The sequence below is a fragment of the Patescibacteria group bacterium genome (genome assembly GCA_041665585.1).
Classification (GTDB): Bacteria; Patescibacteriota; Gracilibacteria; order JAHISY01; family JAHISY01; genus JAHISY01.
Window position 1 is genome coordinate 56156 of sequence record JBAYIN010000001.1, and the last position, 56742, is coordinate 112897.

Annotated in this window: 59 protein-coding genes and 1 tRNA gene (1 of these 60 running past the window's edge); 31 read left to right on the forward strand and 29 right to left on the reverse strand. The window is 49.7% G+C overall.

Going from position 1 to position 56742, the window contains the following annotated elements:
* Both WCV72_00325 and WCV72_00330 read right to left on the reverse strand, forming a co-directional pair.
* Positions 1-260 carry the start of a YebC/PmpR family DNA-binding transcriptional regulator gene (locus tag WCV72_00325; GenBank protein MFA6457819.1) on the reverse strand. The gene continues 475 nt to the left of window position 1, outside the view, so the window shows 260 of its 735 coding nt (coding positions 1-260); the start codon lies at positions 258-260; the stop codon falls past the left edge of the window.
* A 33-nt stretch (positions 261-293) separates the two neighbouring features.
* Positions 294-881, reverse strand: a complete 588-nt coding sequence (locus WCV72_00330; GenBank protein ID MFA6457820.1) for a nitroreductase family protein — start codon at positions 879-881, stop codon at positions 294-296.
* Positions 882-896: 15 nt separating this feature from the next.
* Here WCV72_00330 and WCV72_00335 point away from each other — a divergent pair, with 15 nt between their 5' ends.
* From WCV72_00335 to WCV72_00350, 4 genes are read left to right on the forward strand one after another with little or no spacing between them, the layout of a single operon-like run.
* On the forward strand, positions 897-1802 hold the full coding sequence (locus tag WCV72_00335) for a DMT family transporter (GenBank protein ID MFA6457821.1): 906 nt from the start codon (positions 897-899) through the stop codon (positions 1800-1802).
* A gap of 59 nt (positions 1803-1861) precedes the next feature.
* Positions 1862-2467 carry a dCTP deaminase gene (gene dcd, locus WCV72_00340; GenBank protein MFA6457822.1) on the forward strand — a complete coding sequence of 202 codons (606 nt, stop codon included), beginning with the start codon at positions 1862-1864 and terminating at the stop codon, positions 2465-2467.
* Positions 2464-2799 carry a hypothetical protein gene (locus WCV72_00345; GenBank protein MFA6457823.1) on the forward strand — a complete coding sequence of 112 codons (336 nt, stop codon included), beginning with the start codon at positions 2464-2466 and terminating at the stop codon, positions 2797-2799. The genes dcd and WCV72_00345 overlap by 4 nt, the downstream gene beginning before the upstream one ends.
* Complete coding sequence (locus WCV72_00350; protein MFA6457824.1) at positions 2796-3386, forward strand: 5-formyltetrahydrofolate cyclo-ligase; 591 nt, start codon at positions 2796-2798, stop codon at positions 3384-3386. The genes WCV72_00345 and WCV72_00350 overlap by 4 nt, the downstream gene beginning before the upstream one ends.
* A 19-nt stretch (positions 3387-3405) precedes the next feature.
* On the opposite strand, the gene WCV72_00355 is transcribed toward WCV72_00350, so the two are convergent.
* The gene (locus WCV72_00355; GenBank protein ID MFA6457825.1) at positions 3406-4845 is read right to left on the reverse strand and encodes a hypothetical protein; all 1440 of its coding nucleotides are present in this window, start codon (positions 4843-4845) and stop codon (positions 3406-3408) included.
* A gap of 78 nt (positions 4846-4923) precedes the next feature.
* Between WCV72_00355 and tyrS the strand changes: the two genes are divergently transcribed.
* Together tyrS and WCV72_00365 are read left to right on the forward strand one after the other, a co-directional pair.
* The gene (gene tyrS, locus WCV72_00360) at positions 4924-6282 is read left to right on the forward strand and encodes a tyrosine--tRNA ligase (protein MFA6457826.1); all 1359 of its coding nucleotides are present in this window, start codon (positions 4924-4926) and stop codon (positions 6280-6282) included.
* Between the two features lie 6 nt (positions 6283-6288).
* Entirely contained in the window at positions 6289-7059 is a 771-nt protein-coding gene (locus tag WCV72_00365; GenBank protein MFA6457827.1) for a prepilin peptidase, read from the forward strand.
* Between the two features lie 162 nt (positions 7060-7221).
* On the opposite strand, the gene WCV72_00370 is transcribed toward WCV72_00365, so the two are convergent.
* The 9 genes from WCV72_00370 to nadA all read right to left on the reverse strand — a co-directional run bounded on the left by WCV72_00370 (position 7222) and on the right by nadA (position 15141).
* Positions 7222-7470: a hypothetical protein gene (locus WCV72_00370; GenBank protein MFA6457828.1), complete on the reverse strand. Its 249-nt coding sequence runs from the start codon at positions 7468-7470 to the stop codon at positions 7222-7224.
* Positions 7467-8759: a trigger factor gene (tig, locus tag WCV72_00375; protein ID MFA6457829.1), complete on the reverse strand. Its 1293-nt coding sequence runs from the start codon at positions 8757-8759 to the stop codon at positions 7467-7469. The genes WCV72_00370 and tig overlap by 4 nt, the downstream gene beginning before the upstream one ends.
* A 45-nt stretch (positions 8760-8804) precedes the next feature.
* Positions 8805-9929 (reverse strand): hypothetical protein, encoded by a 1125-nt coding sequence (locus WCV72_00380; protein MFA6457830.1) that lies wholly within the window; start codon positions 9927-9929, stop codon positions 8805-8807.
* A 76-nt stretch (positions 9930-10005) separates the two neighbouring features.
* On the reverse strand, positions 10006-11427 hold the full coding sequence (gene atpD, locus WCV72_00385) for a F0F1 ATP synthase subunit beta (GenBank protein ID MFA6457831.1): 1422 nt from the start codon (positions 11425-11427) through the stop codon (positions 10006-10008).
* A gap of 130 nt (positions 11428-11557) precedes the next feature.
* A complete protein-coding gene (locus tag WCV72_00390) occupies positions 11558-12478 on the reverse strand; it encodes a 5'-3' exonuclease H3TH domain-containing protein (GenBank protein MFA6457832.1) in 921 nt (306 codons plus the stop codon).
* Between the two features lie 21 nt (positions 12479-12499).
* On the reverse strand, positions 12500-12979 hold the full coding sequence (locus WCV72_00395; protein ID MFA6457833.1) for a hypothetical protein: 480 nt from the start codon (positions 12977-12979) through the stop codon (positions 12500-12502).
* Positions 12980-13015: 36 nt separating this feature from the next.
* Positions 13016-13450 carry a KH domain-containing protein gene (locus tag WCV72_00400; GenBank protein ID MFA6457834.1) on the reverse strand — a complete coding sequence of 145 codons (435 nt, stop codon included), beginning with the start codon at positions 13448-13450 and terminating at the stop codon, positions 13016-13018.
* A 17-nt stretch (positions 13451-13467) separates the two neighbouring features.
* Positions 13468-13833, reverse strand: coding sequence for a 30S ribosomal protein S16 (rpsP, locus tag WCV72_00405; GenBank protein ID MFA6457835.1), 366 nt, complete (start codon positions 13831-13833; stop codon positions 13468-13470).
* A gap of 399 nt (positions 13834-14232) precedes the next feature.
* Complete coding sequence (nadA, locus tag WCV72_00410) at positions 14233-15141, reverse strand: quinolinate synthase NadA (protein MFA6457836.1); 909 nt, start codon at positions 15139-15141, stop codon at positions 14233-14235.
* 64 nt (positions 15142-15205) lie between these two features.
* Between nadA and WCV72_00415 the strand changes: the two genes are divergently transcribed.
* From WCV72_00415 to WCV72_00445, 7 genes are all read left to right on the forward strand, one after another.
* Complete coding sequence (locus WCV72_00415; GenBank protein MFA6457837.1) at positions 15206-16342, forward strand: hypothetical protein; 1137 nt, start codon at positions 15206-15208, stop codon at positions 16340-16342.
* 17 nt (positions 16343-16359) lie between these two features.
* A complete protein-coding gene (gene rpmF / locus WCV72_00420) occupies positions 16360-16602 on the forward strand; it encodes a 50S ribosomal protein L32 (GenBank protein ID MFA6457838.1) in 243 nt (80 codons plus the stop codon).
* Positions 16603-16608: 6 nt separating this feature from the next.
* Positions 16609-17037: a transcription antitermination factor NusB gene (gene nusB, locus WCV72_00425; GenBank protein MFA6457839.1), complete on the forward strand. Its 429-nt coding sequence runs from the start codon at positions 16609-16611 to the stop codon at positions 17035-17037.
* Between the two features lie 166 nt (positions 17038-17203).
* The gene (gene rnc / locus WCV72_00430; protein MFA6457840.1) at positions 17204-17878 is read left to right on the forward strand and encodes a ribonuclease III; all 675 of its coding nucleotides are present in this window, start codon (positions 17204-17206) and stop codon (positions 17876-17878) included.
* A gap of 56 nt (positions 17879-17934) precedes the next feature.
* The gene (locus WCV72_00435) at positions 17935-18411 is read left to right on the forward strand and encodes a regulatory protein RecX (protein MFA6457841.1); all 477 of its coding nucleotides are present in this window, start codon (positions 17935-17937) and stop codon (positions 18409-18411) included.
* A gap of 42 nt (positions 18412-18453) precedes the next feature.
* Positions 18454-18939, forward strand: a complete 486-nt coding sequence (locus WCV72_00440; protein MFA6457842.1) for a hypothetical protein — start codon at positions 18454-18456, stop codon at positions 18937-18939.
* Positions 18940-19062: 123 nt separating this feature from the next.
* Positions 19063-19947, forward strand: a complete 885-nt coding sequence (locus WCV72_00445; protein ID MFA6457843.1) for a metallophosphoesterase — start codon at positions 19063-19065, stop codon at positions 19945-19947.
* Between the two features lie 59 nt (positions 19948-20006).
* Here WCV72_00445 and WCV72_00450 read toward each other — a convergent pair whose 3' ends face one another.
* The 3 genes from WCV72_00450 to dnaJ all read right to left on the reverse strand — a co-directional run bounded on the left by WCV72_00450 (position 20007) and on the right by dnaJ (position 23604).
* The gene (locus WCV72_00450; protein MFA6457844.1) at positions 20007-20408 is read right to left on the reverse strand and encodes a hypothetical protein; all 402 of its coding nucleotides are present in this window, start codon (positions 20406-20408) and stop codon (positions 20007-20009) included.
* Positions 20409-20466: 58 nt separating this feature from the next.
* Positions 20467-22353 carry an RNase J family beta-CASP ribonuclease gene (locus WCV72_00455; protein ID MFA6457845.1) on the reverse strand — a complete coding sequence of 629 codons (1887 nt, stop codon included), beginning with the start codon at positions 22351-22353 and terminating at the stop codon, positions 20467-20469.
* Between the two features lie 132 nt (positions 22354-22485).
* Positions 22486-23604 (reverse strand): molecular chaperone DnaJ, encoded by a 1119-nt coding sequence (gene dnaJ / locus WCV72_00460; GenBank protein ID MFA6457846.1) that lies wholly within the window; start codon positions 23602-23604, stop codon positions 22486-22488.
* 274 nt (positions 23605-23878) lie between these two features.
* Here dnaJ and carA point away from each other — a divergent pair, with 274 nt between their 5' ends.
* The 7 genes from carA (at position 23879) to WCV72_00495 (ending at position 31582) form a co-directional block, all read left to right on the forward strand.
* Positions 23879-24949: a glutamine-hydrolyzing carbamoyl-phosphate synthase small subunit gene (carA, locus tag WCV72_00465; GenBank protein MFA6457847.1), complete on the forward strand. Its 1071-nt coding sequence runs from the start codon at positions 23879-23881 to the stop codon at positions 24947-24949.
* A gap of 9 nt (positions 24950-24958) precedes the next feature.
* Complete coding sequence (cysK, locus tag WCV72_00470; protein MFA6457848.1) at positions 24959-25834, forward strand: cysteine synthase A; 876 nt, start codon at positions 24959-24961, stop codon at positions 25832-25834.
* A gap of 3 nt (positions 25835-25837) precedes the next feature.
* On the forward strand, positions 25838-26293 hold the full coding sequence (locus WCV72_00475) for a hypothetical protein (GenBank protein ID MFA6457849.1): 456 nt from the start codon (positions 25838-25840) through the stop codon (positions 26291-26293).
* A gap of 12 nt (positions 26294-26305) precedes the next feature.
* Complete coding sequence (gene trpB / locus WCV72_00480) at positions 26306-27529, forward strand: tryptophan synthase subunit beta (protein ID MFA6457850.1); 1224 nt, start codon at positions 26306-26308, stop codon at positions 27527-27529.
* A 1-nt stretch (position 27530) separates the two neighbouring features.
* Positions 27531-28925, forward strand: a complete 1395-nt coding sequence (locus WCV72_00485) for a phosphomannomutase/phosphoglucomutase (GenBank protein ID MFA6457851.1) — start codon at positions 27531-27533, stop codon at positions 28923-28925.
* 86 nt (positions 28926-29011) lie between these two features.
* Positions 29012-30724 (forward strand): peptidoglycan-binding protein, encoded by a 1713-nt coding sequence (locus WCV72_00490; protein MFA6457852.1) that lies wholly within the window; start codon positions 29012-29014, stop codon positions 30722-30724.
* Positions 30725-30829: 105 nt separating this feature from the next.
* Positions 30830-31582 (forward strand): 2-phospho-L-lactate transferase CofD family protein, encoded by a 753-nt coding sequence (locus tag WCV72_00495; protein ID MFA6457853.1) that lies wholly within the window; start codon positions 30830-30832, stop codon positions 31580-31582.
* A gap of 184 nt (positions 31583-31766) precedes the next feature.
* On the opposite strand, the gene WCV72_00500 is transcribed toward WCV72_00495, so the two are convergent.
* Entirely contained in the window at positions 31767-32180 is a 414-nt protein-coding gene (locus tag WCV72_00500) for a membrane lipoprotein lipid attachment site-containing protein (protein ID MFA6457854.1), read from the reverse strand.
* A gap of 169 nt (positions 32181-32349) precedes the next feature.
* Here WCV72_00500 and ruvC point away from each other — a divergent pair, with 169 nt between their 5' ends.
* Positions 32350-32808 (forward strand): crossover junction endodeoxyribonuclease RuvC, encoded by a 459-nt coding sequence (gene ruvC / locus WCV72_00505; GenBank protein MFA6457855.1) that lies wholly within the window; start codon positions 32350-32352, stop codon positions 32806-32808.
* Positions 32809-32939: 131 nt separating this feature from the next.
* Here the strand turns inward: ruvC and greA are convergent, their stop codons facing one another.
* From greA to WCV72_00530, 5 genes are read right to left on the reverse strand one after another with little or no spacing between them, the layout of a single operon-like run.
* Positions 32940-33548: a transcription elongation factor GreA gene (greA, locus tag WCV72_00510; GenBank protein ID MFA6457856.1), complete on the reverse strand. Its 609-nt coding sequence runs from the start codon at positions 33546-33548 to the stop codon at positions 32940-32942.
* Positions 33549-33575: 27 nt separating this feature from the next.
* Positions 33576-34505 carry a thiamine pyrophosphate-dependent enzyme gene (locus WCV72_00515; protein MFA6457857.1) on the reverse strand — a complete coding sequence of 310 codons (930 nt, stop codon included), beginning with the start codon at positions 34503-34505 and terminating at the stop codon, positions 33576-33578.
* Positions 34502-34834: a hypothetical protein gene (locus WCV72_00520; GenBank protein ID MFA6457858.1), complete on the reverse strand. Its 333-nt coding sequence runs from the start codon at positions 34832-34834 to the stop codon at positions 34502-34504. The genes WCV72_00515 and WCV72_00520 overlap by 4 nt, the downstream gene beginning before the upstream one ends.
* Entirely contained in the window at positions 34831-35976 is a 1146-nt protein-coding gene (locus WCV72_00525) for a transketolase C-terminal domain-containing protein (GenBank protein MFA6457859.1), read from the reverse strand. Before WCV72_00525 ends, WCV72_00520 begins: the two co-directional genes overlap by 4 nt.
* Positions 35976-36878, reverse strand: coding sequence for a 2-oxoacid:acceptor oxidoreductase family protein (locus tag WCV72_00530; protein ID MFA6457860.1), 903 nt, complete (start codon positions 36876-36878; stop codon positions 35976-35978). Before WCV72_00530 ends, WCV72_00525 begins: the two co-directional genes overlap by 1 nt.
* 101 nt (positions 36879-36979) lie before the next feature.
* Between WCV72_00530 and WCV72_00535 the strand changes: the two genes are divergently transcribed.
* Both WCV72_00535 and WCV72_00540 read left to right on the forward strand, forming a co-directional pair.
* The gene (locus tag WCV72_00535; protein ID MFA6457861.1) at positions 36980-39394 is read left to right on the forward strand and encodes a DUF87 domain-containing protein; all 2415 of its coding nucleotides are present in this window, start codon (positions 36980-36982) and stop codon (positions 39392-39394) included.
* Between the two features lie 6 nt (positions 39395-39400).
* On the forward strand, positions 39401-39535 hold the full coding sequence (locus tag WCV72_00540) for a hypothetical protein (GenBank protein MFA6457862.1): 135 nt from the start codon (positions 39401-39403) through the stop codon (positions 39533-39535).
* Between the two features lie 152 nt (positions 39536-39687).
* Here WCV72_00540 and mraY read toward each other — a convergent pair whose 3' ends face one another.
* The 3 genes from mraY to WCV72_00555 all read right to left on the reverse strand — a co-directional run bounded on the left by mraY (position 39688) and on the right by WCV72_00555 (position 42440).
* Positions 39688-40776 (reverse strand): phospho-N-acetylmuramoyl-pentapeptide-transferase, encoded by a 1089-nt coding sequence (gene mraY / locus WCV72_00545; protein ID MFA6457863.1) that lies wholly within the window; start codon positions 40774-40776, stop codon positions 39688-39690.
* Between the two features lie 10 nt (positions 40777-40786).
* Entirely contained in the window at positions 40787-41626 is an 840-nt protein-coding gene (locus WCV72_00550) for a D-alanyl-D-alanine carboxypeptidase family protein (GenBank protein ID MFA6457864.1), read from the reverse strand.
* Positions 41627-41738: 112 nt separating this feature from the next.
* On the reverse strand, positions 41739-42440 hold the full coding sequence (locus WCV72_00555; GenBank protein ID MFA6457865.1) for a pseudouridine synthase: 702 nt from the start codon (positions 42438-42440) through the stop codon (positions 41739-41741).
* Positions 42441-42478: 38 nt separating this feature from the next.
* Here WCV72_00555 and dnaX point away from each other — a divergent pair, with 38 nt between their 5' ends.
* From dnaX to WCV72_00570, 3 genes are all read left to right on the forward strand, one after another.
* Complete coding sequence (gene dnaX, locus WCV72_00560) at positions 42479-43984, forward strand: DNA polymerase III subunit gamma/tau (protein ID MFA6457866.1); 1506 nt, start codon at positions 42479-42481, stop codon at positions 43982-43984.
* 39 nt (positions 43985-44023) lie between these two features.
* A complete protein-coding gene (locus WCV72_00565) occupies positions 44024-45274 on the forward strand; it encodes a S41 family peptidase (GenBank protein MFA6457867.1) in 1251 nt (416 codons plus the stop codon).
* A gap of 85 nt (positions 45275-45359) precedes the next feature.
* Positions 45360-45444, forward strand: a tRNA-Leu gene (locus WCV72_00570).
* A gap of 60 nt (positions 45445-45504) precedes the next feature.
* Here the strand turns inward: WCV72_00570 and WCV72_00575 are convergent.
* Positions 45505-45759, reverse strand: coding sequence for a hypothetical protein (locus tag WCV72_00575; protein ID MFA6457868.1), 255 nt, complete (start codon positions 45757-45759; stop codon positions 45505-45507).
* 97 nt (positions 45760-45856) lie between these two features.
* The gene (locus tag WCV72_00580; GenBank protein ID MFA6457869.1) at positions 45857-47179 is read right to left on the reverse strand and encodes an O-antigen ligase family protein; all 1323 of its coding nucleotides are present in this window, start codon (positions 47177-47179) and stop codon (positions 45857-45859) included.
* Between the two features lie 58 nt (positions 47180-47237).
* On the opposite strand from WCV72_00580, the gene WCV72_00585 reads away from it, so the two are divergent.
* The 3 genes from WCV72_00585 to WCV72_00595 all read left to right on the forward strand — a co-directional run bounded on the left by WCV72_00585 (position 47238) and on the right by WCV72_00595 (position 50969).
* Entirely contained in the window at positions 47238-48596 is a 1359-nt protein-coding gene (locus WCV72_00585) for an aspartate kinase (GenBank protein ID MFA6457870.1), read from the forward strand.
* Positions 48589-49815 carry a chromate efflux transporter gene (gene chrA, locus WCV72_00590; GenBank protein MFA6457871.1) on the forward strand — a complete coding sequence of 409 codons (1227 nt, stop codon included), beginning with the start codon at positions 48589-48591 and terminating at the stop codon, positions 49813-49815. Before WCV72_00585 ends, chrA begins: the two co-directional genes overlap by 8 nt.
* A gap of 155 nt (positions 49816-49970) precedes the next feature.
* A complete protein-coding gene (locus tag WCV72_00595; protein ID MFA6457872.1) occupies positions 49971-50969 on the forward strand; it encodes an aspartate-semialdehyde dehydrogenase in 999 nt (332 codons plus the stop codon).
* Here WCV72_00595 and WCV72_00600 read toward each other — a convergent pair.
* Positions 50935-53976 (reverse strand): hypothetical protein, encoded by a 3042-nt coding sequence (locus tag WCV72_00600; GenBank protein ID MFA6457873.1) that lies wholly within the window; start codon positions 53974-53976, stop codon positions 50935-50937. The genes WCV72_00595 and WCV72_00600 overlap by 35 nt on opposite strands.
* A gap of 1 nt (position 53977) precedes the next feature.
* Entirely contained in the window at positions 53978-54208 is a 231-nt protein-coding gene (locus tag WCV72_00605; protein ID MFA6457874.1) for a hypothetical protein, read from the reverse strand.
* A 99-nt stretch (positions 54209-54307) separates the two neighbouring features.
* On the opposite strand from WCV72_00605, the gene WCV72_00610 reads away from it, so the two are divergent.
* Positions 54308-54514, forward strand: coding sequence for a hypothetical protein (locus WCV72_00610; GenBank protein ID MFA6457875.1), 207 nt, complete (start codon positions 54308-54310; stop codon positions 54512-54514).
* Between the two features lie 185 nt (positions 54515-54699).
* Positions 54700-55149: a hypothetical protein gene (locus WCV72_00615; GenBank protein ID MFA6457876.1), complete on the forward strand. Its 450-nt coding sequence runs from the start codon at positions 54700-54702 to the stop codon at positions 55147-55149.
* Here the strand turns inward: WCV72_00615 and WCV72_00620 are convergent, their stop codons facing one another.
* Positions 55150-56355 (reverse strand): AI-2E family transporter, encoded by a 1206-nt coding sequence (locus WCV72_00620; GenBank protein ID MFA6457877.1) that lies wholly within the window; start codon positions 56353-56355, stop codon positions 55150-55152.
* Positions 56356-56742 lie beyond the last annotated feature (387 nt).

A 56742-nucleotide genomic window follows, 5' to 3' on the forward strand; every position in this document is an offset into this window, starting at 1 on the left:
TAAACTTTTTCTTCAATCTTCTGACCTTCGAGCGCACCGATGCCTTTCTTGATGGCGCGTTCGATATTTTCTTTCGGAAAATTATCCGCCTTCGCGCCCTCGATTGCGCCTGCGAGTGTCGCATTCATCGTCGGGTCGCCGCCGCCTTCGCGCGCCGCGAGCTCAATATTTTTCGCGTGACGCGTGAAGATCTGTCCGCGTTTCGCGTCGGCTACGCCTTTGGCGCGTTTGATCGTGCTCCATTTGGAATGTCCAGACATGGGAGTTAAGGATTAAGGATTAAGGAATAAGAATTAAGAATTGGGAAAATAGAAGTCGTCGAATTTTCTCACAAAATCAGTTTCCGTCGAGCCGTCATTTACTGGATCGGAAAAACCGCAAGCGAAAATTAATTCCGCCGTATAACCCTGCGGCAAATTTAATTCCGCCGTTGCGAGCTGTCGGTCGAAGCCGCCGATCAGGCAGCCCGCCGCGCCGCTCGCTTCGAGAGTCGCCGCGAAAAATCCGGCAGTGAGATAAGTTTGTTGTCGCGCCCATTCTTCGCGCTTGTCGACTATTCGTGTGATTGTCGCGTTGACGCGCGCATCATCAATTCCCGAATCAAATCGTGCTGCCAAAAATTTGCGCGCGTTCATTTCTCCTGCCTCGGGGCTGACGGCGAAAAGAAAAAGGTGCGGGGCAGTGGCGACTGCGGGTTGTGATTTGATCCAGTCAGCATTTCGCCGGCTTGAAATATCGAGCAAAATTGTCGGTCGTGAATTTAAGCTCGTCGGTGCGCGGTAGGCGACTTTAATCGCATTCTCCAAAATCGCAGCTGGAATTTTCTCTGGCAAGAAGTTCTTGACTGTTCGTCGCCGCAAAAGATTTTCGATTTCAAACATTCTAAAATTGGGAAGATGAGTTCATTCTACAAAATTTCGCGAGAGCGGTCTGGAGAGATTTTTATTCTTACCGAATCGATTTTGTGGGCAGCTTTTCCAATCGTTTCGTTCGCGACTTATCAATTTATTTCTCCAATTTTTGCTGCGGCTTGGAGCACTTTCTTCGCGACTGTCTTTTTCGGCGCTTTAGTTCTATTTCAAAAAAAATGGAAAGAGTTGAAAAATCGAGCGATTTGGAATCCGATTTTGTGGGCGACTTTTTTGATTGCAGTCGTTTATTACGCACTCTTTTTTTCTGGTCTCAAAAAAACTTCGGTTGGCAACGCTGCGATTATTATGCAAATGGAGGTTTGGTTTTCATTCGTATTTTTCGGTCTCATTTTACGAAAAGAAAAATATTCACGCGCAGCGTTTCTCGGCGCGGCGGTGATGTTCGTCGGAATTTTTTTAGTCTTGTTCCGCGGAAGTTTCGAGCTTAATCGCGGTGACTTTTTGATTTTATTGGCCGCCGCAGTCCCGCCTGCGGGAAATCATTTTCAACAAATCGCCCGCAAAAAAGTTTCCGCGGCGACACTTCTCTTTATTCGAAGTTTGCTCGCGACGCCGTTTTTATTTTTGCTCGCTCGATTTTTTGAATCCGCCGCGTCTCAAAATTTCACTGCGGCTTTGCCGTTTTTACTGCTCAACGGACTTTTGCTTTTCGGCTTTTCCAAAATTTTATTCATCGAAGGAATCCATCGTATTTCCGTCGCGAAAGCAGTTTCGTTAAATACGATTGTCCCGATTTTTACGCTTTTTTATACGCTCGTTTTTTTCCACGAAGTTCCGACAGTTTGGCAGCTCGTCGGTTTGCCGTTCGTCGTCGTTGGCGCGATTCTGATTACGCGCAATAATTTTCTCCAGACGCCCCTGATTGATTAATTTTCCGCTAAAATCAATCTCACCCAAATCTAAAATCGGCAATCTAAAATTTTAATTTCATGATTCTCTCTGACCATGACATCCGCGATGCGATCAATTCCGGTCGCATCAAAATCGAGTCGCCCGACCAGAAGCACCTCGAAAACATCGGACCGAGCTCGCTCGACTTGCGCTGCGGTTATCATTTCAAAGTTTACGAACACACGAAATTTCCGTTGCTTGATCCAGCGAATCCGGCGACTTTCGAAAATTGTTCGCGCATGCTCGAGATCAAAAATCCGAACGAGGCTTTCATCATTCAGCCGGGTGATTTCGCGCTCGGTGTCACGCTCGAAAAAGTCGCGTTGCCGGATGACCTCGTCGCGCGCGTCGAGGGTCGTTCGAGTCTCGGTCGGCTCGGCATCATCGTGCATTCGACCGCCGGCTTCGTCGATCCGGGATTCGCGGGCACGATTACTTTGGAAATCACGAATATCAATCGCATGCCCGTCGCGCTCTATCCGGGGATGCGCGTTTGTCAGCTTGCTTTCGAGACGCTGACTTCGCCCGCGGAGGTGGATTATTCCAAGAAGGCGACGCAAAAATATCAGAACCAAGTTTTTCCGGAGGAGTCGCGCATTTGCCGCGATCCGGAAATGATTGCCATTCAAAAAACTCGCGCATGAAAAAATTTTGTGCCACGCTTTTCACGCTGATTTTGCTCGCGGGTTGCGCTGCTGCGGAAGTTACGATTTCCAAAACAGACTACGAGCAAGCACTCGGCAAAGCTGTCTGCGAAGTTGTCACAGAATTGAACGCGCGCGGTGAACTCGCAGACAAGGCGGCACTCGAGCGCGATTTCGATCCGCTGCTGCAGCAGGCGGTTGCGCAGCTCGGCTACTCGGCGGACGATTGGCTCGCGGCGAAAGCGCAATATTTCCCCGATGAAGCCGAGCACACGAAGTTGGTGGAAATGCATTTCACTTGGTGTCTCGTCGGTGATTCGATTCCCGAATGATTTCAGCAGAAAAAGCCCGACTCCGCGTCGCGCTGCTCGCGCAGTTGCAAAATTTCACTGACCCAGAGCGAGCGCGGCAGAATCAAATTCTGGCGCGGAAATTTCTCACGCTGCCTGAATTCGCCAGCGCAAAAACCATCGCCTTTTTCGCGAGCGAACCTTTCGAAGTCGCGACGGATTTTTTAATTGCGCGAAGTTTGGAAATGCAAAAACGAGTTGGGCTGCCGCGTGTGAAAAAAAAATCCCCCCCAGCCCCCCTTTCACAAAGTGGGGAGAATAATTTGGTTTTTCACCAAGTTCAAAATCTGCACGAATTGGAAGTCGGTTGTTTCGGGATTAATTGCCCTATGATTTCCGCGCCCAAAATTCCGCTCAGCGAAATTGATCTGCTCGTCGTGCCGGCGCTCGCCTTCGACCGTGCAGGTAATCGCCTCGGTCGTGGCGGCGGATTCTTCGACCGCGTGCTCGCAAAATTTACTGGCGTGTCAGTTGGTCTGGCTTTCGATTTCCAAATGCTCGAGAAAATTCCGACTGAGGATTTTGATCAGAAAGTTACAAAGATTTTGGTGGGGAAATCCTATTTCTAATTAATCGCGGAGTTCGTAATTAAAGATCGGTGACTTTTCCGTATCGTCCGCTTTGAGCAGCTTTATTAATCGCGTCTGCAATCGCGGATGGCTCTACTTTAAAATCTTTAGGTATCCCAGGAAGACCCATATTGTCGTTGCTGTAATCGTGTTTTCCGACCCCAGGCATGTTTGGGTCGGCGGTCTTCATTTCGTCTGAAGATGTTGTTTTTTCCTGCTCCTTGATTTTAGGTTCACCCACAATCATATCTATGTAGCTCGCTACAAGAGTAGGTATTGTCCTTTCAGCTTTGGCTAATTCTTGTGGGTTCACATAAGAATCCAATGTTTCTGTTGCAGAGCCATCGTTTGTGTTTTCTGCAACTTCTAGTGTAGATAAGACTCCAGAAAGAATGGCGTCTCTTTGTCCAACATCAAACCTACCACCACGAGTAAGTTCGTTGGCGACTATGGCATTAGCTACACGACCAGCCACATCATTGGCAATTTTTTCATTTTTGTCTCCCCAATTAAAACCACGAATAAAGTCAATTTTTTCTAAACGAGTCTGCATCTCTTCCTGATAGCTTCTGATTCTTGAGTTGATTTGATTAGAATTTTCACGCGTTATGTTTGCGGAATTGAGTCGCTCTTCCAGTTTCTTAAGCAAATCAGGTTCTAATATACGATCGTTGCCACCAAGCTGTTCGCCAAACTCACTATGGAAAATGTCCGAAATCGCGTCTGTTATTTCTTCGGGAGATCTATTAAACCTATTTCCATAAGCTTTAATTTTGTCCTTGGAGATATAGCTTTTTATGTCCAAGCCTTTTTCTTGAATAAGTTTTGCTTCTGATAATCGAGCAGCTCTGTTCTCTGTCGTCTCTTTTAACAAATAATCCACATCACCTTTGCGCACTTCCCATTCTTGTTTATTTGTACTGTTGAGGGAATTCATAGAGTTATCGAGATCATCCAGGTCTTCTTCACTGAGAGGCTTTTCTCCAAGCGCGATGAGCTTCTTGGAAATTTCATTCTGGGTTTCCACCGTGATGCCATACTTAGTAGCCTCTTTGACTTCGTCAATCTTATTTGATATTTCTGACAAAGAAGCTTCATCTTCAGGGTTTGTCGCTGAACGAATTTCTCTTCCTTGCAATAATTCATTTGCTATTCTGCCCGCAGCTTTTTGAGCTTTATCTTTGATATAGTCGCGAATCAATTCGCGAAATTTTGGGATTTGCCACGCGTCATCTAAAGAGTTGAATCCGTTTTCCTTGTTCCAATAAACCTCATATGCCGCTTCTTCAATTTGTTGATCGGCAGCTTTTTGGATTTCGGGGAAATCTTTTCGAATTGCATCAGCTTTATCTTTGTCTGCATATTTCCAAGAGACTTGCTCTTGTCGCGGCATGGGTGGTTGTTTCTCAGGCATTTTTGTTTTGGTTAACTTATTAATTGATTGTTTATATTCTAGCATAAAACATATTTTTAAGCAAGCTCATCTAAATTAAGATTTTAAAATCGCCGATTTCCTCATTTTGCTAAAATCCCAGAAATGAATTTGAAAAAAATCTTAGCGCGCGGGGTGGTCGAGCTGATTGGCGAAAGCGATTTGCAGAAAAAGCTGACCGCCGACCCGACTAAAGTCGTGATCAAGTACGGCGTCGATCCGACACGACCGGACATTCACCTCGGACATGCGGTCTGTCTGCGCAAGCTGCGCGAATTCCAAGATCTCGGTTGTCGCGTCGTTTTCTTGATTGGGGATTTCACCGCGCGCATCGGCGATCCGACGGGCAAATCCAAAATTCGCCCGGAGCTCGACCAGGCGGAAGTCGAAGCAAATGTAAAAACTTACCTCGAGCAGGCGGGCAAGATTCTCAAGACGACGCCGGAAAATTTTTCCTGGATTCGCAATTCCGATTGGTTCGTCTCGATGCACGATGTCCGTGCCCCGGACGGGATGAAGCTCACGATTGAAGCAAACGGCGAGAAATTCGAAACGCCGCCGCTGCCGGGTAATCATTTCCTCGCGCGGGCGAATGCCTGGGTCGCGAGCCGCATGCAAAAAGGCAGCATCCGGCATTATTCTTTCATCAATGTGCTCGCCGTGCTGCGCAAAATTACGCATGCGCGTTTGATCGAGCGCGACATGTTTCAGGATAGGATTAAAAAAAGCGAACCAATTTTCATGCACGAGATGCTTTATCCCGTGATTCAGGGAATTGATTCGAATGTGATCGCGGATATTTTCGGCAGCTGTGATCTGGAGGTTGGCGGCACGGATCAGCACTTCAACATGCTGATGGGGCGCGAAGTGATGGAGATGAATTCCAAAAAACCGCAGGCTGTTTTGACCTTGCCGATTCTCGTGGGCACGGACGGCAAAGAAAAAATGTCGAAGAGTCTCGATAATTTCATCGGCATCGCCGAATCGCCGACCGAAATTTTTGGCAAGACGATGCGTATCGCCGACGAGCTGATTCCGCGCTGGGTGGAGCTCTGTACGGACTTGGACGAAAAAGATTTTGCGCAGCGCCTCAAGAAAGAAAATCCGCGCGATCTCAAGATTGAGCTGGCGCAGGAGCTCGTCAAAATTTATCACGGGGAAGCGGCTGCCACTAAAGCCGTCGAAGAATTCGCCCGACTTTTTTCCGCTGATTCCAAAAGTGGTCGCCCGGATGAGATTTCCGAAATCGCCATCGAAGAAGGCAGCTGGGGGATCGTCGAACTGCTCAATTCTGCCAAACTGGTCGCGTCCAAAAGTGAGGCGCGGCGCTTGATCGAGGCAGGCGGTGTGCGCATGAACGATCAAAAAGTTGAGAAAATTGACGCGACTTTCGAAGTCGGCAAGTCCGAATTGATTCTGCAAATAGGCAAACGGCGTTGGGCGAAAATCGTGAGTGGTTCGTAAATTCCCATGGAAATTTTTTTGCTTGTCGTGATTGGCGCGCTCGGTCTGGCGGTCGGCAGCTTCATCAATGCCGCGGTTTACCGTTTGCACGCCGGTAAATTTAAAAGTCTTCTGACAGGACGCAGTTTTTGTCCGAAGTGCAAAAAAAAATTGGCAGCGCGCGATCTCATTCCGCTCGTGAGTTTCCTCTGGCTCAAGGGAAAGTGCCGTTTCTGCCACAAAAAAATCGCCGTCCACTATTTCATTATCGAGCTCACGACGGCCGTGGCTTTCCTGCTCGTTGCGCTTTTCGGCGCAAGCGGGCTGGAGCCGCTTCTGTGGAATTTATTTTTCGTTTCCACTCTCATTTTCATCGCGAGCTTCGACGCGCAATTCGGCGAAATCCCGGATGAGGTGGCACTGCCGGCTATCGTTTTTGCGCTCGTCGGTAGCTTCCTCGCTTTCACACTTGCACCACTCACGGCACTCATCGGCGCGCTCGTCGGTGGTGGATTTTTCACCGCGCTCGTTTTGATTTCCGATGGCAAATGGATGGGCGGCGGCGACATTCGCGTCGGTCTTTTGCTCGGTGCGCTCACAGGCTGGCGCGGTTTCATCGTCGCGCTTTTCGTCGCGTCATTCCTCGGCTCAGTCGTCGGTATCATCCAGATTCTCCGCAAAAAGAAAAAGCTGCAATCAGCTTTGCCTTTCGCGCCATTTCTCGCGGTCGGGGGGATTGTCGCGCTTTTGTTTTCCCAACAAATCTGCGCCTGGTATCTCGGATATCTACTGCCGTAAAAATCAGCTCCGATTCAGAAACTATTTTTAGGATTTAGGATTTTCCTTCCAAGAAACCAAAAAACCAATGACTTAATGACTTAAAGGCTCAACAACCCTCTGAACCAAATGACCAATGACCTTCTGCGCTTCATGTTCCAAGCTCCAAGCTACGGGTAAAAATTAAAACTGGCTGTTCAGATCCTCGTGCATTTCCTCCGTTTTCTTATCGATGGCGGATTTAATTGCGAGTGTGTACAGTGCTCCGGCAGCGACGCTCATTCCAGAAATCAAAATTATCGGTACGGCGAGGACGACATTGTCGAAGCTGAAAAATAGCGCGAAAGCCGCACTGTTGTTGATGTTTTGAAAAACAATAATTAGCAGTAAAACCGTGATGATAAGTGCGCCGACGAGATAGCTGGTTTTCATTTTTTAAGAGTTTTAATAAGTTCTGCGAGGAGCTTAATAATTTTTAATTGATGTTGCAACCGCAGCCGATGTGACGAACCGCTCGCGAAAGACTCGCGTACAGATTTTTTCTGCGATTCTGGATAGCGCTCGGCTTCGTGCTCGATGGCGTCGTCGACCTCTTTTTCCGTGACTACGGGTTTCTCCGTCTCGACGAGCTTGTCGAGAATCAGTCTGACTTTCACGCGTTTTTCACCCTCGACGCGCATCTCTTTTTGCAGCGCCTCCTCGGTTTTTTTCGTTCCTTCCAGATATTTGTCCCACTCCATGCCGCCGCTTGCGAGTCGGCCTTTCAAATCTTTCAGCATCCAGTCAACCTCTTCGTCAGTCAAACTTTCGGGCACTTCAATCGTCGCGATTTTCAAAAGTTCGTCGACCAAATCCGCCTCCAATTTTTGCTGCGCCGCGGCTTCTTTGCGTGACTGCAAATGTTCGGCGATGTCCGTTTCGACTTCTTGCCAAGAATTTTTTCTGCCGCCACTTACCTTTTTCGCGAACTCAGCGTCGAGTTGCGGCGGGACGAGCTCCTCGATTTTGTGCAATTTCAGCTTGAATTTCACAGCTTGACCGGCGAGGTGTTTCGTGTGGTAGGTCGCCGGAAATTTCACAGTGTGCTCTTTTTCTTCCGCGATTTGCATGCCTTCGACGCCTTCCTCAAATCCCGGAATGAAATTGCCTTCACCCAAAACGAGCGGGTGATTCTTCGACTGGGTGCCGTCGAGCGGGACGCCGTCCGGCGTCATGCCCGCGAAGTCGATCTCGACGCGATCACCTTTTTGCGCTGCGCGGTCCGTGATTGGTTTCGCCTCGGCATGGCCTTTCAAAATATCTTTCACGACGGCTTCGATTTCTTTCGGCTCGACTTTGAGATCCTCTTTCGTGAGTTTAATTTTCTGCCAATCGCCGAGCTGCACTTCCGGCAAGACGGCGACTTTCGCGACGAACTTCAGCGGCTCGGTCGAGATGATCTCGACTTTCGGATAGCTCACGACCTGCAATTTTTCACTCGTCACGGCTTCCGAGTAGGCGAGCTTAATCGCGAGGTCGTGCGCCTCGAGCGTGACATTATTTTCGCCGACGCGTTCAAGCACTTTTTCCGCAGGCGCACTGCCAGGACGAAAGCCGTCGATTTTCACTTCTTGCTGAAAACGCTTAATCGCCTCCGCGCGTGCTTTCGCAAGAATCTCAGGGGCGACCTCGATCGTGATTTCGATCTCGGACTTGGGGAGTTTTTTGACGGAAATTGGCATCACAAAAAAATTAAAACGCAGGCGAGATTCTACAGTAAAAGACGATTAATTTCTCACAAAAATTTTTCTCCGAAAAAGCCAGCCCGAAAATCCGAGTGCGACAAAAATCGCGACGGCGAGAGTCTCGGCCGGACCTTGCTCTGAAAGTTTCTGCGGCTGCGCGCTCGCGTGTGCCAGATTCACATTCGTGACAGCGGCGGCGGAATAAATTGCTGCGGTCTCATTGCTGCCGGCACTTTCCGAGCCGTCGGCAAAAACCGCGCTCACCATGAAGTAATAAGTCGTCTCGCTGGCGAAACTCGAATTCAGCACGGCGAATAAATTTTGCGCTGCGACTCGATGCAGATACTTGCCGCTCGTCGTGCCGTAATAGATATTGAAGTGATCGACCGTGCCGCCTAGTGGTGCTTCCCAGTCGAGCTCGATGCCGCCCGAAGTCATGGTCGCAGCTAGATTGCGTGGCGGTTCGCCCGCGAAAACAGGCGCGGTGACTTCTGGCTCAGAAGCATCCGGTTCAGGGGGTGCTGGGTCATTTGGTTCAAGGGGTCCTTGGTCATTGGTCAGTAGGTCATTCATTCCTGGCGTTTCCATGGTCAAGCTAGTGTTGGTGTCAGCGTAAGTGTTAAGCGTATCCGCGATTGGATTGGCGGTGGCTGGAGTTTCAGCAGTCGGAGCGGCTGGTTCTGCCGTTTCCGCGGTCGGCGCTGGGGCGAGCGCGCTCAAGCTCGTCAATTCAAAATCAAGCGTGCTCGTGAGCACTTGGTTCGGTGTCGTGATTTTAATTTTATAATTTCCGAGTTCTGTGAGCTCGGGTGCATGCGTGAAGACAGTCAGTGTGCCGTCGGCGGCTTGATCAATAGTTTCGATTTCCGCCGGAGTTTCACCGAAAAAAATGCCACCCGTGTCGCGCGTCAGATTGTTCAAGTTTTTGACAACGACGATCACGATTTCACCGACTGCGCCTGAGGCGGGTGCGATGATGGTAATCTCAGGATCTGTAGTCTCCGCCACAGGGGATTCTGTGGTCTGGACGGCGACGATGTCAGCCGTCAAATTATCGGCAGGAGTCGATTGATGATTGAACACGAAAAAGCTTGCAAAAATTCCGACGGCGATGAGACCGCCGAACAGGGATTTCGCGCGTGATGGTTTGGGTTTTTGGTTTTGCAAATCCCCTCATTCTACCAAAAAGACCTCGAAAAAGCAACCGTTATTTCCTTAAAACAAGGCTTTTACTCACGAACAATTACTTATTCTTGGCGTGTTTCTCGCGGGCGGCTTCGATCGTCCCGACCATGTAGAAGTCGGACTCAGACAAATCGTCGTGCTTGCCTTCGAGAATTTCCTGGAAACCCTGAATCGTGTCTTCGAGCTTCACATATTGACCTGGGTTGCCAGTGAAAACTTCCGCGACATGGAAAGGCTGCGACAAAAAGCGCTGTAATTTGCGGGCGCGGGTGACGGTCATTTTGTCTTCCTCGGAGAGCTCGTCAATTCCCAAGATTGCGATGATGTCCTGCAAATCTTTGTAGCGTTGCAAAACTTTCTGCACGCCGCGCGCCGTGTCGTAGTGTTTCTGGCCGACGACATTCGCGTCGAGCTGGCGGGAAGTCGAATCGAGCGGATCGACCGCCGGATAAATGCCTTGCTCAGTCAGGGCGCGATTCAAAACCACCGTCGCGTCAAGATGGGCGAAAGTATTCGCCGGAGCGGGATCGGTGAGATCGTCCGCTGGGACATAAACCGCTTGAATCGAAGTAATCGAACCGTCTTTGGTCGAGGTGATGCGTTCTTGGAGCTCGCCCATTTCGCCCGCGAGAGTCGGCTGATAACCGACCGCGGACGGCATGCGTCCGAGTAGCGCGGAGACTTCGGAGCCGGCTTGGGAGAAGCGGAAAATATTATCAATGAACAGCAAAACATCGCGGTGCTCGACATCACGGAAATATTCCGCGACCGTGAGTCCGGTCAAGCCGACACGCAGACGCGCTCCGGGCGGCTCATTCATTTGTCCGAAAATCAAAGCTGTCTTGTCGATGACGCCCGACTCTTGCATCTCGCGATAAAGATCGTTGCCCTCACGGGTGCGTTCGCCGACACCGCAGAAAACGGAATAACCACCGTGGTTTTTCGCGACATTATGAATTAATTCCTGAATCAAGACGGTCTTGCCGACACCGGCTCCGCCGAAGAGTCCGACTTTGCCACCTTTCGCGAAAGGTGCGAGTAGGTCGACGACCTTGATGCCAGTTTCAAAAACTTCGACTTTCGTAGTTTGTTCTGTGAATTCCGGTGCGCTGCGGTGAATCGGCCAGCGTTCCTTCGCGCCGATTTTGCCCGCACCATCGACTGGGTTGCCCTGGACATCCAAGATTCTTCCCAAAACTTTTTCGCCGACTGGCACGGTGATTTGTTCGCCGGTGGCGCGCGCCTGCTCGCCGCGTTTCAAACCGTCCGTGAGATCGAGCGCGACCGTGCGGACGACGCCGTCGCCGAGGTGCTTGTACACTTCGAGTCCGAGCTCATCATTTTCGCGCTCGATGACGATGCGTTCGAAAATTTCCGGGAGGCTGTCGCGATCGAAAGCGATGTCGACGACTGGTCCGATGACCTGGCGCACGATGCCGATGCGGTTTTTGGCTTTCGTTTTCGTAGCTTCGGGAGTCATAAAATTACGAGTTATTAATTTTTTAGTCCGCGAAATTTTAGCGGTGTGGGGGCGGCGAGTAAAGCGCCCCGAAACAAAATTTAGTTCGGCGGCGAGGGCTGATTCTGCCAGAATTTTGTCTTTTCGCCAACTAAAAAAGTCGTGGTTGCTCGACCGGCTTCGCGACTTCGATTCGCGGTGGCGGGAAAAGCTTCAAAAATCTTTTTTCCAATGAATGAAATTCCAGCTCGTCAAAAAGTTCGAGCACAGTCGTTCGGTCAAAATCGCTGAGGCAACATTTCGCCAAATCGAAATCAATCTGCGCGTCGCGGCGGATGGTCGCCATCCTTTTCGAGTGAAAGGCATTGTCGCGGTCGCGCTCTAATTTCTCCCGGGCAGTTGGTTTAATCTTTTCCAGATTCGCAAAAATGTTTTCCAGCGTGCCAAATTCTTGAATCAAATCAGTCGCTCCTTTCGGTCCGATGCCAGTGACACCTTTCAGATTGTCCGAGGCATCGCCCGCGAGTCCTTTGAAGTCCGGGATCAATTTCGGTTCGAAACCGTATTTGGCGAAAACTTTCTCGGGCGTGAATCTTTCGGCTTGGCGATAACCACCCGCGAGATCGTGGACGGAAGTTTTCGCATCGACGAGCTGGAGCAGGTCGCGGTCGCCCGAGACGACGATGGTGTGAAAATCTTTTTCAGCTTCCATTTTTTCGCAAATCCCGCCCAGGATGTCGTCCGCCTCGAAGCCACTCTCCGAAAAAATCGGAATCGAAAAGGCGCGCACGATTTCATACACGCGGCGAATTTGGGCAATCAATTCCGGCGCGGTTTTCGCACGCGTGGCTTTGTAATTCGCGTCGGCGTGATGGCGGAAGGTTTTGCCTTTGCGGTCGAAGGCGACGGCGAGACAGTCCGGTTTTTCGAGTTCGACGACATTCAGCAAAATCGAAGTGAAACCAAAAACCGCATTCGTCGGTTCACCGCTCCTCGTCGAAAACTTCTCCGGGATAGCATGAAAAGCCCGGTGAATAATCGCGTGACCGTCGAGAAGGACGAGTTTTTTCACGACCGCGATTTTACACGGAAACTACCTGATGAGTTCGCCAATCGGTACTTCGGGATTCTGAGTGCTCGGCGTGGTTGTCATGGTAGTCGTCGTGGTGGTTTGAGTCGAGTTCGTGGTCGTCGTGCCTGTCGGCGCTTCAGCCTGGAATTGTGCGAACAGAACATTGATTTTATTGGAGAGTGTCGCGAAATCGAAGAAATTGAAATTCACGCCGAAGAGTCGTCCGAGCATCGGGACGAAGACGAGCGAAAGCAGGGCGATGATGAGTCCGATGATGGCGTAGCGGATGGTGTGAATTGCTCCTTTCACCTTGCTCTCGTCACCGCCGGAGAGGATGAATGAGAAGCCGCCGAAGAAAATGAAAACGATGGAGAGCGCACCGGCACCGAGAATGGCGAGTGCCGCGAAAAGATAAATTATGTCAAAAAGGTTGAGCTGGGTGAGGTCAGTGTAGTCCAGTCTGCCATTAGCAGCTAAAGCAGTCGGAATTAAATCGAGCATTCCAAGTGGGTTAAATCTTCTTAGATTCTACGCGTTTCAGATGATATCTTCAAAGGCGCCGGCGGCATCGTGACCCTCTTGTGCAGAGTTGTCTTTCTCAGGTTCGACCGCTTCGATTTTCGGACGGGCGACTGGTCTGCGTACGGCTTGCGGTCTTTCGGTGCGCGGTCGTTCTGTGTATTCGGTGCGGCGTTCGGTGCCGTCCGGTTCGAGAATTTTGAGATTCACGCGCTCGTCGAATTTCGAGCCGACGAGGCGGAGCAGGGTGCGCAGCGCTTTCGCCGTGCGACCTTCTTTGCCGACGATTTTGCTCATGTCGGCTTCATTCACGCGCAATTTCAAAAGTACGCCGAGGTCATCGACGCTGCGCTCGGCAATCACATCATCAGGAAAAGCGACAATCGCACGCACCATCATTTCCAGAAAATCTTTGTCGGCGCCCATCGTCGGATCCAGCTTCTGATCACTCATTTTTGGAAAAGATTAAATTATGCTTTTGGTGCGTCCTCAGCCTTTGGTGCCGCAGGAGCGGCGGCGGGCTTGGCTTCTTCCTTCGGAGCTTTCTTCGATTTTTGCTTGGTGTATTTCAGGACAAATTTTGTCACGAGTTCTTTTTTGAATCCATTTTTCAGCAAAAGGCGTGCGACTGTGTCGCTCGGTGTCGCGCCATTTTTCAAGAAAGTTTCAATCTTCGCAGCGTCGAAAACCAGCTTGTTTTCAGCATTCTCCGGATTGTAATGACCGACGAGCGCGATCACTTTGCCAGACTTCGGCGAGCTGGTTTTTTCTTGCACGATGAGCCGAAATTTCTGTAAGTTTTCGTGACCGATTCGGGAAAGGCGAATAACGAGCATTCAAAAAAATTAAGCCGGTGGATTTTAAAGAAAGTTTTTTATTTGGTCAAATCAAAACCTTGGAACATGGAGCACGCAGCATGGAACATGGAGGGTTGTTGAGTCATTAAGTCATTGGTCATTGGTTCGGAGGGTCATTGGTCTTTAAGTCGTTGAGTCTTTGAGTCATTGGTTCGGAGGGTCATTGGTCAGTTGGTTAACGGCTAAATCCCTCCCCTTGGGGGACTTAGGTGGGGGTGAAGAAAAGAAAGTGGTGGGTTAAAGAATGCTTGCAGCTTGGAGTCTCAAATTTTTTTGTAAATTACGAGACTTGAGAATTCGAAAACTTTTCCCGACTCAAGCCTGAATCAATTTCAAGATTCGGATAAAAACACATAACATGAGACCTGGAACAAATTTTCATTTTCCCAGTTCGATCATTTTCTCCAAGCTTTGGCGCGCGGCGTTTGTGATTTTTGGATCAACTTCGATTGCGAATTCTTTCGTTTCAAGCGAGTGCAAAATTTTCGCGAGTGTGATTTTCTTCATGTTTACACACTCACCCGCGAGTGCGAAAAATTTCTTACCCGGATTTTCACGGCTCAATTTTTCGAGCATACCGATTTCTGTCGCGACCAGAAATTCCGCTGCGGCCGAACTTTTCACGAATTTCAGCATGCCGCCGGTGCCGGTGACGAGGTCGGCGAGTTCCCGAATTTTTCGCGGCGATTCGGGATGGACGAGCGTCCTAGCGTGCGGGTGCAATTTCTGCGCTGCCAAAACCTTTTCCTCCGAAATGCGCGCGTGGACATAGCAGCTGCCTTTCCACAAAATGATTTCCTTCTCGGGCAAATTTTCCGCGACCCACTCGCCGAGATTTTGGTCCGGCACGAATATAATTTGCTTTTGCGGTAGCTTCTGACAAATCGTCACCGCATTCGCCGAGGTACAGCAGGCGTCGGCTTCGGCTTTGACCACGGCAGTCGAATTCACATACGCGACGACTCCGGCGTCCGGGAATTCTTTTTTCTTGGCGCGCAGATTTTCCACAGTCGCGCAGTCCGCCAGGAAGCAGCCCGCTGTCGGATCCGGAAGCAAAACTTTTTTCGTCGGATTCAATAGCTTCGCCGACTCCGCCATGAAATGTACGCCCGCGAAAACAATAATCTTCGCTTCAGTTTTTTGCGCTGCGACTGCCAGCTCGAAAGAGTCTGCGACCAGATCGGCGACATCATAAATTTCCGCGAGCTGATAGCTGTGCGCGAGGATAATCGCGTTTTTCGCGCGTTTCAGTTCTCGGATCCGCGATTGCAGGGCTTCAATTTTCACCCCGCAAAAATAACATTTTTCCAAAGCTTTTGCTAAAATTCACTCGCAAATTTAAATTCTCCAAATGCAATCCGCACTCAAAACCGTTCTCGCCTTCGTGCTTTTCGCCGTGCTGGCGCCGAGCGTCGTCTGTGCGGCCGTCCCCGAAGACAAACCCCAATCAGTTTCAATCGAGTTCGGTAACGACTTTTATGGCGCGGGAGATGCCATCGCGCTTTTGACCGATGCGCCGGATGATGCTTTTCTCGCGGGTGCAATCGTGAATGTGACGAAGAAGGTGGCGCATGATCTTTTCGCGGCGGGTAGCACGGTCATGATTCTTGCCGATGTCGGTGATGATTTGCGCGCTGGCGGAAGCGTGGTTTCGCTCGCCTCCAAAATTTCCGGTGATGCGATTGTCGCAGGCGGTGTTCTCAATTTCACGGAAAACGCTTCGGTGGTTGGTGACGCTGCGCTCTCCGGTGGGATGCTGAATTTCAGCGGCACGGTTGGTGGTGATTTGCAGCTGGCGGGTGACCAAATTAATTTCGGCGGAAAAGTTGGTGGCGATGCGACGATTCGCGTTGGCAAGCAGATTAATTTTCTTGCTGGCGCGAAAATTACTGGCAAGCTCACTTATTATTCCAAAGAAGAACTCGTCATTCCGGCTGGCATCGCGGACTCAGTCGAGCACAAGACTTACGGGGAATTTGCCGCGCTCACGCAAAAAAGTTTCACGACTAGTGCGACCGAGAGTCTTTTCACACTGCTGTTCGGTTTTCTGACGGGTGCGGTTTTGCTCGCGATTTGCGGTCGCTCGACCCAGGTTTTCGCGAATAAATTGCGCGAGAAGTTTTGGTGGAGTCTGCTTGCGGGAGTTGGTGCGCTGGCTTTGGTTATTGTTGTCTTGTTGCTGGCGATAACTGTCGTCGGAGTTTGGTTGGCTGGGATTTTGCTGTTTCTGTGGATTGCTGGTTTGCTCGCCACTGGGGCGCTCACAGGTTTCGCGATTGGCTCACTTTTTCTCCGTCAAGAAAAGGACACGCAGTATTTCCAAAAATTACTCGCGCTGGCACTCGGCTGGGTGATTATTCTTGCCATCGGATTCATCCCGGGCTTCGGTGGGCTTTTCCAAATCCTGATTTTCACGCTCACGCTGGGTGCGGGAGTTTTGACCAAAATTGAACTTTACAAAAAAATGAAAACGACTAAACTCCTGTAACCTAAAAATTTTTTAAAATGGCCAAACATCCTGTACCGAAACATCGCGCTACCGCCACACGCGGCGGACGACGCTACTCGACCTGGAAGACCAAAGAATTGAAACGACTCACGAAAATTTCAACGACGGTCGCTTGCCCGAAATGCAAATCGCCGCGCCAGCCGCACACGGCTTGCCCGACTTGCGGCTATTACCGCGGGCGCGTCGTCATCGACCTCGCTAAGAAAGACGCGAAAAAGATTTCGAAAGTTAAAGCCTAATTTTAAATGTCGGCATCCAATCGGCGAACGGTGCGCGAGGCGGTCGCCCAGACCGTTTTCGAGTGCGAATTTCGCGGAGTCAGCGAAGGGTGGCTCGCGATTTTCGAAAAGAATATGGCCGAGTTCTCTTGTGATTTTGAAAAAGATTTTGCGCACGGACTACTCGAAGCGGCGTTCAATAACCTCGATTTTTTGAAATCCTGGATTGAGCGACTCGCACCGGAGTGGCCTTTTTCCAAAATTGCGAAACTCGATGCCGCCGTCCTGCTGGTCGGACTCGCCGAATTAAAATTTCTCACGCAATTCAAAATTCCGCCGAAAGCGACCCTGAATGAATTTGTCGAGATCGCCAAAAATTACGGCGATGACTCTGATCGCAAATTCGTGAACGGCGTTTTGTCGTCGGCCAAAAAAGAATTAGAAAGTAGGGTGTAGATAGGGTTTAGGGTGCAGGGTATAGGTGATAGGGTATAGTGAATAGTGAATTAGAAAAAATCGTTTGAGCATTATTATGCTGCCGTGGCAGCAACCCCTAACCCCTAACCACTAACCCCTAATCCCTAACCACTAAAACCTAAAACCTAGAACCTAAATCCTAACGATGAAAGATTTACAAAAAAAACTCGCACACGAATTTCAGAATCCGAGACTACTCGAGCTCGCTTTCGTCCATCGCAGCTTCGTCAATGAAAACCGCGCTTGTCCCGAGTCGAATGAGCGCCTCGAATTTCTCGGCGATGCCGTGCTGGAATTAATCACGACCGAATATCTGTTCGCCAAATTTCCGGGCAAACCGGAAGGCGAGCTGACGGCACTGCGTTCCGCGCTGGTGCGCGGCGAGACACTCGCGGAGATTTCGCGCGAACTTAATTTCGGACAGCATTTGAAATTGTCGCGCGGTGAGGCGAAAAGTGGCGGAGCGGAAAAGCCTTACTTACTCGCGAATGTTTTTGAAGCTGTGCTCGGTGCGACTTATCTCGACGGCGGTTTCGAAAAGGCGAAAGCGATTGTCCACAAATTTCTTCTCCCGAAATTGCCGGGCATCATCGCGTCAAATGCACAGGTCGATGCGAAGTCGGAATTCCAGGAAGTCGCCCAAGAAAAATTAGCCATCACGCCGGAGTACAGAGTCCTCGGCGAAAGTGGTCCGGATCACTCCAAGATTTTCGAAATGGGTGCGTATGTTGGCAAAGATTTATTCGGGCGCGGTCGAGGTCCGAGCAAGCAGGAAGCCGAGCAAGCTGCTGCGGCAGAGGCGCTGAAGAAATTAAAATAATCCACCGACCCCGAGGGTTGGAAAATCGAAAATTTTAATTTGATTCAAAAATTAATTTGAAAAAATTCGCTAACCCTCGGGGTCGTCGACCGAAACTTGCGGACGAGCGGCAGGTTTTCAGTTACGCTTGCTGGCTGCTCGCGCGCCGCAATTATTCGCGCGCTGAACTGCTCGAAAAGTTCTCTACGAAATACACTCCAGACGCAGCGATTTTCGCCAAAGTTTTTGCCAAGCTCACGAAGCTGCGTTTGCAGTCGGACGAAAGTTTCGCCGAAGGTTTCGTGCGCTCGCACGCGCACTGGGGCGCACACCGCATTTCGCTGGAGCTGAAAAAGCGCGGAATCGCGGACGAGTTGATTGAGCTTTTCTTACCATCGGAAATTTCTGAAATCGAAAATGCGCGTGAGACACTTGCCAAGAAATTGCGCGGTGAAAATATCCCGGAAGATTATTCCGCCAAACAAAAACTCGCCGCCTTTCTCGCGCGGCGCGGTTTCTCGATGGATGTGATTCGGGAGGTTTTGGGAATGTAATTTATTTCGCGGCACTGGTAAAATTAACTCTTAATTTTTGTTATGACTAAAGAATCGAAAAGGCGACTAGCACTTGCGAAGAATCATGATGTGTCAATTTTGACGGGATTAGAAAAATTAGTGCGCGACGAAAGAGAAAGTTTTAAAAAAGTTTTTGACAACCAAGCAGATGATTTAGCTCAAGGCGAAACTCATGAAGTTTCGGTAGAGACAACCAGAAAACTAATCCAAAGTTTGCTTAAAATTAGTCAAAAGCAGGCGGCTATTAATTTTTTGCAAAAGTACTCAGAAGATATTGGTCCAGACAGGATGTTAAGAATTCTCACAGAAATTGATTATTGCTACGGGGCAGATCTAAAAACATTTCAAAAGCAAATTGAGTTGGTTGTGAAGCTCTATCTTGAGGCGAGAGCAGGAAAAAATAATTACAGCCCAGCTTGGCTGAGAGAAACTTTAGAAAATTTTAGTTTTGATGCCGAGGAGTGGATTGCGCGAGCTGAAAATGGTAGACCAATTTTTGAAGACTAGAAAAATTCGCGAGGTTTTAGGAATGTGATTTTTAAGCTATAATTTCAGCTTATAAAATTTATCATCGAAGCTGAAAGTAAAAATCACGACCCCAAAATTTCTCGCCGCGAGTTTATAACATCCGTGACTGCTGGTGCGGTAGCAATATCGGCAGGGTCAGGTTTGGGTCGGCTGAGTGATTGGGCGAAGGAAGCGCGGCGCGAGCCAGTCGCGAATCGACAAAAATTCGAAAATCCCAAAATTCTGCCCGAGCTTGCTGGCAGGAATATAGTTTTTGTTTCAGATTTTCATCTTTGTCGTGGCAAGAGTTTCGGGTTGGATTTGCGGCACGCCGAAGATTTTCAAAAAATGATTGAGGAAGTGCGCGCGGATATTTCTGAGAAAGATATTTTGGTGCTCGGAGGTGATTATGTTGCTTACCCACATTTCGAAGCACCGCGCGACTTGCCCGAGGTGGAAAAATTACTCGCGAATTTCAGTTCGTTCTCGCAAACGAAGTTCGCGCTCCTTGGTAATCACGATCATGAATTCGGTCAGAAAATTGTCGGTAAAATCAGAGACTCTTTAGAAAGAGTCGGTTTTGATGTATTGGATGACGAGTCGCGAATTTTGAAAGTTGGCGCGGCTGAGTTGCCGATTTATGGTACGAAAGATTGGCGACTGGGTGGGATGGAAGTTGAGAAATTGGAAAGTTTTATCGCGGAGCATCGCGACCAATTCAAATTAATTCTGACTCATAATCCCGACTGGGTCGAAAAAAATTCTAGCGAGTTTGAAAATAGTTTAATCTTGGCTGGACACACGCACGGCGGACATTTTTCGAATTCTTGGATCAGAACGGCTGCGCTTTATCAGGCGAAATATAAATCAGACTTAATTTTTGGGCGGTACAAATTGCGTGATTCTATTGACCTGATTATCAGCAATGGCGTCGGCGCGGCGCTGCCTTTTCGACAAAACCGACCGCCGGATTATTTGGTGGTCGAACTTTGTCGCTCGGAAAAATAAATTTGGGCTGTATATTTTTTATCACGCCTATGGAACGAAAATTTTCGTTCCCTACATCTCTAGCTGAGCCTAGAAATTAATCGCTCCACGACTTTTGTAAACAAATCTCGATCCATGAACGGAAATAAATCATGATTTTGGTTTACAAAACTCTCGATACCAATTTTCTCAATTTGTTCTGAATTTAAAAATTTAATAATCAACGCTTCAATTTTAATTTGTTCGTCTTCAGGCAACCAAAGTTCAGGATCTAAAACTTCCAATATATCGGCGCGACTAATACATGCCATAAATACATTTAGCCTACCAGACTTTCTTAAAACATCTTTAGCTTCTTCTCCTTGAATTTTTAAAGCTTGAGCGGCAGCTTCTGGGCTGTCGAAACAAATTCCATATTCGATTTGATGCAGCGTTAATAGTGCTTTTTCAAGTACCTGATCCGCTGGTTCATCTTCAAACATAATTCATTGATGAGGATTAATCTTATTCATAAAAAAGAATTCAATCAACTCTAATTTCTCAAATCTGAATCGTGTAAGGCAGAATCAGCGGTTCGCGATCAATTCTTTGGCGGATGAATTTCGCGACGGCGCGGGAGACTTCTTTGCGGACTTCTTTGTAATCTTTGCCCGCGACTTCTTCATACGCTTTCATCGCGACTTTCTTAGTCTCCTCGACGATGGCGCTTGATTCTTTCATATAGACGAATCCGCGCGAGATGATGTCGGGCGCGCCGACGAGTTTGCCGGATTGCGCGTAGGCCTTGAAGACGATGGCGACGATGCCATTTTCGCTCATAATCTGGCGTTCACGCAGGACGGATGCACCGATGTCACCGACACCGAGTCCGTCGATCAAGATATTATTGACGCGGACTTTCGACTTCGATTTGCGCACGATATTATTCGGCGCGAGTTCGAGGATGTCGCCGTTGTCGAGTAGCAAGATATTGCCTTCGTCCATGCCGACTTTCATCGCGATGTCGCGGTGGGCGTAGCGCATGTGCAGCTCGCCATGGACGGGGACGAGGAATTTTGGTTTGAGGAGCGAGTGCATCAATTTCAAATCTTCGGCACTCGCGTGACCGGAAGTGTGGACATCGAGATTTTTATTCGTAATCACGCGCGCACCGAGTCGCAGCAAATTATTCGTCACGGCGACGACGGCGCGTTCATTGCCGATGATTGGTGTCGAGCTAAAAATCACCGTGTCGCCTTCTTTCACTTGGATCGTCTGGTGCTCGCCGAGCGCGATGCGCGTGAGCGCGGAGAGTTCTTCGCCCTGGCTGCCCGTGCAGAGAATCATGACTTTATTCGGTGCGAGTTCATTGATTTTCACACCTTTTTTCAAAGGTCGGATGAGTCCCTGCGGTGCTTTGAGGTAGCCGAGACCTTCTGCCATTTCGAGATTCGCGATCATCGAGCGACCGCTCACGAAGACTTTGCGACCACTGCGATTCGCCGCATTCACGATGTGCTGGATGCGTCCGATGAGACTCGAAAAAGTTGCGAGAATCACGCGACCTTTCGCTTCCATGATGGTCTTCGCGATATTTTCATTCACGATTTTTTCGGAAATGGTATAGCCCGGTTTCTCGGCATTCGTCGAATCGGCGAAAGCGAGCAAGACGCCGCGACGACCGATTTCCGCAATCTTGCCGAAGTCGCACTTCAGTCCGTCGGACGGTGTGAAATCAAATTTGAAATCGCCAGTGTGGACGATTGTGCCGACTGGCGTATTGAGACAGATGCCGACGCCGTCGGGGATGGAGTGATTGACACGGAAAAATTCCGCCGAGAGATGTTTGCCGAGTTGGATTTTTTCAATCGCCGGATTTTTGATTTCGATGAATTTCGTTTTCGCGGTGAGCCCGTATTCGTCCAATCTTTTTTTCACGAGCCCGAGCGTGAGCGGCGTGCCGATCAGCGGTGGGAAATTTAATTTCGGCAAAATGTGTTGCAGTGCGCCGATGTGGTCGAGATGACCATGCGTCAATAAGATTCCGCGAATGCGGTTAGTTTTATCTTCTAGAAATTTCACATCGGGAATGACATAGTCCACGCCGAACATATCCATCTCCGGGAATTGCAGACCGCAGTCGATGATGACGATATCTTCTTTGTAAAAAATCGCCGACATGTTGCGTCCGACTTCTTCCTGTCCGCCGAGTGGAATGACGCGCACTTTTTCATCGAAAGTCTCCGCCTGAGGAGTAGGTGAATTTTTCGGCTGAATGTGTGTGTGCGGTTTCGGGTGCGGAGCCTGAGAATGAGTGGGAGTTTTTTTGTGAAACTTTTTTTGTGGTGGAAATTTTTTGTGAGTGTGAGGTGGCGGCGGGGAAGGTTGTGATGGTTGCGCCGCGTCACCGATGTTTTTGTTCAACCAGGTATCCAATTTGTCGTTCATAAATTTTTGTTAATTATTAAGAGTCTCCAGTTTAAGCTTTTTGCAATTCAAAAGCAAATCTATTTTTACGAAACATTAATCTGGCTTACTGAAGCGAGATTATCAGATTGAAAAATCTTTCCAGATTTCACTTTAGCGAATGTTCACGCCGCCTTCAGTCGCTAATTTTTCAAACAGTTCTTTTTCTTTGCGCGATAATTTCTTCGGAATCTCGACCAAAATTTTCACGAGGTGGTCGCCGCGCTCGCTGGAATTTAGTTTCGGCGCGCCGTAATTTTTGATTTTGAAATTCGTGTGCGATTGCGTACCAGCCGGAATTTTGAGCTTCACATTGCCGTGGACAGTCTTGACCGCGATTTCATTGCCGAGTGTCGCTTCGATGAAATTAATTTTTTGCGTCGAAAAAATATCTGCGCCGCGCCGCTCAAATTCGCGCGACGGCTCGACTGTGATTTGCAGGAAGAGGTCGCCAGCTTGACCGCCTTTCGCGCCGGCTTCGCCCTGACCGGCGAGTCGGATGACAGCACCATTCTCTACACCGGCCGGAATTTTCACTTTCAATTTTTCCATTTTTCGCGCCCGACCCGTGCCATGACAGACGCTGCATTTTTTCTCAAAAGTTTTGCCTTCGCCGTCGCAATCGGGGCAGACCGCGCGGTGCTGCATCGCGCCGAAGACCGTCTGCCGGACAGTCGTCACTTCGCCCGTGCCGTGACAGGTTTTGCATTCTGCGATTTTCGCACCCGGTTCGCCGCCAGTTCCGCCGCAGTGTTCGCACTGCGCGAGTCGGTCTGCGCGAAATTCTGCCGTCGTGCCGAAGATTGCTTCCTCGAATTTTATTTTCAAACGCAATTCTAGATTCGCGCCACGGGCAGGACCGCGGGATTTCGCTCCGCCACCACCACCGCCGAAAAATGTTTCGAAAATATCGCCGATGCCGCCGCCTTCGAAATTGAATCCGCCACCGGAAAAATCAAAACCGCCTGCATTGAATCCGCCCGCTCCGCCTCCGCCATTGCCTCCGCCAAAATTCGCGCTGCTGCCAAAGCGATCGTAGTTCGCGCGCTTTTGTTTGTCGCCGAGAGTTTCGTAAGCTTCCGAGACTTCTTTGAATTTTGCCTCCGCCTCTTTCTTGTCGCCGGTGGCTTGGTCCGGATGGTATTTGCGTGCGGCGCTGCGAAAAGCTTTCTTGATTTCTGCCTCGCTTGCGTTTTTTTCCACGCCGAGAATTTTGTAAAAATCTTTTGCCATAATTTGAACTGAGAGATTTTAGCAAAAATTTACTGTTTTTTTGTACTGCTATTTGTCTTCCCCGCGAAAGCGGGGATCCAAACAGTCTCGCGCTTTTTTATTTTGGTCCCCTGCCTGCGCCCCGAGCCAAAGGCTTCCCTTTGGGAAAGGGGCCACTTTGTGGCAGGGGTGACAAAAGAGAGGCAGCAATTACAAAAGAGTGACAACTTCCAGTTTGAATTCATGTTTCGGCGGCTTTTCTTCATGTTTTGATTTTTTTGTTAAAATTCCCCAGATGGAAAAAATTCTCACTCTCGCAGACGGCTCGACGATTTCGGGCGAAAGTTTTGGCGCAGACACGACTGCGGCGGGTGAAGTCGTTTTCGCGACGGGGATGGTCGGCTATTCCGAGAGCTTCACAGATCCGAGTTTCGCCGGGCAGATTCTAGTTTTGACTTATCCGCTCGTCGGTAATTACGGCGTGCCAAGTCATACAATATGGGACACGAAGCATGGGGCGAAAGTTTTGGAAAATTTCGAAAGTGAGAAAATTCAAATCGCCGGGCTGATTGTTTCCGAATATTCTGAAAAATATTCACACCACGCCGCGAAAGAAAGCTTGGCTGAATGGTTAAAAAGAGAGGGAATTCCTGCCATCACTGGTGTGGACACACGCGCGCTGACCCAAAAATTGCGCGATCATGGCACCATCTTGGGCGAGCTGGCGAATGCGAAAAAAATGGACAAGAAATTTTACGATCCGAACAAAGAGCATTTAGTCGCGCGTGTCTCGCCGACCAAGCCGCAGTTTTTCCAGAACGGCAAAAAGACCGTCGCGATTCTCGACTGCGGGATGAAGCTCAATATTCTCCGCAACTTTCTCGACCGCGGTGTGTCCATCTGGCATTTGCCGCACGACGCTGATTTGTCCCAGTACGAATTCGACGGACTCTTCGTCTCGAATGGTCCGGGCGATCCGGTCTTCGCTCGTGAAGCGATCGAGTCGATTCGCCGAGAACTGAAAAATAACAAACCGATTTTCGGAATCTGTCTCGGTAATCAGCTGCTCGCACTGGCAGCCGGTATGACGACGGAAAAATTGCCCTACGGTCATCGCTCGCAGAATCAGCCCGTGCGCGAAATCGCGACTGGCAAATGTTTCGTCACTTCACAAAATCACGGCTTCACCGTTTCGCGTCAGATGAAAGACGGTTTCGAAGTCGCTTTCGAAAACATCAACGACGGCTCGGTCGAAGGTTTGCGACACAAGACCAAACCTTTTTTCTCCGTCCAATTTCACCCTGAGGCGACGCCGGGACCGACCGATGCAGAATATCTTTTCGATGAATTCGTCGCGAAGCTGTAAAATCCTGAGGTGCAAGATTTGACTAATCTCGTTGGCGACACGCCGCTTTTCGAAGTTGAGAAAAATATTTTTGCGAAGCTCGAATTTCGCAATCCGGTGGGCTCGGTGAAAGATCGTCCGGCGGCGGCGATGATTGCGGCGGCGGAAAAATCGGGCGAGCTGAAAGCGGGCGGACTAATCGTCGAGCCGACGAGTGGCAATACCGGCATCGCGCTCGCGGCGCTCGGCGCAGCGAAAAATTATCGCGTGAAATTAGTCATGCCGGAAAGTATGTCGCTCGAGCGGCGCAAAATTTTAATCGCGCTCGGCGCGGAATTGATTCTCACTCCGGCGGCAGGCGGGATGGTCGCGGCGATTGCAGAGGCAGAGAAAATCGCCAAAAGTGAAAATGGCTGGCTGCCGAATCAATTCGAAAATCCGGCTAATCCGGCGAGTCATTTCGCGACGACTGGTCCGGAAATTTTTCGTGAGTTGCCTGAGATTCAAATTTTTGTCGCGGGAGTCGGGACGGGTGGGACGATTTCGGGCGTCGGTCGCTTTCTCAAATCACAAAATTCCAAAATTAAAATCGTCGCGGTCGAGCCGAGTGAGTCGGCGGTTTTGTCTGGCGAACAAAATGGTTCGCATAAAATTCAGGGTATCGGTGCGGGGTTCATTCCCAAAAATTTCGATCAGAGTGTTGTGGATGAGATTCTTCCGATCGCCTCTGAGCTGGCTTTCACCGTCGCGCGTGAGCTTGCGAAAAAAGGTTTGTTTGTCGGGATTTCCTCCGGTGCGAATTTCGCGGCCGCGCGAATTTTGTCTCAAAAATATCCCGGACAAAAAATTGCGACCATTTTTCCCGACGGCGGCGAGCGCTATCTCTCGACTGAATTATTTTTATAGTAAATGCATGAAGCCCATCTTTCTAGTTCGAAAGCTCAAATGATTGCCGAGAAGGAAATTCTTATAAAGTTTTGCGAAAGAAAGGATATCAAACTTGATAGCACTCCTCTTTATCTAAAAGATTGTCGAGTTGAGCTGGATGGACACTCTTTGGAGCCGCCAATTTTAGTCGAAGTTTATTCTCGTGTTGGAAAGCTCGCGCCTTCTCAGATTAAAAAAGTTTTGGCAGATGTTCTAAAAATGCTTTTTGTCGAAAACTCTCTTGGAAAAAAGTTTCAAAAGATAATTGTTTTCTTAGATGAAGGAGTAAGAGATTCTTTTTTGGGCGACAGTTGGCGTGCCAATGCCCTCAAAATTTTTGGAATCAAAACTGAAGTTATTAGTATCCCAGAAATGTGCAAACTCGTTCTTGAGGCTCAAGAGAGACAAGGAAGGAATTTTAGGAAAAACAAAAGGTGATAAAATTCCGGCGTGAATAAAAAAGCTTATTTCGGCGAGTTTGGTGGCGCATTTGTGCCGGAAGTTTTGCGCCCGGCTTTGACCGAGCTCACGCAAGTTTGGCAAGACGCTCAAAAAGACAAAAAGTTCTGGGTGGAATTTCATGAGCTCGCGACGACTTATTCCTGCCGCCCGACGCCACTGACTTTCTGTGCCAACATTTCTCAAAAACTCGGCGGCGCAAAAATTTTTCTCAAGCGCGAAGATTTGAATCAAACCGGCGCGCACAAATTTAACAATGTCTTGGGTCAGGCTTTGCTCGCGAAAAGACTGGGCAAAAAAAGATTGATTGCGGAGACAGGCGCCGGACAGCATGGTGTCGCGACGGCGACGATTGCGGCGAAATTCGGTTTCGAGTGCACGATTTACATGGGCGCGGTCGATGTCGCGCGGCAACGCCCGAATGTTTTTTGGATGGAAAAATTGGGTGCAAAAGTTATTCCGGTCGAGTCAGGAACGCGCCGGCTGAAAGACGCGGTCGCCGAGGCTTATCGTGATTGGACGGGCAGCGTGGAGACGACGCATTATTTGCTCGGGAGCGCGCTTGGTCCGGCACCATTTCCTGAGATTGTCCGCGATTTTCAATCAATCGTCGGCGCGGAAGTGCGCGGAGAATTTCTCCGCAAATTCAAAAAGCTGCCGGATTATTTAGTTGCCTGCGTCGGTGGCGGCTCAAACGCAATCGGGCTTTTTCATCCATTTTTGAAAGACACGAAAGTTAAATTAATTGGTGTCGAGGCGGGCGGGCGTTCCCAAAAACTCGGCGAAAACGCTGTTCGTCTCGCGACGCAACCGCACGCGCCCATCGGAGTTTTCGAGGGCTTCCGGGGAGAATTTTTGCAAGACGCTTACGGTAATCTCGCACCGACGCATTCGATTTCCGCCGGGCTCGATCATCCGGGTGTCGGACCGGAGCATTCCTTCCTCGCGCAAACCGGTCGGGCGGAATATGTCGCAGCGCATGATGCGGAGGTGCTCGCCGCCGCGCAATTTCTCATGCAAAACGAAGGCATCATTCCGGCGCTCGAGAGTTCGCATGCGTTGGCGCACGCTTTCAAAATCGCGCCGAAACTCAAAAATAAATCGATCGTCGTCAATCTGTCCGGCCGCGGTGACAAAGATATTTTCATTTACGCGCGCGCTCTGCGCGACCAAAATTGGAAAGAATTTTTGCGGGCGGAATTTAACTCACTTTGAAATGGATTTTCCGCTCCATGTTTTTCGCGCCTACGATGTTCGCGGTATCGCGCTCGGTGATTTACCGGAAATCACACCAGAATTCGCGCGTCGAATCGGTCACGCTTTTGTGCGCGAATTAAAAATTCCCAATCCCAAATTGGCAGTCGGGCGCGACAATCGGCTGACGGGTGATGAATTAAATTCTGCGCTCGTCGCTGGGCTCGTCGAGGCGGGTGCGGAAGTGCTCGACATCGGGCACGCGACTTCGCCGTACCTTTACTTCGTCGTCTGCGATCAAAAGCTCGATGGCGGCATCGTCCTGACGGCGAGCCATAATCCGAAAGAATACAACGGCTTCAAATTAATCGCGCGCGAGGCGATTCCGCTGACTTCCGATGAAATTCAAAATATTGGCGCGCGCGTTTGTTCGACCGAAGACTTCGCTATTCGCGCTGATGGCAAAGTCGAAAAAGCAGATTACCAACAAGCTTATTTTGCCAAATTAAAATCGCTTGCGCCGCTCTCACGCAAATTAAAAGTCGTGCTCGATTGCGGCAATGGCACGGCGGGTTATTTCGCGCCTGAATTTTTCCGCGCGCTTGGTTGCGAAGTCGTCGAGCTGTTTTGTGAGCCGGACGGAAATTTTCCGCACCACATGCCGAATCCTGAGGACACAGAAAGCCTGAAAGACTTGCAGAAAAAAGTCGTCGAAACTTCCGCCGATCTTGGACTGGCTTTCGACGGCGACGGCGACCGACTTGGCGTCGTCGACGAACGCGGCACGATTATTCCGGCGGATCGAATTTTAATCTTGCTCGCGCGGGACTTGCTCGCGCGCAACTCAGGGGCAGAAATTATTTTTGATGTGAAATGCACCTATGTGCTTGAAGACGAAATTAAAAAACTGGGCGGTGTCGCGCTGCGCTGGAAAACCGGGCATTCTTTCATCAAGCGCAAAATGCGCGATGATGGCGCGCTGCTCGCGGGCGAAGTTTCCGGCCACATTTTTTTCGCCGAAAATTATTTCGGCGTGGACGACGGCTTGCTCGCCGCGGCCAAAGTCACAAGTATTGTCGCCAATTCGGGGCACACAATTTCCGCCTTGCTCGCCGATGTTCCGCAGACGCACACGACTCCGGAGATCAAATTGCCGATTGCCGATTCCGAAAAATTTGTGACGATGCAAAAAATTGTCGCGGACTTCTCCGCCGAATTTGAAAATGCCGACACGCTGGATGGAGTACGCGTGAGCTTCGCCGATGGTGCGTGGGGACTCGTGCGCGCGTCAAACACCTCGCCAGTTTTGACCTCGCGCTTCGAGGCGGATTCCGCGGTGCGACTCGCTGAGGTCAAAGATATTTTCCGCGAACGACTTGCGAAGTATTCCGCGCTTGATGCGACGCCGCTAAATTAGACCACGAAATTCCTTTTCAGCAAGTTAAGCTGATTGAAAAAAGGCTGTTTTTGCAGTAGAATGATTGGATTTAAAAAAATAAAAAAATGCCAAAACTAAAACAAAAAATTGTTGCGGGGTTGCTGACTTTTTCTTTGCTCGCATCGTTTGCGCCGACAGTTTTTGCCGCTGCCGATTTCGAGCCCTACGACGCGACTTTCGTGATTTCGGCTTATTACTCACCGTTGCCGAATCAGCGCGTTTACTTCCGTGGGACTTATGCGGCGGATGTGCGCCTGAACGGTAATGGCACAAACGGTGCGGACGGCACACAGGTTTATCCAGGCATGCTCGCGGCGCCCAAAACCTATCCTTTCGGCATGAAAATTGAAATCCCGGGACTTGGTGTCGGGGCGATTCATGACCGCGGTGGGGCAATAGTTCTCGCTGGCGAACGCACGATTGCGACGCACGACCGACTTGATGTCTGGATGGGTCGTGGCGAAGAAGGTCTCGCGCGCGCTTTGCAGTGGGGCGTGCGGACAGTCCACGCGAAAGTTTATCCGGCGACTGCGACGCTTGCCGAAAGTTTCACGCTCCCGTCGATGTCTCCGGTTTTCGTCGCGGATTTACAAATCGGCAGCTCGGGTGATACGGTGACGCGTCTGCAAAATGAGCTCAAAACTTACGGTTATTTCCAGGATGAGGTCGACGGAACTTACGACGAGGGGACGGCGCAAGCTGTGCTCGGTTATCAGCTGGCTCGCAAGCTTGTCGCGTCGGCTGATTCTGCGGGAGCCGGAATTCTCGATTCAAACACGCGGGCGAGTTTGAATTCAGAGCTTTTTCAGCGCAGCTGGACACCGCCAAATTCACTGCTGATTGCGACGGCGAATGCGGCGAGTGGAGTTTCAGTCGCTAAAACTTCAACCTCAACTTTAGCTTCGACTTCGACCAAGCCAGTCGCTACTGCGGTGCGTTTCCCGACGACACTCACGCTCGGTGATCGCGGCGCACTAGTGCGCGAGATGCAAATCGCGCTCACTGAGGCTGGTTCCTACGAGTGCGAAGTGAATGGAGTTTTCGATGAAAAAATGGAGGACTGTATTTTCAAATTTCAATCCGAGAACCAAATTCTCGCGAATCGTACTGATTTCGGCGCCGGATTTTTCGGCGAGAAAACGCGTGAAAAATTGGCAAGTTTGCTCGACGCGCGCGATGCTGAAGTCGCGAAACTAATTGCCGATAAAGCCCCGACCTCGACGATTGATGTCGGCGCGAGCGGTGAGGCAGTGACGAAATTACAAACTGCACTCCGCGATCTCGGTTTTTTTGCTGGTGAGATTTCCGGTGAATACGACGCGGCGACTGAGGCGGCGGTGCTCGCTTTCCAAACATCCAAGGGGATTGTTGCCTCGGCGGCAAGTTCGGGTGCGGGAGTCTTCGGTCCGAAAACGCGCGCTGCTTTGACTGCTGATTTGCAGTCGCAATTGCTCGCGACGGCAGAGCTGCCGACGAATCCGGAATGGACGCGTCAGACTTTGGTTGCCTACACCCCGACTTTCGCTGCGAGTCTGAGCTTGGGCGACAGCGGTGAGGCCGTGACCGAGCTGCAAAAAGTTTTACAAAAGCTCGGTTATTCTGAGCTCGCAATTTCCGGCGAATTTGACGAGGCGACTGAGCTCGCGGTGCTCGATTTTCAAATCAAATCGGAAGTGCTCGCCACGAGCACTGAATCGGGCGCTGGGAGTTTCGGCCCGAAGACGCGCGCGGCGATCAATTCCATTATTGACACGCAGCAAATCGCGCTCGCGGCGTAGGAAGAATTTTTAATGATTATAAAGAGCCTTAAAGATTATAAGGATTCAGTTTAGTAGCATCAGTTTTACTAAAAAATGTAAGTTAAAATAGCGAGGAATTTCTTGATGCAAAAAATTGTTTTAGTCGGCGGCGGTTCGGGTATCTCGCCACTCTTGGCAGAATTCGCGCGCCACGAAATTTCCGTCACGGCGGTCGTGACCGTTTTCGACAACGGCGGCTCGACCGGAATTCTGCGCCGCGAGTTCGACATTCCTGCCGTCGGCGATCTGCGCAAAAATGTCTCGGCGACAGCCGGTGCGCTTGGTCAGTTCTTCGAAAAACGCGACGGTCAGCACGCACTCGGCAATCTCGTCTTGGCTGATTTGATTCGCGAAAATGGTTTTAAAAAAGCCACCAAAATTTTCTCCGCATTTGGCGCAATCGAAGTTGTGCCAGTTTCTTTTTCGAATTCCCAAATTGTCGGCACTTTCGAAAATGGCAACAAGATTATCGGTGAAGAAAAATTCGACCACGCTTCGAAAGAACTCGCCAATCACAAGATTAAAAAAATTGCGCTCGAGCCGCGGGCAAAATTGAATCCAGCAGTTCCCAAACTTTTCGCTGCAGCAGACAAAATCGTCGTCGGTCCAGGGAGCCTATTTGGCAGCTTGCTCGTAAATTTCGCCGTCACAGGATTCAAGCAAGCATTTGCAAAATCCCGCGCGCAAAAAATTTTCGTCATGCATGCGAGCGAGCAATTCGGCTGTCGCGGGGAAAGCGTCGAGGCGATTGTGAAAAGATTTGGCGTGGATTTTGACGAAGTTCTGCCTACTAGGAAATGGCATCCGCGAGGGCTCGCTAAGAGAATTCTCGCGTGAAAATCCTTGGTATTGACCCCGGCACTGATAGGTCGGACTAGCCGCCGAAAAACCCAAAACAAAAGAATGCTCAATTACTTGCTGAGATGATTTGTGTCGCCTAACGCTTCGGAATTTCTGAAGTTCAGTTGGAGTCCGCTCGGGGCGGATGGGAGCTTAATTTGCGTGAGCGATTTAAATAAAATCATTCATCCTGTTCCAAAATTTCAAACCCTGTTATTTCAATGTGGTCACACTTAATTGGTTTTATGTTTTCTGGAAGTACTTCATGCTGTCCTTCAGACTCATCAATAGTTATAGCTCGTTGTTTTATATGATTCCCAGTGATTTTTAAAATTTTTCCTAGTAATTTTTCAAATTCTGATTCAGATATAGTATTGTTTTCAGACATATAAGGATAAGGATCAAGCCTGATCTCTTTGCCGGAGGATAGTTTGAGTTTGTAGAAGGGGGAGCCTAAGCACGAATCGTAACCAGCTCCTCCTTTGGTCGCTGGGGTTATTTCTAGGATGCCTGAATAAGTTTTTTGTTTAGCTATGTTGGTGTTACATCCTGATAATATTATGCTGATTACCAAGACATAAATTATTTTTTTCATAGTTTTATAATTTAAAAATTAAAATAGTCTCAAACAAATTTCCGAAATAAATTCTAAAACTTTTCATGATTTCCCAATAATCCCATAATATGCGCCTATTATTTGGCAGTCAAAACTTATTTGTTTTCCCCCTGGAGTGTGGGTAGGATTCAGAGCATTAAACATTTTAATGAAAATCCTCGGCATTGATCCCGGCACCGCGACGATGGGTTTCGCTGTGATTGAGAAAATTACTGGCAAGGTCGAGGCACTCGATTTCGGTGTGATCACGACGCAGCCTCGGGCTTCCGCAGCCGAGCGCTTGCTCGAAATTTCTGACAACATCGCCGAGCTGCTTGAAATTCACCGACCAGATTTGGTTGCGGTCGAGTCACTTTTTTTCTTCAAAAATCAGACGACGGCTTTCGCGGTGGCGCAGGCGCGGGGAGTCGTGCTTGCGAGCGTGGCGCGTTGCGGTGTGCCGCTCACAGAGCTCACGCCGCTGCAGGTCAAGATGGCGGTGACGGGTTACGGGCGCGCTGACAAAAAACAAATTCAAAAAATGGTGCAGCAAATTTTCGCACTCGAGAGCATCCCGCGACCGGATGATGCCGCCGATGCGCTCGCGATTGCTTTCGCGGCCAGCTGAAAAGTTCTAACTGTTCTAACTGTTCTAACTGTTAGAGATGTTTAAATGTAGCGGTACGCGTAATCACCACACTTAGAACAATTCGAACACGTGAGCGCAGCGAACAATAGAACAATTAGAACAACTCCAACTTAGCTGACTTTGACGATTTTGTACTTCAGCTCGCCTGCGGGTGCGGCGACCGTGACTTCTTCGCCTTGTTCGCGGTCGATGATGGCGAGTCCGATGGGTGATTCATTCGAAATTTTCGCAGCGGTCGGATCAGCCTCGGTCGAGCCGACGATGGTATAAGTCTCAGGTGCGTCTTTGTCGGTCAGATTTTGAATCGTCACTGTCGAGCCAACTTTCACAATCTTGCCACTCGATTTTTTCTCAGTGATGAGCTTTGCAGTTTTGATCATGCGCTTCAGCTCGGAGATGCGACCCTCGACGAGGGCCTGCTCATTTTTCGCATCTTCGTATTCGCTGTTTTCAGAAAGATCGCCGAAAGAAATCGCTTCTTTCAAACGCGATGCAACTTCGCGACGCCTCACATTTTCCAGCTCTTCGAGCTCGTCTTTCAGCTTCTTCAAACCTTCGCGCGTGACGAGTGTTTCCTGCTCGTCGCCGCTCACGGCTGCTCGTCCGGCGCCACTGTCATCATCGTCGTCGGCGATGTCGTCATCGCCCAGTCCGCTGCCAGCGATGGCGAGATCTTCTTCAGTCAGATCTTCTTCTTTCTTTGAGTCGTCGTCGTTCATTTTTAAAGATTAAAAGTGAATCAGAGTTTAACCGAGCGCGGCGAGTTTGCAAACTTCTGTGAAGCGGTCATCAACCTCGATTTGCAGCCGATTTTTGATCTGTGCATTTTCGGGTGCCAAGAGGTGCTTGAAGCGTTTTTGGTTGCGCAAAAATTCTTCAATCGGTTTGCGTTCTTTTGGCTGGTAGTTCAGTTTCCATTTGCTGTTTTCGATTTCGATCAGTGGCCAAAAATTCGTCTCGACGGCGGCTTTGCAAATTTCCATGCCGGCGGCAGTCGGTGATTTCCAGTTGGTCGGGCAGGGTGAAAAAACATTCAAAAAGGCCGGACCGGGTGTCTCAATCGCTTTCTTCGCTTTCGCCAATAAATCGAGGTGATGTGCTGGAGTCGATTGGGCAGCGTAAGGAATGCGGTGCGCGGCGACGATTCCTAAAATATCTTTGCGGTTCGTCTGCTTGCCTGCCAAAATTTCTCCCGCCGGAGAAGTCGAAGTGGCTGCACCGAGTGGCGAGGCGGACGAGCGCTGGTAGCCCGTGTTCATGTAGCCTTCGTTGTCGAGACAGACGAAAGTAAAATCCGTGCCGCGTTCGAGTGCCCCGGAAAGTGCTTGCAGACCGATGTCGTAAGTGCCGCCGTCGCCGGCGAACGCTACGATTTTTAGATTTTTTGCTTTGCCGCTGAGTTTCTTTTTCCGCGCGAAAGCTTTGTGCGCGGCAGCGAGTCCGCTCGCGATTGCGGCAGTATTTTCAAAAAGCGAATGAATCCAAGGTGTGTTCCAGCTCGTTTGCGGAAAAGCCGAGGTGCAAATTTCGAGACAGCCCGTCGCATTCACGACGACGATGGGCGCGTCGGTCGAGCTCAAAATCTGTTTCACGATGGAGCCGAGGCCGCAGCCGGGGCAGAGGCGGTGACCGCCGACGAGCTTCGATTCGCGCGATGCTGCAGTTTTCAGATTCATTTTTGTAAAATTGGAAAGGGGAAAAGCAAAAGCGCGAGCGCGATGAAGCCCAGTGCGACGCCGAGATATTGCACCGGCGAGAGCCGTTCACCAAAATAAAAATAGCCGAAGATTAGACCAGTGAGTGCGATGGCGAGCGGCGCAGTCGCGACGGCGATTGAGAGTGAAGATTTCTTCACCGCGAGAGTGAAGAGCAGGCTGCCCAAAAAATAAATTGCGAGTGCCGCCGTGAGCCAGGCGCCACTATTCTTGAGCGACCACATTTTCGCCAAAAAATCGCCGCTGGCGTAAAAAATTACCGCGCCGAAGATGTAGAAATAAAAATTCATCCGCGCAGATTTACAAAATTAATTTTGGGAAATTTTGCTTGTGCGAGCGTCGTAAAAATTTCCGTCGCGTGCTCCGGATTGAATTGTCTTTGACCAATCCCGTAAATCCAGTTGCTAGTTTGCAGTTGGTAGTTGGTAGAAAACAAAGCTGAGTTTATTTCATTGAATAAAACTCCGCCCGTCGAACCGAGCGGCACCATGCGATCTAAAATCCCTATTTTCTTAGCTTTTACGCAGGCTGCCAAAATTTCTTCTGCCGGGAATGGTCGGAAAGTGCGGACGCGAATTACACCAACTTTTCTCCCGGACTTCCGCAAATTGCGTGCTGCGACTTGCGCTGCACCAGCCGCCGAGCCGAGGACGACCAAAATTATTTCGGCGTCTTTCGTTTCGAATTCCTCAATCGGGGTGGCATATTTTTTCCCAAATTTTGCGCCGACTTCGGTAATCGCTTTGCGCGCAGTTTCGAAAGCTTCGAACTGACCGCGTTTCGCTTCGAAAAAATATTCGGGTGAAGTGTAGCCGCCGAGCGTGAGGGGTTTTTCAAAATCAAACAGGTTCGGAAATTTCGGTGGCTGACCGACGAATTTCCGCGCGGCGGCGTCGCTCAAAATTTCAACATTGGTCGCGAGGTGGGAAGTCTCGAAACCGTCGAAACAAATCATGACCGGCAGGCGCACTTTTTCCGCAATCGGAAAAGCCTGCAAAATAAGGTCGTAGGCTTCTTGCGGTGAACCGGCGAAAATTTGAATCCAGCCGGAATCGCGCTCGAGCAGCACATCGGAATGATCGCCGTGGATCGAGAGCGGAGCGGAGAGGGCGCGATTGGCATTCGCCAAAACAATCGGGAGACGCAGGCCGCCCGCATTTACCAAAACTTCGTGCATCAGCGCGAGACCCTGACTGGCAGTCGCAGTCATCGCGCGCGCGCCCGCTGCGGCTGCGCCGATACAGGCGGACATCGCGGAATGTTCAGACTCGACGGCGACGAATTCCGTTCGCACTTTGCCATTCGCAACGAATTCCGAAAACTTCTCCGGAATCTTCGTGCTCGGCGTGATCGGGTAAGCGGCGACCACATCGGGCTCGATTTGGCGCATCGCTTCCGCCACGGCTTCGTTGCCAGTTAGAATTTTTTGCATCAGATTTCAGATGATTGCTTGGAAATAATTTTTAAGCTTTTTGGGCGAGTCGGACAGGCGACGACGCAGAGTCCGCAGGCGGTGCATTTCGTCGCATCGATGCCGAGCATTTTTCCGTCTTTCACGATGATCGCATCGTGCGGGCAGACTGGCCAGCAAAGTTGGCAATTGATGCAAGTTGACTTCGTCCACTCGCAGGTTTGGTGCGACCAATTGCCAGTCGCGTAGTGGCGTGAACTGCCGGGATTTTGAATCGCTGCGCCAAGTGGCATGTCGCGCCAGCCCGGGAGTTTCGCGCAGACGATTTTTTTGTGACCCGGTTTGCCGGTGATGGTCGTGACTTCAGCGAAACCGCGTTCGAAGGCGCGCAGATTGCCCGCGACGATTTCGGCGGGGAGATGTGCGCCGAGCGATTGCGCCAAATCCTGTTTGAATTTTTCCATTGGCGCGAGCTCTAAAATTCGGACGAGCGCGCCCAAAATCGGCACATTCGGAATGTCTTTGCCGATTTCCGCGACGGCGATTGCGCTCGCGGCGAGAGCGAAAACTTGCGCAGTGCCGACCTCCATTTTTAATTTTTTTTGCGGAGAATTAATCAGCAGCAAGCCGTTTTCCTTCAATCCGGCGAGTAGCTCATGAGTGTTCACTTCGCAGCTCGCGAGCAGGCTTGGATCAAGCAGGACCGCTGCATCGATTACTGCCGGGTGCGAAACATCGTTGATCCTTTCGTTTCCGATCCGATTGAAAACCACAACCGGCGCACCGCGTTTTTCTGCGCCAAAATCGGGAAAAGACTGCACAAATTTGCCATGCCTGCCCAAAATCTCGGCGAGTGCCGTCGACGCGGTAATCGCGCCTTGACCTGCGCGGGAGTGCCAGCGGATTGAAATTGTTTCGGTCATAAATCTGGCTGAAATTTTAACATTTTCGAGCTTTAGACGCTTGCCTTTTTGGCTGATTTTTGCTAAAATTCTCAGATAAATCGTAAAACAAAAGTCTTCTAATGGCGGAAAACCAAACCCAAACCAGTTCGTCCCAAATCACCCAACCGGTCGCAGCGCAGCCGATTGTTTCGCCGAAAGTTAGTGAATCGTCAAAAGTTTTCACACCTTTGCCAGTGGAGCCAGTCGCCGCACAAAAACCGGCGCAGGTAGTCACCCCAGCGGAAGCTCCCAAAGTTGCGCCGCCCCCTGAAAATTCAGCGAAAATCGCGGTAGCTGCCGGACTCACCGCGGCGCAGATTGAGAAGCAATCACCGCAGAAAACTTTTCCAGTTGGCGTGCCGGTCGCACCGCAGTTTTCGCCGCCACCCAAAAATGTGCCGCTGCCGCAAAAATCGGCGATAGGACTATCAGATTTTTTCACGAAACTTTTCGCGAAATTCGCCAGTAAACCAGCAAGTTCCCAAGTTCCCGCCGCGCAGAAAACACCCCAGAATTCCATTGCCAGCCAGCCTGATCCGCTTGCCAAAATTTTCGCGAAGTTCGCAGCCAAACCAGCCGCGCCCAAAACTCCACCGCCGCCTGCCCCGAATGAGCAAAAATTAATTGAGGACAAAACTACTACTCAGCAGTTTCTCAATCACAATCAAATCGGAACAGCGAGTTTGGTTAATAAAATTTTTGGCAAAGATAAAAAAGCGCCGAACGATTTGGCGAAGCAAGTTGCGGATGCTGAAAAAATTTACCGCGAGGGACTCGCGAGCGTACGCGATCTGATTTCGCCGAGTTCATTTGAGGTGCATTACGATCACCTCAATCTTTCGGGTGTGTTTGTACGCAGTTTTTTTGTTTATGCTTATCCGCGTTTTCTCGACACGAACTGGATGAGCGCAATCGTCAATTTCGATGCGACTGTCGATATTTCACAATTCATTTACCCAATCGCGAGCGACGAAATTATGCGTACGCTCAAAAAGAAGGTTGCGCAAATTCAGTCCTCGATTACGATGTCAATCGAAAAGGGCAATATCCGCGATCCGGTGCTCGAGACTGCACTCGAAGATGCGGAAAGTTTGCGGACTGATTTGCAGCGCGGTCAGGAAAAGTTTTTTCAATTTGGCATGTATTTCACGGTTTACGCCGAGAATCTCAAAAAACTCGAGGCGACCACCAAAATTATCGAGAGCCAACTTGGCGGAAAACTTATTCTCACCAAACGCGCCGACATTCAGGGCGAGCACGCTTTCAATTCCACCCTGCCGCTCGCGCTCGACGAATTGGAAGTCCAGCGCAACATGAATACTTCGCCGCTCTCGACGACTTTTCCTTTTATCTCATCTTCACTCGCGACTGACGAGGGTATTCTCTACGGACTCAATCGCCACAATAATTCGCTCATCATTTTCGATCGCTTCAAATTGCCGAATGCGAATTCGACTGTTTTCGCGACCTCGGGTGCGGGCAAGTCCTACGCAGTCAAATTGGAAATTCTCCGTCAAGTAATGCTCGGTGCGGATGTGATCGTGGTCGATCCGGAAAATGAATACAAAGCGCTGACGGAGACAGTCGGCGGGACATATTTGAATGTCAGCCTTAATTCCGATCAGCGCATCAACCCTTTCGATCTGCCCTCACCTTTCGAAGGCGATGATGTGAAGCCGGGCGACCTGCTGCGTGAAAATATTATTACGCTCACCGGACTGCTCAAAATCATGTTGGGGGCGATGACTCCTTCCGAAGCGGCGTTGATTGATAAGGCTTTGATCGACACTTACGCGATTCGCGGAATCACGATGGCAGTCGAGGATCCTTCCAAAATGCCGATGCCGACGATGGACGATCTGCACGCAGTCTTGCAATCGACCGAGGGCGCGAAGTCGCTCGCGCAACGATTACAAAAATTTACGACGGGAACCTTCGGCGGAATTTTTAACCGTGAAACCAATGTCAATCTCGGGACGGGTTTGATCGTCTTCTGTATTCGCGATCTCGAGGACGAGCTGCGTCCGATTGCGATGTTTATCTTGCTTAATTTTATTTGGAGCCGCGTGCGTTCGGAATTAAAAAAACGCATCCTCGTGGTCGACGAAGCGTGGACGCTGATGCAGCACGAAGACGCGGCGCGTTTTCTTTACGGACTGGTGAAGCGCGCACGCAAATATTATCTCGGCGTCATCACAATCACGCAGGATGTCGAAGATTTTCTTGAGAGCAAATATGGTCGTCCAATTGTCACGAATGCCTCGATGCAAATTTTGCTCAAGCAGTCGCCGAGTGCCATCGACGCGCTCAAGAAAACTTTCAATCTGACTGACGGCGAAAAATACATGCTTCTGAATTCCGGTGTCGGGCAGGGACTGTTCTTCGCTGATGACAAGCATGTCGCGATTCAAGTCATCGCAAGCTATTCTGAAAATAAAATTGTCACGACGAATCCTGAAGAGTTGCTCAGTCAGCGCGAGGAAGGTTTCGAATAAAATAAAATGCCACGCGAAATTTCCATCTCGCAGGAATTGCAAAAAGTGATTGCTGAGCACGAAAAAGAATTGCGTGCGAATTACAAAAAAATGTTGGCACGCTTCAATCGCCTCCGGCGAAAGTTAACAGTTAACAGTTAATAGTTGGTAGTTGGTAGTTGGTAGTTGGTAGTTGGTAGTTGGTAGTTGCGAAGCGACCACTTTGGTATTCGTAGTTTTTTTAGATAAAAAGATAATGCTAAAAACCAATAATCTTTTTGAAAAACTATTAACTATCCTCTATCAACTATCAACTAATTTCCCATGCCGACGATGCCGAGGATTAGTCCGAGTCCGGCGAGCACCGCGCCGATGAGCCAGAAGCGCATGACGATTTGGTGCTCCGGCCAGCCTAGTTTTTCGAAGTGGTGGTGCAGCGGGGCAATCAGAAAAACTTTGCGTCCGAAAAATTTTTTCGAAAAAAGCTGAATGATGACTGAGACAGTTTCACCGATGAAAACAGCCGCGATGAAAAACAGTGGCACGACGGAATTCGTCAGCATCGCAATCACGCCGAGCGTCGCGCCGAGTGAATAGCTACCGGTGTCGCCCATGAAGAATTTCGCGGGTGGAACATTCCACCACAAAAAGGCAACGATGGCGCCGACGATTACCGCGCAGAGTGTCGCGAGCAAAAGCATGCCGTGAAAAAAAGCGAGCAAACCGAAGCTGCCGAAAGCAATCGCGAGCAGACCGCCAGCGAGTCCGTCCAATCCGTCCGTGATATTCACGGCATTCGCACTCGAGAGGATTACCAGGATAAAAAGCGGAACATACCAAATGCCGATATTGAAATCACCGAGGCGCGGAAGATGGATGAGGCATGCGTTCGCTGCGCCATCGAGACAGCCGAGCTTCGCGAAGAACCACCAGGCACCGACTGCCGCGAAGATTGTCAGCCAAATTAATTTCGGGCGGACGCGCAGACCTTTTTGTTTGCCGACGCCGCGGATATTCCACCAGTCGTCGAGCATGCCGAGCAGTCCCGCGGTGACGAGCGTGAAAAGTGGAATGTAAGTTTCGCTGCGGCTCCAGAGGCTATTCGTCGTGATGCCGAGCATTTGCGGGATGAAAGACAGCAGCACCATCGCGACGACCGTGCCCCAGATCACGACGCCGCCCATCGTCGGCGTGCCGGATTTTTTCAAATGCAATTCACGAAAAATCGTCGAGACCTTGCCATCGACCGAGCTGTCGCGAATCTGCTGACCGAGTCGATTGCGCTCGAGGAAGCGGATGAAAATCGGCGCGAAAATCATCGCGACGACGAAGCTCAGTCCGCCGAAGCCGAGGATGAAGGTGAGGTTGTGCAGGTTCGCGGTACTCGAAAGTAGCTCATTCATTTCATGAATTTTACCATCGAAAATTTTCCTCAGCCCAGGCGATCAGGCTCTTCGCTTCCTGGAAGCGATTTGGCGAGCGTAAAACAATCGCGAGAATTTCTCGACCATTCCCAATTTCTGCAATCGTCGCGACGCATTCGCCGGCGGCGTCGGTGAGTCCGGTTTTGAGTCCGCGAATTTGCAGGTAGCTGCCAAAAAGATTGTTCGTCGAATAAAGTTCGTGGTGCAAGCCGTCGATGGAGTCGATCCCGGTCTTGCTCGTCGCGACCGTTTGCCGCAAAAAATCATCGCGCAAAAAATACTGTGCGAGTGTCGCGAGGTCGCGCGTCGTCGCGAAATTCGCGGCATCGTCATAACCGACCGGATTGGCGAAGTGCGAATTCACGAGTCCGAGCGCGGCGGCTTTGGCGTTCATTTTTTCCACAAAAATTTCGGTGCCGATTTTCTCACCGAGCGCGACGGCGGCATCATTTGCTGAATCAATCAGCAGGGCTTTCAATAAACTCGCGACTGAAATTTGCTCGCCCGCGCGCAGACCGACTTTTGCCGGAGGCTGATCGGCCGCGGCTGCACTCACGGTGACGATGTCACTCTGTTTGAGATTTTCCCGCGTGACGACGGCAGTCATCAATTTCGTGAGACTGGCGATGGGCAATTTTTCATCCGGATTTTTCGACCACAAAATTTTCCCGCTCGTGAGATCGACGACAATTGCTGCCTGAGCGTTGACGACAGGCTCGCTGAATTTCACGAGCGTTGGCGCAGCGTGAATTTCCAAAGTGGTGATTGGCGGAATTGTGGTCGCGGGTTCACCAGTCAGACCGAGTAGTGCGAAAAAATTTTCAAACATCGAGACGAGGATTAAGGATTAAGAAGTAAGTTAGTAAGGAGTAAGTTTGTAAGAACTAAGAAGGTGAGTTAACCCACCACCTAGGTGGTGGGTTAACGGAAAGGGTTAAGAGTTAAGTTTTTTTTAAGTCAGCAACTTCCTTCGCGGTGAGTGGACGATATTTGCCGAGCGCGAGTTCGCCGAGTGTGAGATTTTTGACGCGCACTCTTTTTAGCTTCAGGACTTCGCAGCCGACTTTGCCGAAAATTTTGCGCACCTGGCGGTTGCGACCTTCGCGCAAGATTACACGCGCTTTTCTTTTCTCCAACATTTTGACTTCGGCGGGTTTGGTCTTGCGACCTTCGAGCGGCACGCCGGCTTCGATTTTGCGGATGCGTTCGTCAGTCAGATCGTCGGCGACTTCGACTTCGTACTCTTTTTCGCTTTCGAATTTCGGGTGGGTGAGCGTGAAGCTCAGATTGCCGTCGTTCGTCAAAATCAAAAGTCCGGTGGTGTCTTTGTCGAGGCGCCCGACCGGGAAAATTTTCCATTCAGCTGGAAAAAGATCCAGCACGATTTTTGGCTCGGTTTTCGTTTTGGCATTCGAACAGACGAAACCAGCAGGTTTATTGAGCATGAAATAAACCAGCTCCGGCTTGTCCGCCAAAGTTTGCTCATCGACCTCGACGCGATCTTTGTCCGGATCGACTTTCGTTCCGAGCTCGCGCGTGATTTTTCCATTCACGCGGATTTTTCCGGCGGAAATTAATTCGTCGGATTTGCGGCGTGAGGCCACACCTTTTTCGGCGAGAAATTTATTTAGGCGGATTTCCACTTTTCCAATTTTACTCGTAAAATCGGGCTCCGTTTCCAATGAGTTTTTATCGCAAATATCGCCCGCAAAAATTAGCCGAAATCGTCGGTCAGGCGCATGTGCGCCAGACTTTCGCAAATGCGCTTTCACGCGGCGGACTTTCGCACGCTTATCTTTTCACTGGTTCACGCGGCACCGGCAAGACCTCGACGGCACGCATCATCGCGCGTGCGCTGAATTGTCTCAATCCGGGCGCGGATGGCGAGCCCTGCAACGAGTGTGACATCTGCCGCGATGCGTTGCTCGGGCGTTTGGTTGATTTGATCGAGATTGATGCGGCGTCGAATCGCGGCATTGACGAGATTCGGGATTTGAAAGAAAAAATTCAATTCACGCCGAGTCGCGCCAAATTCAAAATTTATGTGATTGACGAGGTGCACATGCTGACGAAGGACGCTTTCAATGCTTTGCTCAAAACTTTGGAAGAACCGCCAGCACACGCTTACTTCATTCTCGCGACGACCGAACCACACAAAATTCCCGAGACAATTATTTCTCGCACGCAGCGCTTCGACTTCCACCGTTTGACCGAAGCCGAGATTACCGAGCATCTCGCGACCATCGCGCAAAAAGAAGGCATCGCGTTTGAACCAGCGGCACTCGGTCTGATCGCGCGCCAGTCGGCGGGCGGGATGCGCGACGCACTCGGCATGCTCGAGCAGCTCGGCGCGGGCGGCGCGGTTTCTGTCGAATCTGTTTCGCAGAATCTCGGACTCAGTCGACCGCAGGCAGTCGAGGATTTCGTCTTCGCATTACTTTTCTCGAAACTGACTGAGGCACTTGCGACGATTGACGGCTTGGTCGCGGAAGGCGCGAATTTGATTCAATTCAATAAAACCGTGCTCGCGAAATTGCGCGAGGTGATGCTCCAAAAAGTCGCCGAGAATAAATTGCCTGAAGCCAAAAAAACGCTCGCAATTATCGACGAATTTACCCGCGCCGGTGAAGAACTGAAAAACGCGGTGATTCCGCAGTTGCCGCTCGAAGTGGCAGCGATTTCAGTTTGCGCTGCGCATGTCGCTATTCCGTCCGCGTCAAAAATCGAACCCAAGACGGAGGTAGCGCCCAAAGTGGAAATTAAAAAAGCGCCCGATCAGACAGAAAAAAAATTTGCGGCGGTCGTGACCGAAGTGGCAGCGCAAAAAATTGACACTGGTGCGGCGATTTCCATCCCGCTAGTTGAGGCGGCGCTCCCGCAAATTCTCAGCAAGATTCAAAATCCGACCGTCAAGATGGTGTTGAAGGGTGCAAAAATTCTGGCGGCGGATGGTGTGACGCTTGAGCTTGGCGTCGGGAGCGACTTCCTCGTCGGCAAACTCGATGCGGCGGCGCGCAACCTACTCGCTGAAAAATTCGCCGAAGTGCTAGGACGCAATTTGCAGATTAAAATTGTGCGCGCGGAAATTCAAATCGCCTCGGCCGCGCCGGAAATTTCCGAAAAGCCTCAAACGAAACCGCGAACAATCGCTGATGCCGCTGAGAATTTATTCGAAGAAGGCTGGTAGGAATTTAAAATTCTAAATTTAAAATTTAAAATTAAAACAATGAACTCAAAAAAGATTGTCACCGCACTAGCGATTTTCACGGTCGGATTTCTCGCGGGGCATTTCGTCACGCCGCAGCTCGTCTTGAGCGCGCCAGCTGAGATTGCCGCGGCGCCTGCGCCGGAAAGTGCGCTCACGAATTCCGCCACAGTCGGCGACCTCAATGTCCCAATCTTCGACCAAGTCTGGCAAACGACGATGGCGAAATTTGTCGATGTCGAAAAGCTCAATTCCCAGAAAATGTTTTACGGCGCGATGAAAGGCGTGGTCGCGTCGCTCGGTGATTCGCACTCGGAATTTCTCGATCCGCAGGAGAGCGCGGAATTTCGCGATTCGCTCGCGGGAGAGCTGACCGGCATCGGCGCCGAGATCGGGATGCGCGACCAAGTGCTCACGATTATTTCGCCGCTGCGCGGTTCGCCGGCGGAACGCGCCGGACTTTTGCCGGGTGACCGCATTTACAAAATCGACGATGAGCTCGCGGGCGAACTCACCGTTTTCGAAGCGGTCAGCAAAATTCGCGGAGAGATTGGGACCACCGTCAAGCTCACAATTTTTCGCGGCGAAGAACTTTCACCCCGTGAAATCACGATTACACGCGAATTGGTCGAAATCGCCAGCGTGACTTCTGCAGTCCGTGATGATGACATCGCGGTCGTGACAGTCAATACTTTCGCCGACAATACTGCGGAAGAATTTGCGCGGACGCTTGCCGAGCTCGCGCTCAAAAATCCAGAAGGCATTGTGCTGGATTTGCGCTACAACGGCGGGGGATTTCTCGACGCCTCCATCGCGATGGCTTCCAATCTGCTCGCGAGCGGGAATATCGTCCAGATTCACGAACGCGGTAAATCGGACGAGACGATTCCAGTTTCTGGTGCGCCGCTTTTGCCCACGACACCGCTCGTCGTTTTGATCAATGAAGGTTCGGCCTCGGCTTCCGAAATTCTCGCGGGAGCGCTGCAAGACGCCGGACGCGCGAAGCTGCTCGGCGAAAAGAGTTTTGGCAAAGGCACGGTGCAGGAATTAATTTCCGAATTCGCCGACGGCAGCACGCTGCGAATTACGGTGGCGAAATGGTTCACGCCAAATGGTCGCGCTATTGACGGTGTCGGTCTCGATCCGGACATCGTCGTCAAAATGCCGCTCGAAGATTATTTCAGTGATCGCGACCCGCAGCTCGATGCTGCGGTAAATTTTCTCAAAACCGGCGAGACTCCGAAAGTTGAAAAATCTGCCGAAGGAAATTAAAATCTCGCAACTGCTCGGGTGGTGAAAAAATTCCTGGCTGCCTTTATATCTGGTTAACAGTAAGCTAACTTGAAATCTAGAATGTGCTCGGGTGGTGAAATTGGTATACACGTACGCTTGAGGTGCGTATGCCGCAAGGCGTGGAGGTTCAAGTCCTCTCCCGAGCACCAAAAATCTTCTTAATTAAAAGATTGAGGTTCTTTTTTGGCGAGCAGGTTCTAATTTGTAATTCAAGCCACCCCGTCACAACCTATTGCGAGTAATTCATCAATTTTCGTTCGAATCTTGAGATATTCTTCGCGAGCCTGATCGGCAAGTTTTTTTAACTCGGGATCGTTCGGATTCTCTTCACTTGCTTCGTGAAGTTTATTGTATTCTTGGAGCGCGTCATCTCTTTTGCCTTCGAGATTTTCCAGTCTCGTAGTTATGTCAATAAAATCAGTTCCGGAGTCAATTGATCCGACATTTTTTTCGGCAGCAGTCATTTAATAAAATTAAAGGCGCGAATTTTTACATTAAAATAAAATCTTGTCAACTAGATTATTTGGGCTTATTTTCTAGTCTGATTTGGCTTAGCCGATTTCAGTCGCGTTTCATGAGCAGTCCTGCGCTGACGAAAAAAATCAGCGCCAGTGGCGCGAAGAAAAGCGAATTCACAAAAATTGAATGGACGAGCAGCCCGGCGCAGGCGGAGAGGAAGCCCCAGTTTTTCGCGCGGAAATGTGCGGCGGCGAGATTCCACAAAAAAATTCCAAAGACTGCGAGTCCGCTGATGCCCGTCATCGCAGCGATATTGAGCAGCGAAGCATCCGAGCCAGTCGCGGCGTGCGAATCGGCGGCAGAGAAATTTTGGTGAAATTTATACGCGCCGAAGCCGACTCCGAGCAGGGGCTTTTCGGCAAAAATCCGCCAGCCTTCGTTCCAGCTGTTGACGCGCAGTTGCGCTGTCGGATCGAGGACTTGCTGTGAGGCGTTGCCGAGCGATTCGACCGACTGGCTGAATTCGCCGACGCGTTCCGCGAGTCGTGGCGAACCCGCGATGCTGAGCATCGCGACCAAAATTCCGGCGAGCAAAATCCGCCGATTGCCAAAAATTCCCAAAATCAAACCGGAGACGCCGAGTGCGAGTAGTCCGCTGCGCGAAAAAGTCAGCAAGAGTGCGACACCGAAAATTCCGGCGCTGGTCAAAATCAAAACTTGGCGTCCGGAATTTTTTTCACGCAAGAAGCGTCCGCCGAGGAGTGCGAGTAAAAAGGCGAAGCCGCCTGCGGCAAAATTTGGGTCCAAGAAAGTCGAGGTCAGACGACCGATGTGCGGGTCGAAGCCGAGCTCAGTCAAGCCTGCTTTCGTGAAGTCGGGCAAGATTTGGAAAAGCACGAAGCCAGCGACTGCGAACAAAATTCCACCGAGCAGCAAAATCCGGAAGACCTGTTCGGTTTCTTTTTTCGTCAAATCCCGCGCGACGAAAATCAGTCCGGAGATTCCGACGAAACGGAAAAAATACAAAAGTGCGAATTTGAAATCGGCGCTCGCGAGCCCTGCCGAGCCGAGTAGCAAACTTAAAAATCCGATTGCCCAAAAAATCAGCAGACTGCCAGTGACGGCATCGAGTTCGATTTTTTCCTTCGCCAAAAATTTCCGAGCGAACCAAAGCATCAGTACGGCTGGCGCGATAAGGTCGAGCAGCAAAAAAGAAACTCCGCCCAATTCGACCCGTCCGAATTCGCCCGCGAAAGCGGCGATGATTGTCGCAGCGAGACCGCAGACGGGGAAGCGCAGTGCGAGCAGCCCAAAAATTCCCGCTCCTGCCACTGCGAAAATCAGCTGCGGAGCGAAGACGGCACTCGTCGCGAGTGCGAGAATTGCCAGACTTAAAGCGATTTTGTTTTGGGCGAGCGGGTGCACGCGCTTGATTTTAGCGTGTCGAGAAGGTAATTTGGAGTGGAATTTTAATTTCCCCAAAATGCTCGTTCGTAAATTTGGCGGTACCTCGATGGGTTCGACCGAGTCTATTTCGACGGTAGTCAAAATAGTCCAATCTTACCGCGGCGAACAGGTCGTGGCTGTCTCGGCGATGTCGGGTGTGACTGACTCGCTGCTCGCGGCGACGAAGGCGGCACTCGCGGGTCGCCGCACGCTGGTCAAAAAAGTCATTGCCGAAATGCTCGCGCGTCACATCGCAACGGCGGGCAAGAACATTCAAAATGAGAAAGTTTTGGCGGAGACGAACCAGTATTTCGAAAAAGTTTTGTGTGATTTGTCGAATTTTCTGAAAGCGATTCAGGAGCTCGGCGAACTTTCGATTCGTTCGAAGAATACGATTATGGCAGTCGGGGAGCGACTCTCTGCCAAAATGCTCGCGGGGATTTTGACTTCCGCTGGTTCACCGGCCGAGCAGCTCGATCTCGAAAAAGCCATTCCGCAAAAATTCAAAAAGGCCGATCACGATTTCTACATCGCGACGGAAAAAATCTTTGCGCAAAAAGTTCGCAAGATTATCGCCAAAAAGAAAATTCCCATCGCGACGGGCTACTTCGGCTGGGTGCCGGGTGGCATGCTCGACGCGGTCGGGCGCGGTTATTCCGACTACTGTGCGGCGCTCATCGCGGCTGGTGTCGCGGCGAAAAGCCTCGAAATTTGGACGGATGTCTCTGGCATCTTGACCGCTGATCCGCGCAAAATTCCGCAAGCCAAAATCATCGACGACATTTCGAGTGAGGCGGCAGCGGAGCTGGCGCACTTCGGCGCCAAGGTCATTCACCCGCAGTCGATTCATCCGGCGATTCGTGCGAGGGTGCCAGTCTGGATCAAAAACACTTTTCGCCCTGGTGATCGTGGCACGGCGATTCTCCCCGAGATCAAAAATCCCCCACAGATCATGACTTCGGTGACCTGCAAAAAAGGCGTGACCATCGTGAATATCGCGAGCTTCCGCATGCTGCTGCAGTATGGTTTTCTCGCCAAGATTTTCAATGTCTTCGCGAAATACGAAATTCCCATCGATGTAGTTTCGACTTCCGAAGTTTCCGTTTCGGTCACGATCGAAGACGAATCGAAATTGCCAGAAATTATCAAAGAGCTCACGCCGATTTCCAAAATTTCCGTCCATCCAAAGAAGGCCATCATTTGCCTAGTCGGCATGGGCATCTACAAACGCCGTGGTGTTGCCGGTGAAGTTTTCGCGACACTCGGTGCGGCGGACATTTCCATCGACCAGATTTCACAGGGTGCGAGCGAGATCAATATCACTTTCGTCGTCGACGAAAAAGACGCTGACAAGGCAGTCGCGATCCTGCACAAAAAGTTTTTTGAAAATGCTTGAAGCCAAAATTTCGCGCCGCCCGACGCTTCTCGAACTTTGCAAAACTTCTCTCTATATCGGCGCGATTAGCTACGGCGGTCCGGCGATTTTGGCGCAGGTCAAAAAATTAGTTGTCCACCAAAAGAATTGGCTCACGGAAAAAGATTTTTTGGACGGGCTCAGTCTGGCGCAGATTTTGCCGGGAGCGACGGGGATCAATATCATGGGTTACATCGGTTACCGCATTCACAAAATTTGGGGCGGAATTTTCGCGCCGCTTTGTTTCGTTTTACCGGCTGTTATTTCGATGCTGCTGCTCTCAGCGGCGTACTTTCTTTACGGCAATCTGCCGGTGATTCAGTCGGCGATGCTGTCGCTCGGTGCGCTCGTGGTCGCGTTGCTCGCGAATGCGACCCTGCAATTGGGTCAGACCGTTTTTAAAAAAATTAACGCGAAAACACTTAAAGGTTTTTTTATCGCACTGCTGACTTTTGTCGGCGCATTTTTTTTCCAGCTCAGCGTGCTTTGGCTCGTGCTCCTCGCGGGAGTGCTCGGAGTCGGATTTTATTATTTCACAGCAGAATTCGAAGACGAACATTTGGCACTGCATTCCAAGGGTCGGCATCAGGTGAAGCTGCACGCGGACCGGCTCAAATTTTTCGACTATCTGCCTGTGTTTGGTGTATTGCTCGTGATTGGTGGGATTTTGCTCTGGCCGAATTTGCGTGAAATTTTCACAACTTTCTTCGGGATCGGTGCTTTTTCTTTCGGCGGCGGCTTCATCGCGATTCCACTCATTCAGCATCAGATCGTCGACCAATTGCACTGGCTGAGTTTGGTCGAATTTCGCGACGGCATCGCGCTCGGGCAAGTGACGCCCGGACCAGTCTTCATCACCGCGACTTTCATCGGCTACAAAGTTTTTGGCATCGTGGGTGCGCTGGTTGCGACCCTGGCAGTTTTCACACCTGCGCTCACCGCGATGATGCTGCTCGCCGGCGTTCACGCGAAGGTCAAAGAATTAAAATTGGTCAAAGTCATCATCAAAGGTTTCCTCGCCGGCTTCATCGGACTGCTCGCCGCCGTGACGCTCCAGTTCGCGTTGAGTTCGCTCACCGATTGGTCGACCTGGCTGATTTTTTTGGTGTCGCTCTTCGTGCTGCTCTATCTCAAAAAAGATGTGCTGTGGGTCATCCTCGGCACGGTTTTGTTTTCGCTATTTTTGACAGTGCTGGCGTAAATTTTTCACTTCGATTTTTTCGGGCAGCGAAATTTGACTGCTATTTTTTAGCCAAAATTTGAGCTAATTTTAAAAATGATTTTTTCCGCTAAAATACTGCCTAGTCTTTAGCTCGATTTGGAAGTTTTGGTCTCTGTATTTTTAACCCCTCTCACATGGCTCAATATAAAGTTGGCGTGATTGGCGCGACGGGTGCGGTCGGAATGGAAATGGTGCGTGTTTTGCATGACCGCAAATTTCCAGTCGGTGAGTTGCATCTTTTCGCGAGTGAACGCTCCTCGGGCAAAAAGATTGCCACGCCGTTTGGTGAAATCGAAGTCGAGTTATTTTCAGTTGAAGCAGCTCGCGAGATGGACTTCGTTTTTCTCGCTGTGTCGGGTGACTTCGCGACTGAGTTCGCGCCGCAGATTGCGGCGGAGGGCGGAGCAATCGTGATCGACAATTCTTCGGCCTTTCGTTATGACGAAAAATATCCGCTCGTGATTCCGGAGATCAATCCGCAGGAAGCCAAAAAAAGCCGCCTCATCGCGAATCCGAATTGCACGACCGCGATTCTCGCCGTGGCGCTTTATCCGCTCCACAAAAATTTCGGCGTGAAGCGCGCAATCGTCTCGACTTACCAGGCGACTTCCGGCGCGGGCGCGGAGGGCATGGCGGAGCTGGAAAATGAAACGAGAAAATATTTGGCTGGTGAGCCAGTCAAGAACGAAATTTTCGCGCATCCGATTCCTTTCAATCTGATTCCCCACATCGATAAATTCCAAGATAATGGCTACACGAAAGAAGAAATGAAAGTGACTTGGGAGACGCGCAAAATTTTCGGTGAGCCAGAATTCAAGCTTTCTTGCACGGCGGTACGCATTCCGACTTTCCGCGCGCATTCCGAGAGCTGCACGATCGAGACTGAGAAGCCGATCACACCGGAGGCGGCGCGCGAAATTCTCCGCAAAGCTCCCGGCGTGAAAGTCGTCGATGACACCGCGAAATTAGAATATCCGATGCCGCTCAACGCGACCAAAAAATACGATGTCGAAGTTGGACGCATCCGCGCATCGCTCGTCTTCGAGCATGGTCTCGATTTCTTCGTCTGCGGCGATCAGCTGCTCAAAGGCGCAGCGCTCAACGCGGTGCAGATTGCGGAGCTATTGGTTTGAGTTTTTGGAATTTTTGAATTCCTTGTTGCATGGCATTAGCCATATTTATAGCAGTTTTTTCAAGTGTCTGGGTTGTTTGAGATTTGCCTCGATTGGCGACTATTAAATAATCAACTACAGATTTATTTCTTGAATCAAAAATATTGCCCGCATTTTCTTTTAGCCTTTCAATAATTTTAGTTACGGTCTCTTCATCGTTGCCCATATCGTCGTCGAACTCTAAGCCCTCTTCGTGGAGCGCCCACCCTTTGCCATTCCAATAAATTCCTTTTTCGCCACGATCAGTTTCGTTGAAAAATACTTTTAACTCTTCGATGGTTCCATTCTGCTCGTAGCCTAAAATTTTTGCCGCTTCGAAAAGAGCATAGGCGATTGGAGATTTGTCCATTTTGATTTCGCGATTTTGGATTTCCTTTTCGAGTTTTTGAATCTCACTTTGAGTTGATATTTTTGCAAGATTTTCATTGCCTTCATGAATTTGATAATTTTCAAAATAGATAGCTGAGTCGCGAAAAACTTTTTTGGCGAGTGCAGCATTGTCGGCATAAAAATCACCAAGAGTGTTTTCGATATATTTCAAACGAATTGATTTTTCTTTTGGCTCGGTCAATCCCAGATCCAAAATCGCTTCCCAAATTTTTCTTCGAGTTTCTTTTTTCTCTTTCAAAACACTCTCGACAGTAACTCCAGGCATGACTGAGCGATAACTGTCGCCGACTGTAATTTCATTAGGTGTTGTGATAATCGAATGAAATAGTTTTTCAGGATCGCGGTTGGTCTCTTGAATCCAATCGAGTGGTTTTCGTTTTGCTTCTTGAGCTGAATCAAGCCCTCCATTGATCATAAATAGATAAGGGGTGGAGGCTGCGCTCAGCGCTGCAGAGCTAGCAGCGCCCATTCCTGTGGCTGCGACTGTTGCTATTTCTGCTGCGCCCAAGCCTGTGTTTACGCCAGTTTGCTTCCATTTCAAGTCAGCAACCTCTTCGTTGTCTTCCGTGATAGCGTCGGCTGCGCCTAAAATTCCGAAACCGGTGACTAAGGCTGGTCCCAAATATCGAAGAGTATTCTGCATCAATTTTTTTGATGCACCAACTTTTTTACCAATCTCCAAAAATTCTTCTACAGATTCTTTCATGGCTGCAGAATTTGAGACCCCCTTTTCTTTAGTAATTTCTGTCGCGCGATCCTTTAAAAGTCTTGCAATTTCCTTGCGACGCGTAGGAGCATCTTTAATTTTTATTGCTTTTTTAAAGTCCGGTGCTCTTAGTGTTCTTATAACCTTAAGTCGAGTTTCTGTGAGGTCTTTGACTTTTTTCTCGGCGGCTTCTCGCATTTCTCTGAATCCTCGCCATTCTTCATCTGGCGCCCAGCTGCTCATATCTACTGCGATTTCTTCATTAATTCTCGCCTTTAGCTTGTAGAATTTAATTTTTTCGAGTAGGCGTGCAGGTTTACCTGTGCGTGCTGCTGGATTTTCAATTAGTCTTTTTGGCGTATCCCAAAGAAGCTCTTTTGCCTCTAAAGCCTTGAGCTTATAGATGCCCTGATAAGTTTTCATTATCTCAGGCATATTGGCTTTGAGACCGAAGCCATTTTTTATAAGCTTATATTGTCCGTAAGTTGCGCCTTCTACTGCACCTTTGGCTAGTCGTCCGGCTATTCTGAGCGGGTTCATCGTTCGATTTTTGTAGGTGAGCTCAAAAATAGATTTAGTGACGCCCACACTTGCTCCGATTCCGGCAATCGCGGCATCAACCTTAACCAACATGCCCCCTCTTTGCCACCAGGGATTTTTTGAATCCATTAACCAATCCCCAAAAGCATTGATTAATTTTGGTGTGGTAAAAAATGTAAACACAACAGTGTCTTTACCGAGGATTGCTAAGTTAATTAGTCCGTCTTTTGTAACCTCAACTACAGCCCAGCCGCCTTCTTCTTTAGCTGATTCAAAAACTCTCGAAAAACTTTCTTTAGACGCTGCCAAGTCCGGAGGCCACTTTTTAAGACTTTTCCCAAACACCTTTACTGCCATGGCAGTCTTGGGCATCACTTTAGCCAAATACTCGGGAGTGCCCTGATTTTTTTCAGGAGGTTGGCTATTTTCTTTATTTTGTTTTTCATTTTCATTAGAACTTTTATTCTCTCCATTCAACCAGTTAGATAATTTTTTGATAAGACTCTCTGGATTTGTTATTTCTCCAAGTTTGCCAGACACACTCTCTCCGAGCATCTTGAATCCCAAAACTGCAGCACCTAAACCCAGCGCTCCTCCCGCAAATTTCCAGAAGCCCCCGTTTCCTTTTTCGGCAGAATCAGATTTTTTTTCTTTGCTTTTAAAAAGCATTAATATGCTGAGAATTGCGACTCCGCCTACCGCGAGAGCAGCGGCACGCGGATTTTTTTCTTGGAATTCCTTGGCGGATTTTAGAGCTTTACCTAAATCGCGTTTTCCGGCACTGATTAAAGTTTCAGTTTTTCCTTCCGAGCTTTGCCAAAAATCTTTACTAGAAACAACCTCATAAACATCTAGACCATCTCCTGCTAAAGACTTAACTGCTGCCCAGAGCGCCGGATTTGCTTCCAATTTTTTTTGAAAATTAACTTCGATTTTTCCTTGCAGATCTTTGGGCTGCAAGTCTTTCAGTTTGGCATTAGGGTTGTTTTTTAGAAAATTTAAGATTTCCCAACTGGCTTCAGTTTTTTCGATTAGGATTGGATCTTCTTCGGCTTTCTCGATTTTTGCCTCAAACCCATCATTTTTTTCGCTGCTTCCAATAATTTTTTCAGCCTCTTGAATAATTTTTTCTTTTTCCTCTGATGTTTTGGCTTTAAGAATGTTCTCTCTTAATTTGATTAGGTCTTCATTTTTTTCACCAACAACTTTTAAATAAAAATCGACTTTCTCTTGAAGGCGTTGGTAATCGCGATCAAGTGATTTTTTTTTCGCTTCGACTTCGACAAGAGGTGTTTTTTCTTGAGAAGTTTCGATCTTGGAAACCTGGCTCATATTATTCGTTTTTATTAGTTTTTTGTGGGACGGCGTCCATTTTTTTCCGGAATTCGTTAGCGATCCGCAGATTCACGAGTTGGGCTTTCGCGGCGCGTTCGGGTAAGAAATTTTTGGGCTTTTTGACTTCCAGTTTTTTGCGCAAAGTTTGTAACTTCAATGCAGTTTTTTCTCGGCGCAAATTCTTTTTGGCGAGCTCGTCGAGGGCGCTTGCGAAGTTGGAATTTTGCATTTTGGTTTCCTGGTATTTTACCATAAAAACCAGCTTAGAGCAAAGACTTCCCAGCGAGCGAGCTTTCCGCTAGAATCCGCTTCCGTTAACTTCAAGCATATGTCTCGTGGAGGCACCAAAGCGCAGGCTTCGCAGTGGATTTGCTCGGTATGTGGCAAGCAAGTTGATTCGGCAACGATCATCAACAAAGCCACGACTCCGAAAATCGAAGGTCGCAATCGTTACTGCAAGCACTGCCGCAAGCACACACCGCAGAACACGAAAGCCGAGAAATCCGGTTCGCTCGGTCTCGCGCGCAACAAATAGTAGGATTATGAAGACGATTAAGAGTCTTGAGGATTCTAAGGATTTTGAGTTTTAGTAAATTATCCAATCAAAATTTTTAATTTCTCAAATTTTCTTGTCATCTTTGCGGTCTTTCTTTTGCTATAATCAAGCAAATTTGACTGAAATGAGCATATTAAATTTTCAATTTTCAATTTTAAATTAATTTGCCTACTTGGATTCTTTTCGGGATTGGAGCGGCACTGCTGCTCGGTGCGGCGAATATCCCGCAGAAGCTCGCGCTTGGCGGAATTTCGGCACACATGCTTTCACCTTTCGCATACGGCGTACTTTCCGGCATCGTGATTATCGTGATTAATCTGGCACTGTTTCTGTACTACCGCGATGACGCGCAATTCTTCGCCAAAAAAGAGTGGGGCTTCGCGCTGCTCGCCGCAGTCATGTTTTCGCTCGGTTCAGTCTGCATCGCGCTCGGCTATCGCCGCGGTGCGCCGACCTCGAGCTTCGTCGCACTTTTCAATACCAACACGCTCGTCGCGACTGTACTCGGCTTAATTCTCCTCAAAGAATTCACCAGTCTGACTGCGCTCGGCATCGTCAAAATCATCATCGGTGCGGTGCTTGTGATTGCCGGCGGGATTCTGGTTTCGGTTTAATTATTTCTCGCGCGTCGAATAGTCGTTGACGAAGACTGAAATCGCCGTCGCGATTGGCAGGGAAATGATGATGCCAACGACCGGATTGATGGTCTCGGGGAAGCTGGCACCGACGAGCATCGCGAACATTATGATAATTGGCGAGAGACCGACGGCTTTGCGCATCACGAGCGGGACGATGATGTTATTTTCGAGCTGCTGGACGCCAAAGTAGATTACAACAATCACGAGCGCGAAGACCGGACCGCCTTGGCTCAGTGCCAAAATTGCCGCAGGGATTAAGGCTAAAAACGGACCGACATAAGGCAGTAATTCCGTGAAGCCGGCGAAAGTCGCGAGGGTCGCCGCATAATGTACGCCTGCAATTTTTAGCACGACATAGGTCAGCAGGCCGATGATAATCATCAAAATAATTTGTCCGCGCATCCAAAGACCAAGCTTGTCTTTGATGAGTGTGCCTTTTTCCAGGAGATAGTGATGGAAGCGGTGCGGGAAAAGTTTGATTAAAAAACTTTTGATTCCGTTTTCGTCGATGGTCATGAAGAAGGCGATCACAAAAACGAACACGAAATTCACCACTCCGCCAGCGACTGATTTCACCACCGCAAAAGCATTTTGGCTGATGGCGCCCAAAAAACTGAGACCAGCAGCAATGTTTTCGCGGCTGAGATTTTGTTGGAGGTTGGTCAGGTAATTTTGTAAATTGGTGATTTGCGTTTGAATGGCTGTGGTGTCGATGCCGAATTTTCCGACCCAATCCAAGACCGCGGTCGCGAGTTTCGGAATTTCATTCGCGAGGATTGGCACGAATGAGGCGAGGACTAGCCCGACAACTCCCACGAAAACAACATAAATCAGCAGAATTCCGACTGATCGCGGAATGTGCCATTTCTGCATTTTGTCGACAGCTGGATCAAGCGCCACTGCGATGAAGGCGGCGATGAAGAAGAGTGCGAGAATATTTTTAATCGCGAGCAAGAACCAACCGAGCGCGATAATTCCCAAAATTGCGAGAGTCGCGCGCGCGACCGAGCTCGTCGAAATACCGACCTGCACAGGACCGCGATTTTTGTCCGATGTTGTTGTCAGCTTTTTTTCGAGAGCCAGCAAGCGCCGGTTTTCCTCGCGAGTGCGAGCGGCCTCCTCACGAAGCGAAAGCAAAACTTTTTTGGCTTTGCCAATGAGGTGGGAAAAATTATTAATCATCGGCGCAAATTTTAACCTGCGCTCACTCGGTCGGCAAACTTCGATACACTTGGAACATGAAACACATAGCATGGAACATGGATGGTCATTGGTCATTAGGTTCGGAGGGTTATTGGTCAGTTGGTCAATAAACCGAATCTCGAAACATTGGAACATGGAGCACGGAGGAGGTTTGAAAAAGCCCCTCTTTCGCAAAGAAGGTTTGGGGAGATTTAGCGTCGCGAAGTGGTGGGTTAACGACAAGTGCGGATAAACTTTGGGAAAAAAGTGAAACGCTTGAAATTCCAGCGCCAGCACTCCTGGAATTAATTCCGGGGTTAAAAAACGAGATTAATAAAAAATTAAAAACTTGAGACGAGAAATTCGAAAACTCTTCGCGACCCAAAC

Coding starts and splice junctions, on each gene's coding strand:
- WCV72_00490 (MFA6457852.1), top strand. CDS start 29,012: ATGCCAAAACTAAAACAAAAAATTGTTGCGGGGTTGCTGACTTTTTCT.
- atpD (MFA6457831.1), bottom strand. CDS start 11,427: ATGACTCCCGAAGCTACGAAAACGAAAGCCAAAAACCGCATCGGCATC.
- WCV72_00550 (MFA6457864.1), bottom strand. CDS start 41,626: ATGTTTGAAAATTTTTTCGCACTACTCGGTCTGACTGGTGAACCCGCG.
- WCV72_00440 (MFA6457842.1), top strand. CDS start 18,454: ATGACTAAAGAATCGAAAAGGCGACTAGCACTTGCGAAGAATCATGAT.
- WCV72_00540 (MFA6457862.1), top strand. CDS start 39,401: ATGCCACGCGAAATTTCCATCTCGCAGGAATTGCAAAAAGTGATTGCT.
- rnc (MFA6457840.1), top strand. CDS start 17,204: ATGAAAGATTTACAAAAAAAACTCGCACACGAATTTCAGAATCCGAGA.
- greA (MFA6457856.1), bottom strand. CDS start 33,548: ATGAACGACGACGACTCAAAGAAAGAAGAAGATCTGACTGAAGAAGAT.
- ruvC (MFA6457855.1), top strand. CDS start 32,350: ATGAAAATCCTCGGCATTGATCCCGGCACCGCGACGATGGGTTTCGCT.
- WCV72_00525 (MFA6457859.1), bottom strand. CDS start 35,976: ATGCAAAAAATTCTAACTGGCAACGAAGCCGTGGCGGAAGCGATGCGC.
- WCV72_00595 (MFA6457872.1), top strand. CDS start 49,971: ATGGCTCAATATAAAGTTGGCGTGATTGGCGCGACGGGTGCGGTCGGA.
- dcd (MFA6457822.1), top strand. CDS start 1,862: ATGATTCTCTCTGACCATGACATCCGCGATGCGATCAATTCCGGTCGC.
- WCV72_00355 (MFA6457825.1), bottom strand. CDS start 4,845: ATGCTAGAATATAAACAATCAATTAATAAGTTAACCAAAACAAAAATG.
- WCV72_00495 (MFA6457853.1), top strand. CDS start 30,830: ATGCAAAAAATTGTTTTAGTCGGCGGCGGTTCGGGTATCTCGCCACTC.
- WCV72_00535 (MFA6457861.1), top strand. CDS start 36,980: ATGGCGGAAAACCAAACCCAAACCAGTTCGTCCCAAATCACCCAACCG.
- WCV72_00335 (MFA6457821.1), top strand. CDS start 897: ATGAGTTCATTCTACAAAATTTCGCGAGAGCGGTCTGGAGAGATTTTT.
- WCV72_00455 (MFA6457845.1), bottom strand. CDS start 22,353: ATGAACGACAAATTGGATACCTGGTTGAACAAAAACATCGGTGACGCG.
- WCV72_00610 (MFA6457875.1), top strand. CDS start 54,308: ATGTCTCGTGGAGGCACCAAAGCGCAGGCTTCGCAGTGGATTTGCTCG.
- rpsP (MFA6457835.1), bottom strand. CDS start 13,833: ATGCTCGTTATTCGCCTTTCCCGAATCGGTCACGAAAACTTACAGAAA.
- WCV72_00575 (MFA6457868.1), bottom strand. CDS start 45,759: ATGACTGCTGCCGAAAAAAATGTCGGATCAATTGACTCCGGAACTGAT.
- tig (MFA6457829.1), bottom strand. CDS start 8,759: ATGCCAATTTCCGTCAAAAAACTCCCCAAGTCCGAGATCGAAATCACG.
- WCV72_00475 (MFA6457849.1), top strand. CDS start 25,838: ATGCATGAAGCCCATCTTTCTAGTTCGAAAGCTCAAATGATTGCCGAG.
- WCV72_00600 (MFA6457873.1), bottom strand. CDS start 53,976: ATGAGCCAGGTTTCCAAGATCGAAACTTCTCAAGAAAAAACACCTCTT.
- chrA (MFA6457871.1), top strand. CDS start 48,589: ATGCTTGAAGCCAAAATTTCGCGCCGCCCGACGCTTCTCGAACTTTGC.
- WCV72_00605 (MFA6457874.1), bottom strand. CDS start 54,208: ATGCAAAATTCCAACTTCGCAAGCGCCCTCGACGAGCTCGCCAAAAAG.
- WCV72_00500 (MFA6457854.1), bottom strand. CDS start 32,180: ATGAAAAAAATAATTTATGTCTTGGTAATCAGCATAATATTATCAGGA.
- nusB (MFA6457839.1), top strand. CDS start 16,609: ATGTCGGCATCCAATCGGCGAACGGTGCGCGAGGCGGTCGCCCAGACC.
- WCV72_00565 (MFA6457867.1), top strand. CDS start 44,024: ATGAACTCAAAAAAGATTGTCACCGCACTAGCGATTTTCACGGTCGGA.
- carA (MFA6457847.1), top strand. CDS start 23,879: ATGGAAAAAATTCTCACTCTCGCAGACGGCTCGACGATTTCGGGCGAA.
- dnaJ (MFA6457846.1), bottom strand. CDS start 23,604: ATGGCAAAAGATTTTTACAAAATTCTCGGCGTGGAAAAAAACGCAAGC.
- WCV72_00395 (MFA6457833.1), bottom strand. CDS start 12,979: ATGCTCGATTTAATTCCGACTGCTTTAGCTGCTAATGGCAGACTGGAC.
- mraY (MFA6457863.1), bottom strand. CDS start 40,776: ATGAATGAGCTACTTTCGAGTACCGCGAACCTGCACAACCTCACCTTC.
- WCV72_00365 (MFA6457827.1), top strand. CDS start 6,289: ATGGAAATTTTTTTGCTTGTCGTGATTGGCGCGCTCGGTCTGGCGGTC.
- WCV72_00415 (MFA6457837.1), top strand. CDS start 15,206: ATGCAATCCGCACTCAAAACCGTTCTCGCCTTCGTGCTTTTCGCCGTG.
- WCV72_00520 (MFA6457858.1), bottom strand. CDS start 34,834: ATGAATTTTTATTTCTACATCTTCGGCGCGGTAATTTTTTACGCCAGC.
- WCV72_00450 (MFA6457844.1), bottom strand. CDS start 20,408: ATGTTTGAAGATGAACCAGCGGATCAGGTACTTGAAAAAGCACTATTA.
- WCV72_00330 (MFA6457820.1), bottom strand. CDS start 881: ATGTTTGAAATCGAAAATCTTTTGCGGCGACGAACAGTCAAGAACTTC.
- WCV72_00515 (MFA6457857.1), bottom strand. CDS start 34,505: ATGAATCTGAAAACTGCAGCATCGCGCGAATCGAAGCTCGTCGGCGGT.
- WCV72_00400 (MFA6457834.1), bottom strand. CDS start 13,450: ATGAGTGATCAGAAGCTGGATCCGACGATGGGCGCCGACAAAGATTTT.
- WCV72_00485 (MFA6457851.1), top strand. CDS start 27,531: ATGGATTTTCCGCTCCATGTTTTTCGCGCCTACGATGTTCGCGGTATC.
- rpmF (MFA6457838.1), top strand. CDS start 16,360: ATGGCCAAACATCCTGTACCGAAACATCGCGCTACCGCCACACGCGGC.
- tyrS (MFA6457826.1), top strand. CDS start 4,924: ATGAATTTGAAAAAAATCTTAGCGCGCGGGGTGGTCGAGCTGATTGGC.
- dnaX (MFA6457866.1), top strand. CDS start 42,479: ATGAGTTTTTATCGCAAATATCGCCCGCAAAAATTAGCCGAAATCGTC.
- WCV72_00370 (MFA6457828.1), bottom strand. CDS start 7,470: ATGAAAACCAGCTATCTCGTCGGCGCACTTATCATCACGGTTTTACTG.
- WCV72_00345 (MFA6457823.1), top strand. CDS start 2,464: ATGAAAAAATTTTGTGCCACGCTTTTCACGCTGATTTTGCTCGCGGGT.
- WCV72_00350 (MFA6457824.1), top strand. CDS start 2,796: ATGATTTCAGCAGAAAAAGCCCGACTCCGCGTCGCGCTGCTCGCGCAG.
- WCV72_00585 (MFA6457870.1), top strand. CDS start 47,238: ATGCTCGTTCGTAAATTTGGCGGTACCTCGATGGGTTCGACCGAGTCT.
- WCV72_00530 (MFA6457860.1), bottom strand. CDS start 36,878: ATGACCGAAACAATTTCAATCCGCTGGCACTCCCGCGCAGGTCAAGGC.
- WCV72_00620 (MFA6457877.1), bottom strand. CDS start 56,355: ATGATTAATAATTTTTCCCACCTCATTGGCAAAGCCAAAAAAGTTTTG.